The 49,593-nt window shown below is 56.1% G+C and carries 39 protein-coding genes, 1 tRNA gene, 1 other RNA gene and 1 riboswitch; of the genes, 17 read left to right on the forward strand and 24 right to left on the reverse strand.

What is annotated here, in order from left to right; all coding sequences use genetic code 11:
• The 5 genes from RT018_RS00060 to RT018_RS00080 all read right to left on the reverse strand — a co-directional run.
• Positions 1-1,541, reverse strand: a 1,541-nt coding sequence (locus tag RT018_RS00060; RefSeq protein WP_312938477.1) for a DUF4127 family protein, incomplete at its 3' end; no start/stop codon positions are given.
• Between the two features lie 61 nt (positions 1,542-1,602).
• Positions 1,603-1,971, reverse strand: coding sequence for a YbaB/EbfC family nucleoid-associated protein (locus tag RT018_RS00065; protein WP_312938478.1), 369 nt, complete (start codon positions 1,969-1,971; stop codon positions 1,603-1,605).
• Between the two features lie 102 nt (positions 1,972-2,073).
• Positions 2,074-3,918, reverse strand: coding sequence for a DNA polymerase III subunit gamma/tau (gene dnaX / locus RT018_RS00070; RefSeq protein ID WP_312938479.1), 1,845 nt, complete (start codon positions 3,916-3,918; stop codon positions 2,074-2,076).
• A gap of 48 nt (positions 3,919-3,966) precedes the next feature.
• Positions 3,967-4,066: signal recognition particle sRNA small type (gene ffs / locus RT018_RS00075), an RNA gene on the reverse strand.
• Positions 4,067-4,177: 111 nt separating this feature from the next.
• Positions 4,178-5,134, reverse strand: a complete 957-nt coding sequence (locus tag RT018_RS00080; RefSeq protein ID WP_312938480.1) for an alpha/beta hydrolase — start codon at positions 5,132-5,134, stop codon at positions 4,178-4,180.
• 234 nt (positions 5,135-5,368) lie between these two features.
• Here RT018_RS00080 and RT018_RS00085 point away from each other — a divergent pair, with 234 nt between their 5' ends.
• Positions 5,369-6,661, forward strand: coding sequence for a hypothetical protein (locus RT018_RS00085; RefSeq protein ID WP_312938481.1), 1,293 nt, complete (start codon positions 5,369-5,371; stop codon positions 6,659-6,661).
• A 2-nt stretch (positions 6,662-6,663) separates the two neighbouring features.
• Entirely contained in the window at positions 6,664-7,368 is a 705-nt protein-coding gene (locus tag RT018_RS00090; protein WP_312938482.1) for a DUF6320 domain-containing protein, read from the forward strand.
• A 224-nt stretch (positions 7,369-7,592) separates the two neighbouring features.
• On the opposite strand, the gene RT018_RS00095 is transcribed toward RT018_RS00090, so the two are convergent.
• The 8 genes from RT018_RS00095 to RT018_RS00130 all read right to left on the reverse strand — a co-directional run bounded on the left by RT018_RS00095 (position 7,593) and on the right by RT018_RS00130 (position 16,181).
• Entirely contained in the window at positions 7,593-8,135 is a 543-nt protein-coding gene (locus RT018_RS00095; protein WP_312938483.1) for a CarD family transcriptional regulator, read from the reverse strand.
• A gap of 350 nt (positions 8,136-8,485) precedes the next feature.
• The gene (locus RT018_RS00100; RefSeq protein ID WP_312938484.1) at positions 8,486-9,001 is read right to left on the reverse strand and encodes a GNAT family N-acetyltransferase; all 516 of its coding nucleotides are present in this window, start codon (positions 8,999-9,001) and stop codon (positions 8,486-8,488) included.
• A 151-nt stretch (positions 9,002-9,152) separates the two neighbouring features.
• Positions 9,153-10,400 (reverse strand): AI-2E family transporter, encoded by a 1,248-nt coding sequence (locus RT018_RS00105; protein WP_312938485.1) that lies wholly within the window; start codon positions 10,398-10,400, stop codon positions 9,153-9,155.
• Positions 10,401-10,485: 85 nt separating this feature from the next.
• Positions 10,486-10,968, reverse strand: a complete 483-nt coding sequence (locus RT018_RS00110) for a gamma carbonic anhydrase family protein (protein WP_312938486.1) — start codon at positions 10,966-10,968, stop codon at positions 10,486-10,488.
• Between the two features lie 13 nt (positions 10,969-10,981).
• Positions 10,982-12,214 (reverse strand): aminopeptidase, encoded by a 1,233-nt coding sequence (locus tag RT018_RS00115; protein ID WP_312938487.1) that lies wholly within the window; start codon positions 12,212-12,214, stop codon positions 10,982-10,984.
• Between the two features lie 80 nt (positions 12,215-12,294).
• A complete protein-coding gene (locus tag RT018_RS00120; protein ID WP_312938488.1) occupies positions 12,295-13,179 on the reverse strand; it encodes a YihY/virulence factor BrkB family protein in 885 nt (294 codons plus the stop codon).
• 281 nt (positions 13,180-13,460) lie between these two features.
• A complete protein-coding gene (gene asnS, locus RT018_RS00125) occupies positions 13,461-14,855 on the reverse strand; it encodes an asparagine--tRNA ligase (protein WP_312938489.1) in 1,395 nt (464 codons plus the stop codon).
• Positions 14,856-14,951: 96 nt separating this feature from the next.
• Positions 14,952-16,181, reverse strand: a complete 1,230-nt coding sequence (locus tag RT018_RS00130) for a class I SAM-dependent rRNA methyltransferase (RefSeq protein WP_312938490.1) — start codon at positions 16,179-16,181, stop codon at positions 14,952-14,954.
• Between the two features lie 218 nt (positions 16,182-16,399).
• Between RT018_RS00130 and rny the strand changes: the two genes are divergently transcribed.
• The gene (gene rny / locus RT018_RS00135; protein ID WP_312938491.1) at positions 16,400-17,947 is read left to right on the forward strand and encodes a ribonuclease Y; all 1,548 of its coding nucleotides are present in this window, start codon (positions 16,400-16,402) and stop codon (positions 17,945-17,947) included.
• Positions 17,948-18,046: 99 nt separating this feature from the next.
• Here rny and RT018_RS00140 read toward each other — a convergent pair whose 3' ends face one another.
• The 4 genes from RT018_RS00140 to RT018_RS00155 form a co-directional block, all read right to left on the reverse strand.
• On the reverse strand, positions 18,047-20,050 hold the full coding sequence (locus RT018_RS00140) for an FtsX-like permease family protein (protein ID WP_312938492.1): 2,004 nt from the start codon (positions 20,048-20,050) through the stop codon (positions 18,047-18,049).
• On the reverse strand, positions 20,043-20,810 hold the full coding sequence (locus RT018_RS00145) for an ABC transporter ATP-binding protein (protein WP_312938493.1): 768 nt from the start codon (positions 20,808-20,810) through the stop codon (positions 20,043-20,045). The genes RT018_RS00140 and RT018_RS00145 overlap by 8 nt, the downstream gene beginning before the upstream one ends.
• Before the next feature lie 177 nt (positions 20,811-20,987).
• A complete protein-coding gene (locus RT018_RS00150; protein WP_312938495.1) occupies positions 20,988-21,971 on the reverse strand; it encodes a sensor histidine kinase in 984 nt (327 codons plus the stop codon).
• A 2-nt stretch (positions 21,972-21,973) separates the two neighbouring features.
• Entirely contained in the window at positions 21,974-22,654 is a 681-nt protein-coding gene (locus RT018_RS00155) for a response regulator transcription factor (RefSeq protein ID WP_312938496.1), read from the reverse strand.
• Between the two features lie 244 nt (positions 22,655-22,898).
• Positions 22,899-23,064, forward strand: a riboswitch (Lysine riboswitch).
• Positions 23,065-23,174: 110 nt separating this feature from the next.
• Here RT018_RS00155 and dapA point away from each other — a divergent pair.
• From dapA to RT018_RS00175, 4 genes are all read left to right on the forward strand, one after another.
• Positions 23,175-24,062 (forward strand): 4-hydroxy-tetrahydrodipicolinate synthase, encoded by an 888-nt coding sequence (gene dapA, locus RT018_RS00160; RefSeq protein ID WP_312938497.1) that lies wholly within the window; start codon positions 23,175-23,177, stop codon positions 24,060-24,062.
• Complete coding sequence (gene dapB / locus RT018_RS00165; protein ID WP_312938498.1) at positions 24,059-24,772, forward strand: 4-hydroxy-tetrahydrodipicolinate reductase; 714 nt, start codon at positions 24,059-24,061, stop codon at positions 24,770-24,772. Before dapA ends, dapB begins: the two co-directional genes overlap by 4 nt.
• 74 nt (positions 24,773-24,846) lie before the next feature.
• Entirely contained in the window at positions 24,847-25,542 is a 696-nt protein-coding gene (gene dapD, locus RT018_RS00170) for a 2,3,4,5-tetrahydropyridine-2,6-dicarboxylate N-acetyltransferase (protein WP_312938499.1), read from the forward strand.
• A 145-nt stretch (positions 25,543-25,687) separates the two neighbouring features.
• Positions 25,688-27,220, forward strand: coding sequence for a sodium/proline symporter (locus RT018_RS00175; protein WP_312938500.1), 1,533 nt, complete (start codon positions 25,688-25,690; stop codon positions 27,218-27,220).
• A 131-nt stretch (positions 27,221-27,351) separates the two neighbouring features.
• On the opposite strand, the gene RT018_RS00180 is transcribed toward RT018_RS00175, so the two are convergent.
• The 5 genes from RT018_RS00180 to glnA form a co-directional block, all read right to left on the reverse strand.
• Positions 27,352-29,109, reverse strand: a complete 1,758-nt coding sequence (locus tag RT018_RS00180; RefSeq protein ID WP_312938501.1) for an ammonium transporter — start codon at positions 29,107-29,109, stop codon at positions 27,352-27,354.
• 178 nt (positions 29,110-29,287) lie between these two features.
• Positions 29,288-30,691: a glutamate synthase subunit beta gene (locus tag RT018_RS00185; RefSeq protein ID WP_312938502.1), complete on the reverse strand. Its 1,404-nt coding sequence runs from the start codon at positions 30,689-30,691 to the stop codon at positions 29,288-29,290.
• A 13-nt stretch (positions 30,692-30,704) separates the two neighbouring features.
• Positions 30,705-35,237, reverse strand: coding sequence for a glutamate synthase large subunit (gltB, locus tag RT018_RS00190; RefSeq protein WP_312938504.1), 4,533 nt, complete (start codon positions 35,235-35,237; stop codon positions 30,705-30,707).
• A gap of 115 nt (positions 35,238-35,352) precedes the next feature.
• On the reverse strand, positions 35,353-35,901 hold the full coding sequence (locus RT018_RS00195) for an ANTAR domain-containing protein (RefSeq protein WP_312938505.1): 549 nt from the start codon (positions 35,899-35,901) through the stop codon (positions 35,353-35,355).
• Positions 35,902-36,051: 150 nt separating this feature from the next.
• Entirely contained in the window at positions 36,052-37,383 is a 1,332-nt protein-coding gene (gene glnA / locus RT018_RS00200) for a type I glutamate--ammonia ligase (RefSeq protein ID WP_312938506.1), read from the reverse strand.
• Between the two features lie 596 nt (positions 37,384-37,979).
• On the opposite strand from glnA, the gene RT018_RS00205 reads away from it, so the two are divergent.
• Positions 37,980-38,585 (forward strand): NAD(P)H-dependent oxidoreductase, encoded by a 606-nt coding sequence (locus tag RT018_RS00205; protein ID WP_312938507.1) that lies wholly within the window; start codon positions 37,980-37,982, stop codon positions 38,583-38,585.
• 328 nt (positions 38,586-38,913) lie between these two features.
• On the opposite strand, the gene RT018_RS00210 is transcribed toward RT018_RS00205, so the two are convergent.
• On the reverse strand, positions 38,914-39,597 hold the full coding sequence (locus RT018_RS00210) for a FadR/GntR family transcriptional regulator (protein WP_312938508.1): 684 nt from the start codon (positions 39,595-39,597) through the stop codon (positions 38,914-38,916).
• Between the two features lie 233 nt (positions 39,598-39,830).
• Between RT018_RS00210 and RT018_RS00215 the strand changes: the two genes are divergently transcribed.
• The 6 genes from RT018_RS00215 (at position 39,831) to RT018_RS00240 (ending at position 44,679) form a co-directional block, all read left to right on the forward strand.
• Positions 39,831-40,520 (forward strand): hypothetical protein, encoded by a 690-nt coding sequence (locus RT018_RS00215; protein ID WP_312938509.1) that lies wholly within the window; start codon positions 39,831-39,833, stop codon positions 40,518-40,520.
• Between the two features lie 29 nt (positions 40,521-40,549).
• Positions 40,550-40,771: a 4Fe-4S dicluster domain-containing protein gene (locus RT018_RS00220; RefSeq protein ID WP_397359400.1), complete on the forward strand. Its 222-nt coding sequence runs from the start codon at positions 40,550-40,552 to the stop codon at positions 40,769-40,771.
• Positions 40,772-40,790: 19 nt separating this feature from the next.
• Positions 40,791-41,861: a 3-methyl-2-oxobutanoate dehydrogenase subunit VorB gene (locus tag RT018_RS00225; protein ID WP_312938510.1), complete on the forward strand. Its 1,071-nt coding sequence runs from the start codon at positions 40,791-40,793 to the stop codon at positions 41,859-41,861.
• Between the two features lies 1 nt (position 41,862).
• Positions 41,863-42,612 (forward strand): thiamine pyrophosphate-dependent enzyme, encoded by a 750-nt coding sequence (locus RT018_RS00230; RefSeq protein ID WP_312938511.1) that lies wholly within the window; start codon positions 41,863-41,865, stop codon positions 42,610-42,612.
• Between the two features lies 1 nt (position 42,613).
• A complete protein-coding gene (locus RT018_RS00235; RefSeq protein WP_312938512.1) occupies positions 42,614-43,150 on the forward strand; it encodes a 2-oxoacid:acceptor oxidoreductase family protein in 537 nt (178 codons plus the stop codon).
• Positions 43,151-43,593: 443 nt separating this feature from the next.
• Complete coding sequence (locus tag RT018_RS00240; RefSeq protein WP_312938513.1) at positions 43,594-44,679, forward strand: branched-chain amino acid aminotransferase; 1,086 nt, start codon at positions 43,594-43,596, stop codon at positions 44,677-44,679.
• 77 nt (positions 44,680-44,756) lie between these two features.
• Here RT018_RS00240 and ymfI read toward each other — a convergent pair whose 3' ends face one another.
• The gene (gene ymfI, locus RT018_RS00245) at positions 44,757-45,494 is read right to left on the reverse strand and encodes an elongation factor P 5-aminopentanone reductase (RefSeq protein WP_312938515.1); all 738 of its coding nucleotides are present in this window, start codon (positions 45,492-45,494) and stop codon (positions 44,757-44,759) included.
• 424 nt (positions 45,495-45,918) lie between these two features.
• On the opposite strand from ymfI, the gene RT018_RS00250 reads away from it, so the two are divergent.
• From RT018_RS00250 to RT018_RS00260, 3 genes are all read left to right on the forward strand, one after another.
• A tRNA-Arg gene (locus RT018_RS00250) sits at positions 45,919-45,995 on the forward strand.
• A gap of 685 nt (positions 45,996-46,680) precedes the next feature.
• Entirely contained in the window at positions 46,681-47,940 is a 1,260-nt protein-coding gene (locus RT018_RS00255; protein ID WP_397359403.1) for a tyrosine-type recombinase/integrase, read from the forward strand.
• A gap of 219 nt (positions 47,941-48,159) precedes the next feature.
• Positions 48,160-49,593 (forward strand): methyl-accepting chemotaxis protein (locus tag RT018_RS00260; RefSeq protein ID WP_312938516.1); only part of this gene is annotated, 1,434 nt, incomplete at its 3' end.

Raw genomic sequence — 49,593 nt, forward strand, 5'->3', positions numbered from 1 at the left:
GGCCGGTAGAAATTGTCTGGACTTCCTCCCAATTCCTCCCGAACATAGGCGTACAGATCGTTGCGGACGGTGTTGCGGAAGGCAAAGTCTTTCATCACCCCATCGGATAGGGACTTGACAAAGGCCGTGTTTGCCGCGTCATTTCTCTCTGGGGCGGGGGAGTGGGTCAGCCAGGCGTATCGCGCCACCCCGTGGGACAACGCGGTGCCGGTGACAATGGCCATGTCCAAAAATCCAGCGTAGGCCAAAAGAGAGCTTAGCTCCGTCTGCCGGGTCAGCGCATCGTGAATCACAGTGCCGTAAGCATCGTTGGATGCATCAATCAAAATGGTGGGGAGTTTGTTTTTCCGGTTTTCCTCCAGCGCGTTGTTCAGCGCCCATGCATAATCCCCGGTGCGTTCCGGCTCGGCCGGAGCCGTGAGCACCAAAATTTGCAGGTCCGCCCCTTTGTTGCCGGAGAGCTTTTGCAACTTAAAAAACTCCAAATGCTGATCCACCACCACGTTCAGCGGCTGATAGTCATAGGCGCAGGCAGGCTCTGTCTCCAGTCCTCCGATGTACCGAAGGGACGTCTTCGCCCCCTCCCATCCGCAATCTTGCAGATACAGAGCGGAAATCGCCTTAAAAGCCAGATCATCCACCCCGGAGAGAAGCCAGTCTCCCTCCCGTAGATGGGCGGAAAGGTAGGCAATCTCGTTTTTCTGGATGCTGTCTTCCAAAGACGAGTCATCCACGCCGATTAAAACCCTGAAATTTTTGTGGACCCCATCGTCCAGAATGTCCAGCAAATGCGCGCCCAGATCGAGCTTCCGTTCCCGCGCTGCGAGATATTGGGAAAGCGCTCCCTCTGGCAGCGGCTCAGCAGACTGGACTGACAAAGGTTGACCATCGGTTCCCAAACGGTAGTCCGCTGTGATGAGGTCCACGCGCAGATCATCTCCCGCCAGATGGGGGCGAGCCATCGCGCCGTAACTCCGCAAGGCGGCGTATTCGTTCAGGCCAAACCCGCCGTAGCCCACGGTAGGAGCCAGACGCATTACGCTGTCCAGCAGCCAGACCTGGTTGTTTTCGTCCTGCGAGAGAACGGAAAGAAGCTGTTCCAGCAGCGCCGCCTCCGTCAGAGACGTTCCATCCGACAGCGTGACGGGATTCTCTCCCGCAAGGGCCCGGGAGCCGACCAAACCGCCGGAGAGGAGCTGATCCAAGGAAAGGATATAGCGATCGCAGCCCGCCTCTTCCTGCCGCAGGACCCATTCGTACAGTGCGGCTCGGTCGCCGGACTGGCCCCCATTGGGGTTGAGGGGCTGACCGTCCAGCTTTGTGGCGTAAAGCGTGGAATCCGGCACCAGCAGCGCATAGTCCAGAGATTCTGCAAGATACACCGCCCGTTCCACATTGTCCGGTCGGTCATCCAGCGGAACATAGGCAAGCTTTGCAGGACCCTTGGGATCCACCGCCTGTCTTTGCCCGCAGCCTGCCACACCCAAAAGAAGGGCCATGGATATAATGACGGAAAGCAGCTTTAAAGTAGTTTTTTTCATCGTGCCTCCAATTTGCAAAAAAGCCCGCACGGCACAGCCTGCGGACTTTTTTCGCGATGTTTTACAGGGAGAAGCCTCCCAGATCCATGCCGCCGGTGATGTCGTTCAGGCTGGCTTCCATGGCGTCTCCCGCCTGACGCAGAGCCTCGTTCACGGCGGAGACAATCAGGTCCTGAAGCATCTCCACGTCCTCGGGGTCCACGGCCTCGGGCTTGATGTTGACGGACAAAATTTCCTTTTTGCCGTTCACTCTGGCCTCCACCACGCCGCCGCCCACGCTGGCGGTAAATTCCTGAACCTCCACCGCGCTCTGGGCGGTGTTCATGGCTTCCTGCATTTCCTGAATCTTCTGCTGCATCTCCTGCTGACGGGCGGCGCCGGTGGGGCGCATACTGCCGTTGGTAAATCCACGGCGGGCACTGTAACTCATAAAGCAAGGCTCCTTTTCAGTTTTGTTTGAAGTGTACTATTCAGGCGGGGCCGCGAGGGAGCGCGCCCCGGCATTAAAACGCGGCAAAAGCACGCGCCGCATTTATCGAATGGTGAAATTGTCCAGCCGACTGCCCCTGCGGATCAAATCTTCCATCTTATCTTGCGGAGACGCGGCGGGTCCACTGCCCACGGTGAGCCGGACCGCCACGGGGCCGCCTGCCCGGAGGGCCGACAATTCCTGAAGCGCGCCCAGAACCCGGTCGTTGTCCAGGCGACCCCGGGTGATTTCATCGGGGGCGTATACAGTGAGAGCGCCGTCTTTTAGCTCGCCTCCGCACCGATCCAGAAATACCCGATACATGGGCGGAAGGCGGCCCTTGCATTCCTCCGCCAGCGCAAGCCACCATTCCGCGCCCCCTGCGCTTTCCAAAGAAGCGGGAGACGCGGTCTCCGGCGGGGATAAAGAAACTTCCGGGGTCGGCGTAGCCGCCGGCTCCCGGGAACTTGCGGCAACGGATGCGTTCGTCTCCTCTCGGGGAGGCGAGGGTGCTTCAAGAGATGGAGTGAAGCGCTCCTCAGCGTCTTCCCATGGGGGAGCACTGCGGTCGTCAATGGGTGGCTCCTCCGGCGGGGGCGGTTCCTCGCCCCAAGGCGGGTGATCCTCAAAAGCAGGAGGAGCTTTTGCCACCGGAGTGGACCTTGGGATGGGCGCGGCCTTTTCAGAAGAATTGTGTTTTTCCACGGGGGCAGCGCGGCCTTGCCCGCTTGGCGCCGCAGAATTCCTGCCAAGAAGAGCGGGAAGCCGATCCAGCGAGTCTTCCAGCTTTTGAATCCGAGCCGTAAGGGCAGTGAGATCGCCGGAGAGGGACTCGTCGCACAGCCGCAAAAGGCACAGCTCTGCGTCGGTCCGGCGGTTAGAACTATAATAAAGGTCGGCGGAAGCCCGCTGCAAGGTGGTGGCCAGATATAGAAGCCTGCTTCCGGACGCATCCTTTTGGAGCTTGTCCAGCGCCGCGGAATCGTATCCGCCGGAGAGCAGGGCTGCGCCGCCCTCTGGGGCAGTGCGCCGCAGCAGCAAATCCCGGGTCAGGACGGAAAGCTCGCTCAAAACAGCGCCTACGTCTTTGCCCCCGTCGTAAAGTTGGTTCAAAAGCAGCAGGGCCGATTGCGCGTTCCGCTGCAAAATATGCTCCATCAGTTGGGCGGTTTGAAGATTTCCCGCAAGACCCAGCACGTCCAGCACAGCCGCGCCGTCAATCGCGCCACCCGCCGCCGCACACTGGTCCAAAAGGGAAAGCCCGTCCCGCAAGGCCCCGTCCGCAAGGCGGCTTAAAAGCTCCGCTCCGTCGGCGTGGAGATCAATGCCTTCCTGCCGGGCAACATAAGAGAGCCGTCCCGCCACCTCACGGGGCAAGATGCGCTTGAAGGAATACCGCTGGCAGCGGGAGAGAATCGTGGCGGGGACCTTATGCAGCTCTGTGGTGGCCAGAATGAACACCAGATGCTCCGGTGGTTCCTCCAGAATTTTCAGCAGGGCGTTAAACGCCGCCACGGAGAGCATGTGAACCTCGTCCACAATGTAGACCCGCTTTTTCACGTTGGCGGGGGAATAAATCGCCTCATCCCGCAAAGCGCGGACCTGGTCCACGCCGTTGTTGGAGGCGGCGTCCAGCTCCAAAACATCCAAAAAAGTGCCGTTTTCAATTCCCAGACAGCTTGGGCAGCGGTTGCAGGGGTCGCCGTCCTGAGGGTCCTCGCAGTTCACCGCCTTGGCAAGAATTTTTGCGCAGGTGGTTTTGCCGGTGCCCCGGGTGCCAGTGAAGAGATAGGCGTGAGACGTGCGTCCTTCCGCCACCTGACGCTTCAGCGTCTCGGTGATGTGGGCCTGGCCAATCACATCGGAAAAGGTTTTGGGCCGCCACTTGCGGTACAAAGCCTGATACACACCACCGCCTCCTTTCAAAAAGACAGAATAAGTCCTCCGTTTGCAGCCACGGAACCGGCGTCCTCGCGGCACATGGAACATCCCGCACGATGCTGCTCGGTTCCCCGCCTGACATGGTTAGCGGGCGTCCATTGCGCGAGACCGGCTCCGCGGCTGCAAGCGGAGGACTTAATTCAAAGTGTATCTATTCTACTATAAATTTTTCAAATTATCAACTGGAATCTGCCGGGATGGGCGTAAATTTTCGGATTAATGAATTTCAGAGCAATTCCAGAAGGAATAAGGCAATCTGCTCCATGGCGGCGGCCGCCTTTTTGATGGGGAACATCTGGAACACATGCCACATGTCCTCCCAAACCTCCAGACGGCATTCCGCGCCCGCCGCCTTCATGGCATGGCATAGCGCGTCCGCGTCGGAAAAAAGAATTTCGTACGACCCCACCTGCACAAGCGTGGGGGGAAAGTCCGCAAAATCTCCAAACAGAGGAGAAAGGCTGGGGCTGCGCAGGTTTTCCTTCCCAGCGTATACTTCCCGAACGGCATGGATATAATCCAGCGACAGTATCGGGTCAATTTCCGCCCGTTCTGCGTAGGAGGGACCGGAGGCGGTCATATCCGTCCACGGAGACATGAGAATCAAGGCGGTGGGCAGCATCCGCCCGGCGGCCTTCAGCCGGTGGCACAGCACCAGAGCGAGATTCCCCCCCGCGCTGTCCCCAGCCACCACCACGTCCCGCGCGCCGTAGCCTAAGCGCATGAGATAGTCCCACGCCCGCAACCCGTCCTCCACTGCCGCCGGGTACGGGTGCTCCGGGGCAAGGCGGTATTCAAAGGTCAGAACGTCAAAACCCGTGGCCTTGGTAAGCTTGGAGGAAAGCACCTTGGAATAGCCGAGGTTTCCGCTGGTATAGCCCCCGCCGTGGCAGTACAGCACGGCGCGTTTGCGCCGGTGGGGCCGCTGCAAGCGCATCCACGCGGCAGGCATTCCGGCAAGGTCAAATGGCTCCCAACTCATGTCGGCCATGTCGGCGGTGAGATTACCCAAAAGTTCCTGACTTCGGCGCTGGCGCTCCAGCTCTTCCATCGTCATGGCCTCCGGAGCTCCCGCGCTGTGGAGCGCCTTGAGCACCCGCATGGCGGGGGCGAGACGGCGGCTTTCGGCGGATTTGCGCTGCTGGGCAAGCGCGGCTTTCATGACCTTGCGAGACTTGTCCATGACGCCCTCCTTTTTAATGATGGCATCATGATAGCACAGTTTTCCCAAAATGACACGCTTTTTTCCGATTGTCCGGGTGAAATTCGGGCCGAGGGCCAATGCGTTCTTGCGGTGTGCGGCGGCCCATGATATAGTAATTTAGGAAAACTGCCGTGTTTACTTACCCCGCGGGAAGGCGAAAGCGGCGGTAACTATGAAGTGCGAATAGAGTGCAGGAAGAAGGAGAGAGCCGCCGTGGCGACAAAAAATCAATGGTACAAGCTGGACAACGCGGGCGTGCTGTACTCTGCCCTTCAGCGGGAGGAGTACTCCGCCGTCTATCGATTTTCCGCCGTGATGACTGAGCCGGTGAACTCCGCCGCGCTGCAAAAAGCCATCGACGCGGTGCTGCCCCGGTTTCCTGGCTTTGCGGTGCGGATTCGCCGGGGCGTATTCTGGTATTATTTCGAACCCAACACCGCCCCGGGACCTTTTTTGAAGGAGGACGTGGCGGACCCTTGCCAGCCCTTCCGATTTCACGAGGACGCAGGGTGGCTGATTCGGTTTTACCACTATCAAAACCGCATTTCCTTCGAGGCGTTTCATGCCCTGTCGGACGGCGCGGGCGCGATCACATTCTTTAAGACGTTTTTGGCGGAATACCTACGCCAAATCGGCGTTTCCGTGCCCGTGGAGGCGGGGATTCTGGATTTAAACGAACCGCCCCGACCTGAAGAACTGGAGGACGCTTACGCCCGCTACGTGGGCCCTGCCGCCCGAAGGCTGCCACTGATTCAAAAAGCCTATCAAAATCTGGGGCAGGCGGAGCCGTTCTATACGTTTCATGTCACCATGGGCTTTGTGCCGCTGGACAAGCTGCGGGAGAAGGCCCGGAGTTATGGCGTATCGGTGACGGAGTATCTGGCGGCGGTGCTTCTTCTGGTGCTGGCTGAAAAACAGCGGCGGGAGAACTATCACAAAATGCTGCCTGTGACGCTGGCGGTGCCCGTCAATCTGCGCCCCTGGTTTCCGTCGGAAACCCTGCGGAATTTTCTGGTCACGGTTCAGCCGGGGTTTGATCCGGCGTTGGGGGAACACAGCCTTGCGGAGGTGGCAGCACAGGTGCGCCACTATATGCGGCTCCACATTGCGCCGCAGGAGATGCGGGCGCAGATCACCCGAAACGTCCGGTATCAGTCCAACACGGTGTTGCAGCTTTTGCCCCGGGTGGTGAAAAATTCCATCGTGGCCTATCATTATCGGACCCGGGGCGTGCGCCCTTATTCCGCCACGTTTACAAATCCCGGCGCGATTTCTGTGCCGGAGGCAATGGCCCCCCACATTCATCACATGGAGGTGGTGCTGGGGCAGGCCACCGTTCCCCGGCCCCATGTGGCTTCCGTCAGCTATGGCAACATTATGGAAATCACCGTGGCGGGGACGCAGGCGGACGCGGAGACGGAGCGGGACTTTTTTCGCTTTTTGGTGCGGGAGGGGCTGCCCGTGCGCATTGAGAGCAATCGTTCAAACCCCGAAAGGAGGACGTAAGGATGCCATATTGTGTGCATTGCGGCGTGGAGTTGGACGCCGCTGTGAAGGACTGTCCCCTATGCGGGACGGAAGTGAGAGACCCTGCTGCCGACCCGGCAGCAGTGCACCCGCCCTTTTTCCCCGCCCGGCGGGCGGAGGTGGCCCCCGTTTCAAAGCAGACCGCGGCCCTGCTGCTCACGTCCATGCTGGCGTCGGTCAGCGTGTGCTGCGCGCTGTTGAATCTGGCGCTGAAGCCGGAGCATCGGTGGTATTTGTTTGTGGTGGGCGCGGCGGCGATGCTGTGGGTCTGGCTGGTTCTGCCCCTGCTTGTAAATCGCTGGGTTCCTCTCTGGGCGCAGCTCACCGCAGACGTGGGCGCGGTGGCAGTGTATGTGGCCCTGATCGCTCTGGCGTTGGATGGTTGGGAATGGTTCTGGGGCCTTGCGGTGCCGCTTTTGGTGGTGGCCGCGGCGGTGGTGTGTGCTTTGAGCTGGCTGCTGCGCCGGGGACACTCCATGCTAACCACCGCTATGCTGTGTCTTGGGGCCACGGGGCTGCTCTGTGTGGGCATTGAGGCCTGCACAGACCTGTATCTGCATGATCTGTGGTCTCCGGGCTGGTCGCTGGTGGTACTGGCGGCTTGCGTGGGCTTCTCCATTCCTTTGGCGGTGGTGCGGCGAGTACCGTCTCTGCGGGAGGAAGCGCGGCGGAGGTTTCACTTTTAAGACCGCGCGGGGTCCATGCGCGTGTTGTCCTATCGGCAAACCTGGACGGTCTTTTGCGCAAGGCCCCGGGAAATGTAAATTTCCCGGGGCCTTGCGGTTGCTCTTCCGCGGCGGAAAGAGGAAAGGATAAGGGAGCGGCGCCGATTGTCGGTGCCGCTCCCTGTTTATATGGGTTCCGGGGGTGTGCATTCTTCCCCGCGATTCAAGCAGCCGGGAAGTGGTTTTTATGCAAGCTCCTGCGCGGGGGCGGATTTCCGGGTGCGCAGCTTCGCGGCGATGCGGTCCAGCATTTCGTTCACCGGAACGTCCAGCGCGGCGGCAAGCTCGCCACCTAAAAGCTGCTCCGCCTGCTTCATGAAGTGTTCGTCCACGGCACCGAATTTTCGCTTTGTCTCCTCCACATGCGTTTTTTTGCAGTAAATAGAGATGACAAGCTCCAAAAGATCGCGGCAATCGTTGGTTTGCAGAAGCGTCTGGTAATGATCCCGCAAATTCTGAGTGCTGCCGCCGTAATAGGCCTGCGCACTGCTGGCGGGAATCGTGTCCACCAGATCGTCCGCCTCTTCCGCCGTCAGGATGGCCCGAATGGGCACCTTGCAATTGTCTACCGGAGCGTAAATCGTTCCGTCCTGATACAGGGGGCTGAGCACATAGTAGAGTTTATCCCGCTCTCCGGGTTTGCTTTTGCAAAAATCCGGCTCGGTGATATCCTCCACCCGACACACGCCCGTGCGTCCGTAAACCACAAGATCGTCCTTTTGATACATAGCTCCTCCGTTTTCCGCCGACGGGCATTCGCCGACCTGAATGCCGGAAAAACAACGCCCGTTATTTTTATCGCGGGTCCCGCTCTTTGGTGCGAGGCCCGCGGACTGAATGGCGCTTCATCGCCCTGCGATAAAAGCGCGCCGGTCCAACGGCCGATCACCCCGACTGCTGGACCGTGTGTCTATTTTTAAATTATAGCACATTTTCTGCAAAAATGGTAGGGGTTTTTAAAAATATTTTTAAAAACTTGTCCCTAAGGGGGGTTTTAGAAGCGAAAAAGGACTAAGGTTCCTTTTGCATTTTGGGAGACTGTGGGTCCGGCGGTCGGACTTTCGGAAGCACTGGCCCCTTATAGTTGTTTATCAAAGCACTTCAGTGTCTCCCAAATCACATTCTGGAAGTGAAACTGCGTCTGCCCCGCATAGGAATAACCAAGTCCCTCGTACAGACGGCAGGCCGGAAAATTTCCCTCGTAGGTGTCCAGACGAATGACGGGCCAGTTCTTTGTCCGGGCGTGCTCCTCGCAAAAGTGCACAAATTCCTTCCCTTTTCCCCGGCCTGCAAAGTCCGGATGAATGCAAAGGGTGTGGATGACCATGACTTCTTCCGGTTTGGCCTGAAAATTCCAGTGAATATTGGCGTATTCCGGCGGCTGAATCTGGTTGAGATTGACGCAGCCAAACAGTGCGCCGCCCTCCTCTCCCACATACAGCGTGCTCTGTTCAAACGCAGCCTTGGCATGAGCAAGAGTGGGGTAGAGGTCCTTCTGCCAGTTGGTATGGCGCACCGTTTCCTCCTGGTCTAACAACGCTCCGTAAAGAGCACCCACCCGGTCAAGATCCTGCTCTTGTGCAAGTCGAATCATCTCTATTTTCTCCTTTATGTTTCATGAAAAATCCGCGAGAGTTTGTCGAAATCTGCAGGACAGTTGCACAGGAAATGGCTTTACGCCGATAAAAGCCAAACTTCTTTGCCGTATGTTCCGCGGGGTGGAGCCCCAAAAGGGGCCTTGTCTGTCAAGCGACAGGACCCTTGCCTTTTGTGTGCTTGGGCGGATGCTTTTTCACCGGCGGGCTGGGAGGCGAACCCTGCGGAGGATGGGGACGCAGCTTAGAGGGTGAGATTTTTCGCTCTGCCAACCGGTCCTTCACATACTGGCGGAACAGCGCGTACAGCACCGAGCACAAGGGGATAAATACCAGCATCCCCAGAATGCCCATTAGCTTTCCACCCATAATGACGGCCACCAGCACCCAGATGGAGGGAAGTCCCACAGAGGAACCTACTACATGGGGATAGATGAGATTTCCCTCAATTTGCTGGATGACCAGAAACAGCACGATGAACAAAAGCGCCTGCACGGGGTTTACCAAGAGAATCAGCAGTGCGCCCACGGCGCAGCCAATAAAAGCGCCCACAATGGGAATCAGAGCGGTCAGCGCCACCGTCACGCCTACCAAAACTGCATAAGGCATTTTAAAAATGGGCATGGTCACGATAAACAGCGAACCTAGAATCACCGCTTCCAGACATTGGCCGGAAAGAAAGTTGGAAAATGTGCGGTTTGCAAGGTCTGCCACGGACAAAATCTGGTCCGCCGCCCGCTCGGGAAACAGAGCATAGAGTATTTGACGAATTTGGTGACCCAGTTTTTCCTTTTGAAGAAGAAGGTAGACCGCAAACACCAGTCCGATAAAAAACGTGCTCACGCCGCTGACCACGCTGCCCACAATGCTCATTCCGCCCAGCACACCGCCGACGCCTGTATTTACCAGCTGCTCGCCCAAAACACGCAGCAGCTCCAGCGCCTTGGCGGACAGGGTGGTCCACTGGATGTCCAATGTTTGAAGTATCGTCTCAAGCTCTGGCAGGCGGGTTTCCAGGGTCGAGAGCATCTCCGGTAGCCGAATAAAAAAGGTCTGGGCCTGCTGAGAGACGGAGGAGATCGCGTCCCCCAGACTGGGGACGATGACAAGACTTGCAAGCGCCAACACCCCGGATACCAATGCCAGCGTCAGCACAAAGGCCATGGGGCGGCGCAGCTTTGCAGTGCGCTTGTCGGTGCCCATTCGCCGTTCCACCGCCCGCATGGGTACATTGAGAACAAACGCCACGGCGCAGCCCAGCAGAAAGGGGGCGATGAGAGAAACCATCGCCCGCAGTGCCCCGCCCAGCAGGGTCAAGTTTTGCAGGCCCCAATACCCAGCCAGCACGGCAAAGGCCGCAGCGGCCACCGTCCACACCATTTTCTTATGAAATTCCATAGTCACTCCTTTTGCAAAAGCGGGCGGGGCATGGCTCCGCCCGCTTGACCGGGTTCCGACTTATCAAATACGATAGGGTGAAGCGTCAGCTGCGGCGATAGTTTTCTGCCGCTGTCAGATAGCTCCGCGCCTCTTCCTGGTTTGCCTCGATCTCCTCCGGAGTGAGGGGCCGAACCACCTTGGCGGGACTGCCCAAAATTAACGACCCGTCCGGTGCGTCCATCTTCCCGGAGACCAGCGCTCCCGCGCCCACAAGACAGTTGCTTCCGATCCGTGCTCCGTTTAAGAGTACGGAGCCCATGCCCACAAGGGTGTTGTCCCCCACGGTGCAGCCGTGGAGAATGGCCCCGTGGCCCACGGTGCAGCCGCTGCCCACCGTTGTCTCGTCGTGAAGCGCGCAATGGTCCTGAATGTTGGTGTTTTCCCCGATTTTGATGGGACCCCAGTCCCCCCGGAGCACGGCGTAATACCAGATGTTGGCGCCCTTACCCAGTGTCACGTCCCCGGTTACCACCGCGCCTTCGGCAATCAAAACATCCTGATCCGTCTCTCTTTTCTGATAAGGCATATAAATATCCTCTCTATATGGCGAAATTTCCGTTTACAAACACAGGGATTTCCTCCCCGGAGTGGGTGGTGCCCACGATGGACAAGTCTTGCGTCCCCACCATAAAGTCCACGTGGGTAATCGAGTCGTTCAGGCCCCGGCGGGTCAACTCTTCGCGGCTCATTTCGTGCCCACCCTTCAGACAGGGATACGCCTCGCCAAAAGCAATGTGGCAGGCGGCATTTTCATCAAACAGGGTGTTGTAATAGAGAATTTTTTGGTTGGAAATGGGGCTGTCGTAGGGGACCAGCGCCACTTCGCCGAAATAGGCGGCACCCTCGTCCACCGAAATGGCGGCCCGCAGGTTTTCCTCGCCCTGCCGGGCGTGAGCTTCCACAATTTTCCCGTCTTTCACCACGAAGTGGAATCCATCGATGATGTTTCCGTCGTTCACCAGCGGAATGGAGGCGTACACCACGCCGGTTACTCCCGTTTTCAGAGGAGAGGTGAACAACTCCTCCGTGGGAATGTTGGCGATAAAGGTCTGGCCTTTTAATGTCACATCGTCCCCCGCTTCCCAGACGTGGTCCTCGGGAAGTTCCACCGTCAAATCCGTGCCAAGGGAGTTTTTGTAGTGCAGGGACTTGAAGTTTAGCGCATTCAGTGTTTTCCTGCGCCGTGCCAGCGTGTCAAGATGTTCCCGCCATTTCGCAACGGCGCTTCCGTCACCATTGATGCGCACAGCAGCAAAAATGGCGTCCCACAGCCGCTCCATGGCCTCAGCCTCCGTTGCCTTGGGGAAAACCCGCTTGGCCCAGGAGGGGATGGGGATGGACGCGATGCACCAGGGGAAACCGCCGGACATTTGCAGTCGGTTAAACATCCGCAGCGCCTGCCCGCCTGCCCGCTGGGCCCGGACCACCCGGCCCGAATCCACGCCCTTGAGGTTTTCCGGATCGCTGGCAGAGATGGCGAGATAGGCCGCCCCCTCCATGGCATAGTCGTTAAAAAAGTGTCGCCGCCACAGGGGAACGGAGTCGAACACGTCCTCCCCGGCCCGCAGATACTTCATCCGGCCCAGCGCGTCGTCGTTCCAGTTTACCACGACCTCACGGCATCCTGCATCATAGGCCTTTTCCGCGCACATCCGGGCAAACCACGCGCACTCCACCGGAGTGGAGATGACCAATGTCTGTCCCTTTTGCACGTTCAGGCCAACCTCAATCAGCAGCGCGGCATATTCCATCAATTTTTCCTCGTGCTTCAATCTGCATCCATCCTTTCCTCAGGCCCGGCGGACCGGGACTTGCGGGGCTTGCCCGCTTCGTTTTACGTTTGTTGATTGTTTTATGCTTTCTCCTGCTCAAAGGGAAAGCTGTCTTTTCCCTCCCTGCGCAGGGAGATGAGGGTTCCGTTCAGCTCCGCGCCCATAATCAGCGCGGTAGCGCTTAGATACATCCATACCAAAAGGGCCATGGCCGTTCCGATTGAGCCGTACAGCAGGGAATAGTTGGCCATGCGCTCCATGTAGACGGCGTAAATTCCTGACAGCACCAGCCACCCAAACAGGGATGACACAACGCCGGGAAGCAGGTTTCGCCAGGGCTGGCGGGTATCCTGTGTGATGGCGTAAAGCGCCAAAAGGGCGAAGCATGCCACCACCGCCGCCAGAGGAAACCGAAGCGTAGCCCACAGCTTTGCCGCAAAGGGCGGCAGATGGAAATTTTCCACTGCGTAGGAAAGCACGGTGTTGTTGACGCTCATCAGCACCAGCGTCAGCGCCAGCGCCAGCAGCAGCAGAATCGTGTAAACCAGCGTGCGCAGAAAATGCGCCGCCGCATGGCGGGGCGGGCCCAAGTGGTACGCCGTGCGCACGGAGCGCATCAGGGTGTTCGCCGCCCGCATGGGAAAGTAAATGGAAAAGACCAGCCCAAACAGCAGCAGTCGCACATTGGCGTTGGCCTGCACGTGGACAAGGTACACGCCGATGAAATCCACAGCTACCTTGGGCAAAAAATCACCAAGGTCTTTTACAATGGCCCCTACGTCCAGATGCAGCAGGCCCAACAAAGAACTGGCAAAAATCAGCATTGGAAAAATGGCAAACAGCAGGTAAAACGCCAGCGCCGCGCCCTGAATGGACACGTTGTGCCGCAAATAGCGCCGCACAAGCAGATATAGGCCGCGCCAGAGTTTGTTTTTCGGCAGCGGCGGAAAATATGGTTTGCTCACAGCGCCCCCCCTTCACATGGTCCGATATTATGACAGTATTTACCGGCTCGGCAAAAATATGATGGCGACGGCTTAATGCAGACCGTTTCCATAATTTTATCATGATTTCCCGCTGCCGTCCACCGGCATTTTTATGTTGGATCTCGCAATCTTGCGCGAAAAACCGCGACTTTTGTGTTTTATTATGCACATTAATAATTGAATTGTCCTGGCCGATAAAATAAGGAGCGGCGGAGGGTAAACCCCTCCGCCGCGCGTATTACGCTCTGCGCGTTTTAATCTTAGAAGTCTGCGCTGCCCACGGTGCGGGGATGGGGCAAAACGTCCCGGATGTTGCTCACGCCGGTGAGGTACATCACCATCCGCTCAAAGCCCAGACCGAACCCCGCGTGCTTGCAGGAGCCGTACCGCCGCAAATCGCAGTACCACCAGTAATCCTGGGGGTCCATGCCTGTTTCCCGGATGCGTGCCTCCAGCTTGTCAAGCCGCTCTTCCCGCTGGCTGCCTCCGATAATTTCCCCGATGCCGGGAACCAGACAGTCCGTTGCGGCCACGGTCTTTCCGTCGTCGTTCATGCGCATATAAAATGCTTTGATCTCCTTGGGATAATCCGTGACAAACACGGGTTTTTTAAACACCTGTTCCGTCAGATACCGCTCGTGCTCCGTCTGAAGGTCGGTGCCCCACTCCACCCTGTAGGCGAACTGGTCGTTGTGCTCTTTCAGAATTTCCACGGCCTCGGTATAAGTCACGCGGCCAAATTCCGCGGTGGCCACATGCTCCAACCGTTCCTTAAGGCCCTTGTCCACAAAGCTATTGAAAAAGTCCATCTCGTCCGGGCAGCGCTCCATGGTGCGGCGGATGACAAATTTAATCATGGCCTCTGCCACGTCCATGTCGCCCTTGAGATCAGTGAAAGCCATCTCCGGCTCAATCATCCAGAACTCGGCAGCGTGGCGCTGGGTGTTGGAATTCTCGGCCCGGAAGGTGGGGCCGAAAGTATACACGTCGCCAAAGGCCATGGCGAAGTTTTCGGCGTTCAACTGGCCGGACACCGTGAGGTTTGCGGGCTTGCCGAAAAAGTCCTGAGAATAGTCAATCTGCCCGTCCTCGGTGCGGGGAGGATTCTCCGGGTCCAGCGTGGTCACCCGAAACATCTCGCCCGCGCCCTCACAGTCACTGGCGGTGATGATGGGGGTATGGACATAGACGAAGCCCCGGTTCTGGAAAAATTCATGGATGGCAAAGGCCGCGACGCTGCGCACCCGGAAGGCGGCGGAGAACAGGTTGGTCCTGGGCCGCAGATGCTGAATAGTGCGGAGAAATTCCGCGCTATGGCGCTTTTTCTGAAGAGGGTATTCCGGGGTGGAGGTGCCCTCCACTTCGATGCTTGTGGCCTTCAGTTCCAAAGGCTGCTTGGCCTCCGGTGTGAAGGTCACTGTGCCGGTGACGATCAGCGCTGCGCCCACGTTCTGGGACGCGATTTCCGCATAGTTGGCAAGGGATACCGTATCCAAAACCACCTGCAAATTCTTAAAGCAGGAGCCGTCGTTCAGCTCCACAAAGCCGAAGTTCTTCATGTCCCGCACGGTGCGGACCCAGCCGCCCACGGTGACCTCCTTGCCGGAATAAACCTCGCTGTCGGCGAAAATCGCCGCGACTTTTGTCATACTCATTTCATTCACCCGTTTTGTCGTTTTTGCCGAAACGGCATCATTAAATATAGAAATATATTATACGCTCTTTTTCGGAGGTTTACAAGTCGGTTTCCCTCATATCACCTGAAACAGGTAAAATTTGAGGTAGTCTGTCTCCTCCACGCCCCAGAGAATGGGGTGATCCGGCCCTTGCTGGCGCACTTCCACCTGCCGAAGCTGCACCCCCGCGTCCCGGGCGGCGCTTTGCAGCATGGCCTCGAATTTTTCGTGGGTCGCAAAGTGAGAACAGGAGCAGGTGGCAAGATATCCCCCTCGGGGGAGCAGCTTCATGGCCCGGTAGTTGATCTCCTTATAGCCGGTGATGGCGTTTGCCACCGTGGCCCGGGACTTGGTAAACGCGGGCGGGTCCAGAATAATGAAATCGTATTTCCGGGGCTGCTTTTCAAGGTCCGGCAGCAAATCAAACACATTGACCCGGATGCACTCCACCGTGTTTTCCAGCCCGTTGCGGCGCACATTGTTCCGCGCCAACTCCACCGCCGATTCCGACACGTCCACGGCGGTAACATGGGCCGCGCCGCCCATAGCGGCGTTTAAGGCGAAGGAGCCGGTGTGAGTAAAGCAGTCCAGCACCGTCCGCCCCTTGGAAAGCCGGGCCACCGCCTGACGGTTGTACTTCTGGTCCAGAAAAAAGCCGGTCTTCTGGCCGTTTTCCACGTCTACCAGATACTTCACGCCGTTTTCAACAATCTCCGTCACGGCGGACTCCGGCGGTGTCTCTCCCGGCAGGAGAAACCAGCCTTTGTATTGCGTAAGCCCCTCCTTTTCTCGGAGGGCCGCGTCGTTGCGTTCATAGATTCCGGAAATTTCCTGCCCGTCCTGCCGCAGGATTTCCGTCAGCAGGGGAAGCAGCAGCTCCTTGCGCACTTCCATTCCCACTGAGAGAATTTGCACGCAGAGGAGGGGGCCGAATCGGTCTACCGTCAGCCCGGGAAAGCCGTCGGCCTCGCCAAAAATCACACGGCAGCAAGTCAAGTCCTCCGCCCGCAGCACGGTTTTTCGATACTCCCATGCCCAGCGGAGTTTCCTCTCCCAAAATCCCCGGTCAAAGGTGTCGTTGGCGTTGCGGGAGACAAGGCGGATTCGTATTTTGGATTGCTGTGAGTAAAGCCCTGTCCCCAGATATCGGCCCTTTTGGTTTATCGCATCCACCAGAGCGCCGTTTTCCGGCGAACCGTGCAGGGTGGTGATTTCTTCACCGTAAATCCACGGATGGCCCCGGAGCAGGGCTGCCTCCGCCTTGTGTGTGATGGCGGCGCTTGGATAGATTCTCTCGGTTTTCATAGGCGTATATCCTCATTTCCGTTTTCCGCATTTCGTGTTTGAGTGTAGCACATTTTTTGAAAAAACGCTATATCCTGTGAAAGTTTATACATTTTTTCTTGACAGGGGGACGGCAAACGATTAAACTAAAAAAGGATTCTTATCGGCAGTTTTACGGCCGCTGATTTTTCCAAAATTTCATCGCACAAAAACACCGAAAATTCAGGAGGTAAACCATTGTGACGGAGATCATCATTTCAGTCCTGGCAGGACTGGTGATCGGCGGAGCGGTTTGCTTCCCTCTCGGTATTCGCTACCGGAAACAGGTATCCGAACGGGAAATCTCAAGCGCCGAAGAAGAGGGACGGCGCATTATCAACGAGGCGATAAAAAGCGCAGAAACCAAGAAGAAAGAAGCCCTGTTGGAAGCAAAGGAAGAGATCCTGAAAAATCGCAGCGAATATGAGAAGGAAGTAAAGGAACGCCGGTCGGAGCTGCAGCGGCAGGAAAACCGCTTACAGCAAAAGGAAGAGAACCTTGATCGCAAAACCGAGGCCATTGAGAAAAAGGAAGACGTTCTGGCCCAGAAGCATCAGCAGGTGGATCGGGAGACTGAGGAAATCAAAACCATTAAGCGCAGCCAGACGGAAGTGCTGGAGCGTATCTCCGGTTTCACCGCCGAAGAGGCCAAGCACTATCTCATCGAGCAGGTGGAGAGTGAAGTAACGCACGAAACGGCCTTGAAAATTAAAGAAGTGGAAGCCCGCATGAAAGAGGAGAGCGATCTCCGTGCCCGCGAGGTGGTGGCGCAGGCCATCCAGCGCTGTGCGGCGGACTCCGTGGCGGAAATGACCGTCAGCGTGGTGGCGCTTCCCAACGACGAGATGAAAGGCCGCATCATTGGCCGCGAGGGCCGCAATATCCGCACCATCGAAACACTGACCGGTGTGGACCTGATTATTGACGACACGCCGGAGGCCATTACCGTCTCCTGCTTCGAGCCGGTCCGCCGGGAGGTTGCCCGGCTGGCGCTGGAAAAACTTATTTCCGACGGGCGCATTCACCCCACTCACATTGAGGAGATGGTGGAAAAGGCCCGGCGGGAAGTGGATGCCGTGATTAAGGCCGAGGGCGAGCGCGCTGTATTTGAAACCGGCGTGCGCAATCTCCATCCCGAACTTGTGAAAATGCTGGGTCGGCTTCATTACCGCACCAGCTACGGGCAGAATGTTTTGCAGCACTCCATCGAGGTCAGCCACATCGCCGGCATGATGGCGATGGAACTGGGCGCGGACGCGCAGGCCGCCAAGCGGGCGGGTCTGCTGCACGATTTGGGCAAGTCCGTGGACCACGAGATGGAGGGCACCCATGTGCAGTTGGGCGTGGAATTTGCCCGAAAGTACAAGGAGAAGGAAGACATTATTCACGCCATTGAGGCCCACCACAACGATGTGGAGGCTCGTACGGTGGTGGCCTGCCTTGTGCAGGCGGCGGATGCGATTTCTGCGGCCCGCCCTGGCGCGCGGCGCGAGAATCTGGAGAACTACATCAAGCGTCTCCAGCAGTTGGAAGAAATTACAGGAAGCCATCCGGGCGTTGAAAAGTCCTTTGCCATTCAGGCGGGACGCGAGGTCCGCGTGATGGTGAAGCCCGACCAGATTTCTGAGGACGAGATGGTGATTCTGGCTCGGGATCTGGCCAAGAAAATCGAGGAAGAGATGGAATATCCCGGGCAGATTAAGGTCCATCTGATCCGCGAGACAAAAGCAGTGGAATACGCAAAGTAACAAACAAGCCCCCGGCCAGATGGCCGGGGGCTTGCTAATTGATTCCATTGAATAGGCCCATAAACGAGATTTAAAAGAACCTTGTGCTTAAAAATGAGATCAGGCGCTGACCAACTCATAGTAAGCCTTGGCTGTTGCGCGGTAGACCAATGCGTAAATCACCGCGAATACTGCCAACGTTCCCGCGGTGCACCCCAGAACCAGCGGTACGTTGTGCAGAGAAAACAGGGTCAGCAGCCGGGTCATGAGACTGAAATCAAACGCCACATGAATCGCCGCCACTGCTAGAGGCGCAAAAAACACCACCAATAGCTGAGAGTTGATGGACCGACGGACGGTTTTCAGCTCCATTCCCACCTTCTGCATCACAAGATACCGCTCCCGGTCCTCATAGCCTTCAGAGATCTGCTTGTAATAGATAATCAGAACGGCGGCCATCAGGAAGATGGTTCCCAAAAACACACCGAGGAAGAAAAATCCGCCATTGAGTGAGTAGTAATCCTGCCCGAAGCTCTCTCTGGTTTCAAAGTTCAGCCGAGTCCAGTCTCCTGTGCCTGTGTAATCCAGCGCCTGCTCCAGCTCGTCGGGCTGCACGGTGCCTTCATCCACATTCCAAAAACCCTTCCACTGCATAGGTTCTGCGTCCTGCTCGCCCAGAGAGGCCTGCTGACCGGCATACAACGCGCTCAACGTCTTGTCAGACACTACCAGATACAGCACATCCACCGCCGAGGGCTGGAATTCAGGCGGAGCAGGATGCTGTGCGTTGGGCTTTGCCGCGCTCAGCGTCAGATCGTCGGCATTGGAAAACCGGAAAGTCAGGTTCCGAGTTTGCCCCGCCCCGTCTGCATACAAAAGCATTTCGCGGTCGGAAAGGGCCGGAGCCTCTTTGCCGGTGACGGCGGCATAATCAGCCGGGGACATGGCGCAGACCAAGTTGTTGTAGGCTGAACTGTCGCTTTTCACCTCCAGCGCACCGTTGTCTTCATGCACGCCGAAAGAGAGATACCGATAACCGGACACGGGCGCGGCGGAGATGCCCTCTGCCCCAAGCTGTTCGGACACGGTTTTATAAAGCGCCTGCGGGTCAAACGGATTTTCCGCCGCCGGGTCATACTGAATCTCTACCCGCAGGTTTCCGGGAAACTGTTCCTTAAGCGCTGCCTCGCTTCCCAGATATAGCGACAGCGTGCCTGAAATCATCACCAGCACCATGGTGGAAAGCACGCAAATGCTGGCAAGGCCCACGGCGTTGCGCTTCATGCGATACAGCATTCCGGAAACGCCAATGAAATGATTGATTTGATAAAAGTACTTTTTATTGGCTCGCAGGGCCTTCAGCACCGCAATACTCACGGCGGTAAACAAGCAGTACGTCCCAATGATGACCAGCAGCACCGCCACAAAATACATGGCCAGCGCCGACATGGCGGACCGGGTGGTGATGGCGATGGTATACCCCGCACCCAGCGCGACAATGCCAATGATTGCCGTGATGACACGGGTCTTCGGTTCCCGTTCTCCGGCGCTGCTTTCCTGTAAAAGTTCCGTGGGATTCTGGACGTGGATGCGGCGAAGATTGAGCAGCAGGTTAAACAGCAATATAATTCCAAACAACCCCGCCGTTCCTACGATTCCCTTACCGGATACGTAAAAGCCGTATACAATGTCCATCTGCGTCAGACGGCACAGCAGTAAAACCGCCAACTTTTGCAGTAGAAGCCCCAGCAGCACGCCGCCTGCAATGCCTGCGGCGGCGGTATAAGCCGTTTCAAAACCGAGGACAATTGCAATGTGCCGCTTGCCCATGCCCAAGACGTTGTAAAGTCCCAGCTCTCGTTTGCGCCGCTTCATTAGAAAACTGTTGGTATACGTCAAAAAAATCACCCCAAAAACGGCGATCACGAAGGTGCCGATGCTCATGAACACGGAAAGGTACACGTATCGCGAGCTGTTGGGTAAATCAGGCGCGTTTGCAAGAGCCACCACGATGTAATAGGCCGCCGCCGTCCCAATGACCGTCAACAGATAGGGAATGTAAAATTTCCCATTCCGCGCCAGATTCACCAGCGCCATCCGCGGGTAAAAATGCCCCTTATTCATTTGCCTCACCGCCTTGCGCCAGCACCGTCAATGTGTCGGAGATGCGGCCAAACTGCTGCTCACGTGTGTTTTCTCCGCGATAGAGCTGGTGATAGACCTCTCCGTCCCGCAAAAACAAAACCCGCTGCGCGTGACTGGCGGCCTTGACGGAGTGCGTCACCATTAAAATGGTCTGCCCGCCCCCGTTAATTTCTCCAAACAAATCCAGCAGCCGGTCGGAGGCCCGGGAATCCAAAGCACCGGTGGGTTCGTCCGCCAGAATGATTTGCGGCTTTGTAATCAGAGCCCGGGCAACGGCGCAGCGCTGTTTTTGTCCGCCGGAAACCTCATAGGGATATTTGCTTAAAATGTTCCCGATTCCAAGTTGCTCCGCCAGCGGCTTCAAAGCCTTTTCCATCTCGCTAAACTCCTGCCGTGCCAACACCAGCGGGAGAAAAATGTTATCCTGCAAGGAAAAGGTGTCCAGCAAATTGAAATCCTGAAACACAAAGCCCAGATTTGTCCGGCGAAAGGCCGCCATGTCCCGCTCTCGGATATCGGAGACGGCCCGGCCTGTAAGCATAATCTCACCGGAGGTGGGCTTGTCCAAAGCGGCCAATATATTCAAAAGCGTGGTCTTTCCTGAGCCGGATTCTCCCATGATGGCCACATACTCCCCCGGCTCCACGGAAAAATTGACATTTTTTAATGCCTCCACCTGATTTCCGCCAAAACGGGTGGTGTAAATTTTTTGAAGATGAGATACTTCCAGAAGCGACATATGAATTCCTCCTTTTAATAATCTCATCCTAACAAAGTGTTTGTGCCCCTGCCATTGAATTTGCTTACAGTTTCGCCCGTAAACTTACATTTTTGTAAGCTTGCCGGTTTAAAATAAATTTGAAGCCATGGGAACGAATAGCGAAAGCGGCCCAGACACCTTGGCCAAAGGCAAGTGCTATTCCTCCACCTGCCGTCCGTCGTGCAGAAGCAAACGCACGATGGTCCCCGCGCCGGGACGGGACACAATAGTAATTCCGTGGCCCAGATTCATCAAAACCCGCCGGCTGAGGTAAAGGCCGATGCCGGTGGCTTTTCGGTCCTCCCGGCCATTATAGCCGGTGAAGCCCTTTTCAAACACCCGGGGAAGATCCTCCGGACGGATGCCGATGCCATTGTCCGCGATGGCCAGCGTTTCGCCGTCGGGATAGATGCGGACGACGCCGCCTTCGGGCGTATATTTGATTGCGTTGAATAAAATCTGGCCCAGCACAAAGCTCAGCCACTTTTCATCCGTCATAAGCGTCCGGTGCGTCTCGTGAAATTCCAATGTCAACTTTTTGAGAATAAACAGGCGGGCGTATCGGCGAAGACATGCCCGGATAATCCCGTCCAGCGCGCAGCGGCGCAGAACATAGTCTGTTGTGTCGCTGTCCAGCCGCAGATATCCCAAAACCATTTCCACATACTCTTCAATTTTTAAAAGCTCTGCGGACAGGGCCTCCCGGTCTACCTCTCCGCCGGACTGAACCAAAAGCCTCCCGGCGGCAATGGGCGTCTTAATCTGATGGGCCCAGAGAGTATAATAGTCCAGCAAATCCTGACGGCTGTTTTCGCTCTGCGTCAACAGTTTGGCCCGATGGGCACACACATCGTTTAAAAGCGCCTGATAATCCGCCTCCAGCGCGCTGCTGGGGCGGGGAAGAGGCAGCACCGTTTCATAAACGGCCTTCTTCAACTGCTCAAGCTCTTTATGGCGGTGGAGAAAGCCGGCATAGCCCACGGCGAAAAACAGAAGGCCCAGCACGATGCATAAAAGCACCGCATACCCCACTGCCTCAGCAGGGTATGCATACAGCGACAGAACTCCGGCAAAAATGGCGGCGGATGCCAGCAAAAACAGCAGCAGTTTATACTGTCGTCTTAAATATTGCAGCAGCATGCTCAGTCCTCCACCAGATAACCCGCGCCCTTTTTCGTGCGGATCAGCGTTCCTAGGCCCGCCGCCTCCAGCTTCTTGCGCAGGCGGGCCACATTCACCGTCAGGGTGTTTTCATCCACAAATGCGTCGGATTCCCACAGGCGGGTCATCAGAGCCTCGCGGCTGACAATCCGGCCCCGATGTTCCAAAAGCATCTGCAAAATTTTCAGCTCGTTGCGGGTCAGCTCCAGCTTTTCAATCCCGGCGGTCAGTGTCCCGTCGGACACGTTCAAAACCGCCCCGCCGCAGGACAAAAGTTGAGCAGGTTCTCCGAAATCATAGGCCCGGCGCAACAGCGCCTGCACCTTGGCGGCGAGGACGCTCAAATCAAACGGCTTTGCCAGAAAATCGTCTCCGCCCATGTTCATGGCCATGATTTGATTCATGTCGTCTCCGGCGGAGGAGATGAACAGAATGGGAACCTTGGATACCCGCCGAATCTCCGTACACCAGTGATATCCGTTGAAAAATGGAAGCGACACATCCAAAAGCACCATCTGCGGTGCGGCGGCGGCAAATTCCACCATCACATTCTGGAAGTCTTCCACCCGGATGACCCGGTGGCCCCAGCTTTCAAGATGTGCCTCTATGGCCCCAGAAATCACCGGGTCGTCCTCCACAATTAAAATGCGGCAGCCGTTCAAATTCCGTACCTCCCTATGCGCTCGCCCATTTCGCAGGTGCTTTTGAAATGGGAAACCGCTGTGTTTTACGCGCCAAAATGGTGCGTTTGATAAATTCGTGTTTTCAGGTGATAGTATAATCCATTTCCAATTTTAGCGCAACGCTTCACTTTTTGTCCTCCCGCCGCAGAATTTTGTGAATTTTTCTTCTCCCGGTCGAAAACTCGCTCTTGAATCCCGATCCGAAAGATGCTATGATAGCCTCAATTAGGATAGAGGCGCGGATGAGACGGCGCTGCGGGAGCCGACAGGCAATGATCGCAGCGGAAGCGATTTCGCCGAACTGAACCGGCAGGTATGCCGTTTTGGTGGGTCCGGAGAGAAGATCTCCGGAACTGTCCGCGGGAAACCGCGGGTGCGCTATCTGCTCACAGGGTACTTCCGCACGCTTGGTAGATTGGTGTGGGGGCGATTGTCGGTAGAGAGCGTTTTCTCTGCCGATTTTTTGTTGCTTAAACAATCAACGTATGGAGGAAACACTATGAAATTTGATCATGTACAGGGTTCTATTGTGGCCACGGTCACGCCGTTTCACGACGACGGGCGCGTCAATTTTGAGGTTCTGACCCAGCTTTTGGAGCGGCAGATTGCCGCTGGGACGGACGCCATTCTGGTTTTGGGGACTACTGGTGAATCCGCCACCATGACCCATGAGGAAGACGGCGAAGTGGTGGCCCACACTCTGAAAACGGTGGGTGGCCGGATTCCGGTCGTGGTGGGCAGCGGGTCCAACTGCACCGCCACACAGTTGGAGTACGCAAAGCGCTATCAGGCCATGGGGGCCGACGCGCTGCTGTTGATTACCCCTTACTATAATAAGACCAATGCCGAGGGCATGTACCACCACTTTGCCGACGTGGCAGACGCGGTGGATATCCCCTGCATTCTCTACAACGTTCCAAGCCGCACCGGCTGCGCCATTCCCGTGTCCGTGGTGGAGCGTCTTGCAAAGCACCCCAATATCGCCGCCATTAAGGAAGCATCCGGCGATTTGGGCTACGCTATGAAAATTGCACACTGTATCGGGCCGGACTTTGCCCTCTATTCCGGAAATGACGACATCACCATCCCGCTGCTTTCCATCGGCGGCAGCGGCGTGATCTCCGTGTATGCCAATGTGATGCCGAAGGAATGCCACGAAATCGTCACGGAATTTCTCCATGGCGACCGAGAAAAGGCACTTGCGCAGCACCTGCGGTATTTGCAGGTGATGAACGATTTGTTTTTGGAAGTCAACCCCATTCCCGTGAAGACTGCCATGAATCTGATGGGGCTGAATGTCGGCCCCATGCGCCTGCCCCTCTATGAGATGAACGGGGACGCAAAACAGAAACTGGAGGCCACGATGCAGGAGGCAGGTCTGCTGTGAGGCTCATACTGATTGGACACGGAAAAATGGGGAAACTGTTGGTGCAGCGGGCTACAGAACTGGGCCACGAGGTGGTTGCCGCGTTGGACCGGGAAAGCCTTGTGCAGCTTGACACGCTTGCGGCGGCGGATATGGCCGTGGATTTTTCCCGGCCAGAGACGTTATGCGCGATTGATGCCTACGTCCGCCGTACTGGCACGCCCCTGCTGTCCGGAACCACGGGCTATACGCCGGAGGAACTGGAGAAGCTACGTGGGCTTGGAAGCGTTGCCCCGGTGCTCCACGCCGCCAATTTTTCGCTTGGCATCGCGGTGTTCTGCCGGGCATTGGCCCAAATTTCCGACACACTGAAGCCTGCGTTTGACATTGAGATCGAGGAGATTCATCACAATCAAAAGGCCGATGCACCCAGCGGCACGGCAAAGCTGCTTCTCTCCGCCATCGATCCGGCCGGGGAATATACCCCCGTCTATGGGCGGGAAGAAAACACCGGCGCACGGACCACAAAGGAAATCGGCGTTCACGCCCTGCGGGGCGGCACCGTGGCGGGGACCCATACGGTTTCCTTCTTTGGACCGGACGAGGAACTGTCCATAACCCACCGGGCCACCAGCCGCCTGATTTTTGTAAACGGCGCGCTCCACGCGGCGGGTTTGCTTGCGGGAAGGCCTGCGGGCTTTTACGCCCTTGAGGACCTTCTGTTCGGATAATAGAATTTTAACTGGGTAGCGCGGATACCGCGTTGGGTAGGTACGGGAAGCCGATGGAAAGGAATTAAAAACAAATGAATGCTCAAGAGATTATTGACTATATTGCAAATTCTGAAAAAAAGACCCCTGTAAAGGTCTATGTGAATACCGTCAGTCCTGTGGACTTTGGATCCGCAAAGGTCTTCGGCTCCAACGGAAGCTTCACCGTGCTTGGCGACTGGGGGGAGCTTGGCCCTCTTTTGGAGGAAAACAAGGCAAATATCACAGATCTGGTCGTGGAAAGCGACCGGAGAAACTCCGCTGTACCGCTGCTTGACACAAGAAACGTTTCTGCCCGCATTGAGCCAGGCTCCATCATCCGCGAAAAGGTGGAGATTGGCGAGGGCGCGGTGATTATGATGGGCGCCATTCTCAACATTGGCGCCATCGTCGGCCCCAACACCATGATCGACATGGGTGCGGTGCTGGGCGGTCGGGCCACGGTGGGCGCACACTGCCACATCGGGGCCGGCGCGGTGCTGGCCGGGGTGGTGGAGCCTGCCTCCGCAACGCCCGTGATTGTGGAGGACAACGTGCTGGTGGGTGCCAATGCCGTGGTGATCGAGGGCGTGCACGTTGGGAAAAACGCGGTGGTGGCCGCTGGAGCTGTAGTGGTGGAAGACGTGCCTGAAAACGCCGTGGTGGCAGGCTGTCCCGCTCGGATTGTCAAAATGAAGGACGAGAAGACCGAGGGGAAGACCGCTCTGGTGGATGCGCTGCGAAGGCTGTAAGCCGAGAAGCCGGTTCAGACGCAGACAAATTGATGATATTGGCGAAATCCCGCATAAAAACGTTTTTATGCGGGATTTCGTATTCCCTTTCAAGGGAAAACGTGATATATTATAGAGCACTTGTGTGCAAAGGAGACTAGAAACTATGCTGAATACAGCAAATACCTGCATTATTATCTCAATTCTCGTCTATCTGGCTGTGATGGTCGCAATCGGCGCGGCCTGCTCGAAAAAGAACAAGACGACGGATGACTTTTATTTGGGAGGGCGCAAGCTTGGCCCACTGGTGACGGCGATGAGCGCCGAAGCCTCCGATATGAGCAGCTGGCTTTTGATGGGCCTACCGGGGGTGGCGTACCTCACCGGTGTGGCCGATGCGGGCTGGACCGCCGTGGGACTTGCCATGGGCACCTATCTCAATTGGCTGATCGTGGCCCGGCGTATCCGGTTGTATACCCACCGACTGAACGCCATCACCATCCCGGAGTTTTTCTCCAAACGCTTTGGGGATGAAAAGCATGTGCTGACGGGGATTTCTGCTCTGGTGATTCTAATTTTCTTTATTCCCTACACCGCCTCGGGCTTTGCCGCCTGCGGAAAGCTGTTCAACAGCCTGTTCGGCGTGGATTATCTGACCGCAATGGTGATTTCCGGCATCGTGATTGTGGCGTACACCACCATGGGCGGCTTTCTTGCCGCTTCCACCACCGACTTTATTCAGAGTATTGTCATGACCATTGCCCTGCTGATTGTGCTTTTGTTTGGCGTGAACGCAGCGGGAGGACTGGACGTGGTGATGGACAATGCCCGGGCGCTTCCGGGCTATCTGAGCATGGCTCTAAGCCACAACCGCGCGGAAAACGTCGCTGTTCCTTATAGTCTGATTACCATTATTTCCACTTCTGCATGGGGACTTGGGTACTTTGGAATGCCCCACATTCTACTGCGGTTTATGGCCATTGAGGATGAGCAGAAGCTGAGCCTCAGCCGCCGGGTTGCCACCGTTTGGGTGGTGATCTCCATGACAGTGGCCATTTTCATCGGCATTGTTGGCTATGGCGTCACTGTGGCGGGCGGAATCGGATTTTTGGAGGGCTCTGCCTCCGAAACCATTATCGTACGGCTGTCGGGCCTGTTGTCTACTTTTGGCATTCCTGCGGCGTTGCTTGCCGGTGTGGTGCTGGCGGGGATTTTGGCCAGCACGATGTCCACCTCAGATTCTCAGCTTCTGACGGCGGCCTCCGGCGTGTCCCAAAATCTGCTGGGCGAGTGCTTCCATGTGAAAATGAGTGAAGAGAAAAGAGTGACTGCGGCCCGGCTGACGGTGTTGGGCATTGCGCTGATTGCCATGCTGATGGCGCGGGATCCCAACAGCTCTGTGTTCGGCATTGTGTCCTTTGCGTGGGCGGGCTTCGGTGCGGCCTTTGGTCCGGTGGTTCTGTCCGCTTTATTTTGGAAGCGGAGCACTTGGCAGGGGGCACTGGCGGGTATGATTTCTGGCGGCATCGTGGTGTTTGTGTGGAAGTATCTGGTGCGTCCTCTGGGCGGCGCGTGGAACATTTACGAGCTGCTGCCCGCATTTTTGACCGCCTGTGTCTTTATTGTCATCGTCAGCCTTGCAACCCGGGCTCCTGGCCATGAGATTACCGACGACTTCGACGCCGTGAAGGCCATGTGACGAACTGCCAGCTCTGACGAGCGGCAGATTTTCCCTCGGAAAATAGACAACGAGAAAACGGAAACCGCCCGGAGCAACAGCTCCGGGCGGTTTCCGTTTAGAAGGGGGTGTGTATGTTCCGCGGGGAAGGCTCAACCAACGTCGTCTTGCAAGGCGTCGTAGCCCTCTTCACCGGTGCGGACTTTGATGACATTTTCCACATCGTAGACAAAAATCTTTCCATCGCCGATGTGACCGGTGTACAGCGCTTTCTTGGCGGTGGACACCACGAGAGAGACAGGCAGCTTGCACACCACAATATCCACCTTCAGCTTTGGCCGGATATTGACCTCCATTTTTACGCCGCGATAATATTCACTTGCGCCCCGCTGCTCGCCGCAGCCTAGCACATTGGTACAGGTCATGCCGGTGATGCCGATGTCGAACAGAGCGGTTTTCAGCGCGTCAAACTTGCCTTGATTGCAGAGGATTTCAATTTTTGTGATTTTGACTCCGGCTGGGGCAACCGGGATGGCATCTCCGGCGGCGGGCGTCACCAGTTCCACGGGGACGGCTTCCCGCACAGGGATGCTGCCGAGAGGAGCTTCTTCGTCGCAATCGCTGCGGGCAACTGCGAAATCGGCATAGGCGCTGAGCAGGCCATGTTCAGTGGAATCCAGACCCTCCAGCTCTTCCTGACGGGATACCCGCAGACCGATGGTATGCTTGATGATCTGGAACAAGCAGGTCATGGTGACGCTCACCCACGCGGCCACGGCCAAAACGCCGATAAGCTGCACCACAAGCTGGGCGCCGCCGCCGCCGTAAACAAGGCCCAGACCTGTGCCCCGGGTCAGTATCTCTGCGTCTGTATAGGGGTCAAAATAAGCAAATACGCCCACAAGTAGAGTGCCTGCCGCGCCGCATAGCCCGTGAACACCCACGGCCCCCACCGGATCATCTATCTTGAGCTTCTGGTCGATAAACTCCACACCAAAAACAACGATGAAGCCTGCCAGAATCCCGATGATGGCCGCACCGGTGACAGTGACGGTGGAGCATCCGGCGGTGATGGCCACAAGGCCCGCCAGAGAGCCGTTCAGCGTCATGGACACGTCCGGCTTGCCGTATTTCACCCAGGTGATGCACATGGCGATGAGCGTCGCGGTGACGGCGGCCATGTTGGTGGTGACGAAGATGCGGCCCACGTTCTGAGTCAGTCCGTCAATGGCGAGGGAAGAGGCAGGGTTAAACCCGAACCACCCAAACCACAGGATGAACACGCCCAGACAGCCCAGCGTAATGGAGTGGCCGGGAATGGCGCGGGACTTGCCGTCCTTTCCGTATTTTCCGATGCGGGGACCCAAAATCATCGCGCCGATAAATGCGCTGAGTCCACCCACCATATGCACGGCGGTGGAGCCTGCAAAATCGTGGAAGCCATATGCCCCAAGGTTGGGTAGAAGCCCGCCGGACGTACCCAACGTGCTGAGCCAGCCGCCGCCCCAGATCCAATGACCGGAAACAGGATAAACGAACAGAGAAATGATCACGGAGTAGATAAGATAGCTCTTAAATTTCGTCCGTTCCGCCAAGGCACCGGAGACAATGGTGGCGGCGGTGGCGCAGAAAACCGTCTGAAAGATAAGAAAGGTCCAGTCCGTGTCTGGCGACGAGGCCATCGCCGGCGTGCCCATTAAGCCGGGAATCAGCTCTGCACCGTACATGATGCCAAAGCCAATCAGCCAATAGACAATGGTGCCGCAGACGAAATCCATCAGGTTCTTCATGCAGATATTGCCTGCGTTTTTGGCACGGGTAAATCCGGTTTCCACCATGGCAAAGCCGGCCTGCATAAAAAAGACCAGCGTAGCCCCCAGTAGGACCCATAGGGTGTCGATTGCACTCATAGTTTTTCCTCCTCTGTTTGCACACAGCTACAAAAATTGGCAAAGGCGCCGGAGAGCGGTTTGCTCTCTTCGGCGCCTTTGCCAGTTATGTTGGTATGACTTTACTACGAAAACGAATGTGCGTCAACTGGCGAATTTCTCAAGAAAAACAGCATGGTGCATAAAAAATTCTGCAGTATTATACACTTCCAACAAGGTTCGTGTAGCCGCTTAAAAATCGGTCCACCTCTGCGGCCACCGTGCGTCCCTCTGCGATGGCCCAGACCACCAGTGACGCGCCCCGGCGCATATCTCCGGCGATAAAAACCTTTTCCGCGTTTGTGGAAAAACGGCGGGCATCTGTGAAAACTGCGTCGGTTTTTTCCACGCCGAAGGGGGTACAAACACCTTCCGCGCAGCCGGAAAAGCCGGTGGCTCCAATCAAAAGCTCACAGGGGAGCGTATCGCCCTGGGCGGTGACGACGGCGGTCAGCGCGCCGTCCTCTCTGGACACAAGGCTTTGGACCTGCGTGCCGAAGCGCCGGGGGTCCGCGCCGAATACCGCAGAGGCTTCCTTATGGGCATAGTCCGCAGGAAGGGTGCCGTTGGCGGCAAGATAGTCCTCCTTGGGGCGGCGCACCAACTGGACGACGGACTTGCAGCCCTGCCGCAGGGCGGTGGCCACACAATCGGAGGCGGTGTCTCCCGTGCCGATGACCACCACGTCCTTGCCGTGTGCCAACGAGCTTTCAGAGATTCCTTGATGAAACATCTGCCGCTCCACGGCGGCTTTTAGATACTCCGTGCCATAAAGAACGCCCGTCAGTCCCTCTGTGTCAAAGTCCAGCGGACGGGGCTGCTCTGCGCCGCAGCAGAGAATCACCGCGTCGTATTCGTTCATAAGCCGTTGGGCCGTTTCCGGCTTTGCCGCGTCCACGCCGGTGACAAAGGATACGCCTTCGTCCGTCATCAGGTTGACGCGCCGCTGAACCACGGATTTGTCAAGCTTCATGTTGGGAATGCCGTAGGTTAAAAGCCCACCGAGTTGGGCCTCTCGCTCAATGACGGTGACGGAGTGGCCCCGGTGATTTAGTTGGTCCGCTGCTGCCAGCCCGGCGGGGCCGGAGCCCACCACAGCAATTTTTTTCCCGGACCACTGGGGGGGGCGGCGGCGCTTCATGCCGCCGGAGGAAAACGCGTCTTCAATGACGCACAGCTCGTTGTCTCGGATAGTCACCGCGTCGCCGTACAGTCCGCAGATGCACGCGTCTTCACAGGGGGCGGGGCAGACCCGTCCGGTAAATTCGGGGAAGTTGTTGGTTTTGAGAAGGCGGCTCAGGGCGTGGCTCCGGTTGCCGGACCAGAGCATGTCGTTCCACTCCGGAATCAGGTTATGAAGGGGGCAGCCGAAGACCGCCCCTTCGTAGAGCATTCCCGCCTGACAGTAAGGTGTGCCGCAGTTCATGCACCGCCCACCCTGCTGGGCGCGCGCGGCATCGGTTTGGGGGACATGAAATTCGTCCCAGTCCAACACGCGCTCCGCAGGAAGACGTTGCGTATCGTCCCGACGGGAATAGTCTAAAAAGCCGGTAATTTCACCCATATTTTGTCTCCCTTCATGCCTGCGTCCGGGCATAGAACGCCTCGATCTCTGCCTGCTGGTGGCTGATGCCCTTTTCCTCTCGCTGGGCGATGGCCCGGAGCATCCGGTCATAGTCAATGGGCATGACTTTTTTAAAGCAGGGGATATAGGACTGAAATGCTGCCAGGATTTTTTTGCCCCTGGGAGAGCCGGTGGCGGCCACGTGCTCTTCGATAAGGGTGCGAAGTTCCTGAATGTCGTGAGCCTCGGTCAGCGTGTCCGTCAGAACCTGCTCTTTGTTCAGCCGTAGGTACAAATCGTGCTTTTCGTCCAGCACATAGGCAACGCCCCCCGACATGCCCGCGGCGAAATTTTTGCCGGTGGGACCAAGAATGACCACGCGTCCTCCGGTCATGTATTCGCAGCCGTGGTCGCCCACGCCCTCCACCACCGCCACAGCGCCAGAATTGCGCACGCAGAACCGCTCGCCTGCCATGCCGTTGATAAACGCCCGGCCCGCCGTGGCCCCGTAAAGGGCCACGTTGCCAACAATGACGTTTTCGCCGGGCTTAAAAACGCTGTTTTTAGGGGGATAGAGAATCAGTTTGCCGCCGGACAAACCCTTTCCGAAGCCGTCGTTGCAGTCGCCCTCCAGCGTCAGGGTCAATCCATTGGGGATGAACGCTCCAAAGGACTGCCCTCCGCCGCCATGGCAGGTGATGACATAACTGTCCTCCGGCAAGGAATTGCTGCACCGCGAGGTAAGCTCGGAGCCGAAAAGCACGCCGAAGGACCGGTCGGTGGAGGACACATTCAGTTCCAGTCGTCCGCTGTGTTTTCCCTTCAGGGATTTTCCCAGCTTTTCCATCAGAATGCGCATGTCCGCCGTCTTTTCAAGGCCGAAGTCATACACGTCCGCCGGGTCAAAGTGGGGAACGTGTTCGCCCATGGGATTGCCCAACAACCCGCCCAACTCCAGAGCTTCCGCCCGATGGGTGACAAGCTTTTCCTGGACTCGCAAAAGGTCGCTGCGGCCCACCAGTTCGTCCACGGTGCGTACGCCGAGCCGTGCCATCAGCTCCCGCAGTTCCCGGGCCACAAAGTGCATGAAGTTGATCACGTATTCCGGTTTTCCGGAAAAGCGCTTGCGAAGGATGGGGTTTTGGGTGGCGATGCCTGCGGGGCAGGTGTCCAGATTGCACACCCGCATCATGCAGCAGCCCATGGTCACCAGCGGAGCGGTTGCAAAGCTGAATTCCTCCGCACCCAGCATGCAGGCAATGGCCACGTCCCTGCCGGTCATCAGCTTGCCGTCGGCTTCAATAACCACGCGGCTGCGCAGTCCGTTTTGAATCAGGGACTGATGCGCCTCGGCAACGCCCAACTCCCACGGAAGGCCCGCGCCCTGAATGGAGCTTTTGGGGGCTGCGCCGGTGCCGCCATCGTGACCGGAGATCAGCACCACCTGCGCCCCCGCCTTGGCAACGCCGGAGGCGATGGTCCCCACGCCTGCTTCGGACACCAGCTTCACACTGATACGGGCGCGGCGATTTGCATTTTTCAAGTCGTAAATAAGCTGTTCCAAATCCTCGATGGAATAGATATCGTGGTGGGGCGGAGGAGAAATCAGCGTCACACCTGGGGTGGAGCAGCGGGTTTTGGCGATCCAGGGATAGACCTTGGCCCCAGAGAGGTGGCCCCCTTCGCCGGGCTTGGCCCCCTGCGCCATTTTAATTTGAATTTCCTCCGCGCTGCAAAGGTATTCGCTGGTCACGCCGAACCGGGCAGAGGAAACCTGCTTGATGGCCGAATTGCGGTCAGTGCCGAAGCGGGCGGGGTCTTCGCCGCCCTCACCGGAGTTGGATTTCCCGCCAATGCGGTTCATGGCAATGGCCATGCACTCGTGGGCCTCCTGTGAGATGGAGCCATAGCTCATGGCTCCGGTTTTAAAGCGCTTGACAATGGAGTCCTCGCATTCCACCTCGTCAACGGGGATGCCACCGCCCTCGTCAAACCGGAAGTCCAGCAAACCTCGCAAAGTGTGGGGTTTATCGGCTCGGTCTACCTCGGCGGCGTATTCCTTGAACGTATCGTAGCTTCCCTCCCGCGCGGCCTTTTGCAGCAGCAAAATGGTGCGGGGATTATACATATGGTCCTCTTTATCGGGGCCGGAGCGCAGCTTGAGCGCTCCGGCAGAATCCAACGTGGTGTCATAACCCAGCCCAAGGGGATCAAATGCGCGGTTGTGGTTCCACTCCACGCCTTCGCCAATCTCCGTAAGACCCACGCCTCCCACGCGGCTAACGGTGTTAGTGAAATACCGGTCGATGACGGAGTGGTGGATACCTACGCACTCAAAAATCTGAGCGGACTGATAGGATTGGATAGTGGAGATTCCCATTTTAGAGGCGATTTTCACGATGCCATGGAGAATGGCGCTGTTGTAATCGCTGACGGCGGCGCCGGGATCCTTGTCCAAAAGCCCCACCGTCACCAACTCCGCCACGCACTCCTGCGCCAGATAGGGGTTGACGGCCTGCGCACCATAGCCCAGCAGCGCCGCGAAATGATGCACGTCCCGGGGCTCCGCGCTTTCCAGAAGTATGGACAGGGCGGTGCGCTTCTTGGTCCGCACCAGATGCTGCTGCAACGCAGAAACTGCCAGAAGGGAGGGGATGGCCATGTGGTTTTCATCCACGCCCCGGTCAGAGAGAATCAGAATATTTGCCCCCTGACGATAAGCCCGGTCGCAGTTGATAAACAAACGGTCCAGCGCATGCTCCAAGGGCATTCCGGGGTAATACAGCAGAGACAGGGTTTCCACATGGAAGCCGGGGCGGTTCATATAACGGATTTTCATTAAATCCAAAGAAGTTAGGATGGGGTTTTGAATTTCCAGCACGGTGCAGTTTTCCGCCTGCTCCCGCAGCAGGTTTCCGCCCGCACCCACATAAACCGTGGTGTCTGTGACGATTTCTTCCCGAATGGCGTCCATGGGCGGATTCGTGACCTGCGCAAAAAGCTGCTTAAAATAGTTGAACAGAGGTTGGTGCTGTTCGCTGAGCACAGCTAAGGGCGTATCCACACCCATAGCGCAGGTGGGCTCGGCCCCGTCTCGTGCCATGGGAAGGAGAGAGTCCTTCACCTCTTCGTAAGTATAACCGAAGGCTTTGTACAGCCGGTCCCGCAGCTCTTGTGGGTGGTGCTCCACCTGCCGGTTGGGAATGGAGATGTCCTTGAGGTGGATCAAGTGCTGGTCCAGCCATTCGCCGTAGGGACGGCGGCGGGCATAGTTTCCCTTCAGCTCTGCGTCGTCCACAAGACGCCCAAAAGTCAAATCCGCCAGGAGCATGCGTCCGGGCTGCAAACGGGACTTTTTCACAATCTTTTCCGCCGGAATGTCCAGAACGCCCACCTCGGAAGAAAGAATCAGCGTCTCATCATCCGTAAGATACCAGCGACAAGGGCGAAGACCGTTCCGGTCCAACACCGCACCCACCGTGTCCCCGTCGGAAAAGACGATGGCGGCAGGGCCATCCCAAGGCTCCATCATGGTGGCGTAATAGTGATAGAAGTCCCGCTTCTCCCGGTCCATTCTGCGGTCGTTGGCCCATGGCTCGGGAAGGCACATCATGACCGCCTGAGGTAGGGAAATGCCGTTCATCATCAGAAATTCCAGCGTGTTGTCCAGCATGGAGGAGTCGGACCCACTCTGGTCCACCACGGGAAGAATTTTGTCCATATCCTCCTCCATAACAGCGGAGAACATGGTTTCCTCTCGGGCCAACATCCGGTCCACATTTCCACGAATCGTATTGATTTCCCCGTTGTGCATGATATAGCGGTTGGGATGAGCCCGCTCCCAGCTTGGATTTGTGTTGGTGGAAAACCGGGAGTGCACCAGCGCCATGGCGCTTTCACAATCCGGGTTGGAGAGGTCGGGATAAAACTCCCGAAGCTGCCCCACCAGAAACATTCCCTTATACACAATGGTGCGGCTGGAAAAGGAGGGGACGTAGGCGGCAACGCTGGACTGTTCGAAAACCCGGCGGGCAACATACAGCTTCCGGTCAAAGTCCAGTCCTTGAGCGCAGCGCTCTGGGCGCTTAACAAAGCACTGGCAGATGTGGGGCATGCAGCTTCGGGCCTTTTCACCCAAAACGTCGGGACGGATGGGAACGTCTCGCCAGCCTAAAAATTCCATGCCCTCCTTGGCGACGATGATCTCCAGCATTTTCTGGGCCTGCGCGCGCTTAAGCCGATCTGCGGGGAGAAAAAGCATGGCAACGCCGTAATCCCGCTCTTTGCCCAGAGTGAAACCCTCCTCCAGCGCGGCCTTTGCCAGCAGTTTGTGAGGGATTTGCAGCATCAGGCCCACGCCGTCGCCGGTCTTACCTGCTGCGTCTTTTCCAGCGCGGTGCTCCAGTTTTTCCACGATTTTCAACGCGTCGTCCACCGTGCGCCAGGTTTTTTCGCCTCGCAGGCTCACCACAGCGCCGATGCCGCAGGCATCGTGTTCAACAAGGGGGTCGTAAAGAGGCGTGTGTCGCTGGGCAGGGTCAATCATGGAAAACAGCTCCTATCTGTGATAAAGATAGCCGCAGGGTGGATTGCTCCTCCCCGCGGCAGTTTTTAAAATGCACCTAGGGCAAAACTGGGAAAGTATTTCAAAAATGCGGGAGTTAGCCGGGGCCGCGGGTATAGGCTTCGATCATTAACTGCGCGGTTTCCGCCAGCTTCATGCCCGCGTCCATGCTGCGCTTTTGCAAAAAACGGTGGGCCTCGGCTTCGGACATGCGGTTAATATCCATCAGCAGCTCTTTGGCCCGACGGATCAGCCGCTGCTCCGGTTCGTTCCGCATCGGCGCGGGATGGCGGAGTTTTGCTGCCCGAAAGGCCAGCAGCAGCTCCAGCGAGGTGAAGAAATCCGCCTTGCGGGCGGGGGAGGCCAGCTTAAACAGGTTTTCCCCCTCGCAAAAGTCGAGATTTGCGGCGGTGGACACCACCAGAAGGGCGCTGACGCCCCGGAGGGAGGCCGCCAGATCGTTTGCCGTCATATCCCGTAGGCGAAAGCCGCAGATGATGCATGCGCCGCCCAGCTTTTTTGCGGCGCGAATGGCCGCCGCCCCCGTGGCGCAGCAGGTGGCAGGAATATAGCCGCCCGATTCCAGCAGCTGCACAGTGCGCCGCTGCGCTTCCTCGTTGGAAAACGCGACGATGATTCCGGACATGGCTTCCATCCCTCCTCTCCCCGGCAACAGGCCGCGCTGTTTTTCCTGACAAGCGCAAATTTTCAGGTAGATCGCTCTGCTGCGGCGGTGCACATAAAAGCAGCCGCCTGCGCGTCCCATGACAGTTTACAGCTTACAGCTCCGAAAAAATCAGTAGGTTACAAGATATTTGTCCAGCTCCCAAGCTGTGACCTGCGAACGGTATTCCACCCATTCTCGCTGCTTTCCGGCAATATACTGGCTAGTGACGTGAGGACCCAGCGCGTCGGTGACGACCCGGTCGGCCTCCATGGCAAAAACGGCCTCCTCCAGCGTGGCGGGAAGATTGGCGATGCCGTGGCGGCGAAGAGCCGCCGCGTCCATGGCGTACAGGTTTTCCACCGATTCCTCCGGTGGCGTCAGCTTTTGCTCAATTCCGTCAAGTCCCGCCGCCAGACACACGGCCAGCGCCAGATACGGATTGCAGGAGGGATCGGGACTGCGCAGCTCCACCCGAGTATCCTGCGCTCGGGGAGATGGAATGCGGATCAGGGCCGAACGGTTGGAGGAAGACCACGCAAGGCAGTTGGGAGCCTCATAGCCGGAAATCAGCCGCTTATAGGAGTTCACCAGCGGGTTGGTCACGGCGCAAAAGCCGCTGGCGTGGGCAAGAAGTCCCGCAATAAAGTGATAGGCCAGCGGCGAGAGCTTTCTTGCGTCCGTTCCGTCGTAAAAAGCGTTTTTTCCGTCCCGGAACAGGGACATATTTACATGCATACCGCTGCCCGCCGCGCCGAAGACCGGCTTTGGCATAAAGGTGGCGTGAAGCCCGTTTTTTTGCGCCATGGTCTTTACCGCTAATTTGAAAGTCATAATTCCGTCGGCGGCCTTCATGGCGTCGGTATATTTCATGTCAATTTCGTGCTGACCGGCGGAAACCTCATGGTGACTGGCTTCCACCTCGAGGCCCATGGCCTCCAGCGCCAGACAGATTTCCCGTCGGGTTCCCTCTCCGTGGTCCAGAGGGCCCAGATCGAAGTAGCCTGCCTGATCCCCGGTGACGGTAGTGGGGTTGCCTTCGCCGTCGGTCTGAAACAGGAAAAATTCCATCTCCGGCCCTACGTTAAAAGTAAACCCCATATCCGCCGCCCGCTTCACCGCCCGTTTTAGTACGTTTCGCGGGTCTCCGGGAAACGGTGCGCCGTCCGGGTTGTGCACGTCGCAGATCAGCCGGGCCACCTTTCCGTATTGGGGCCGCCAAGGCAGCACCGCGAAGGTGTCCCGATCCGGCCAGAGACACTGGTCGGATTCCTCAATGCGGACAAAGCCCTCGATGGAGCTGCCGTCCAGCATAATCTGATTGTTCAGCGCCCGCTCAAGCTGGGAGACGGAAACGGCCACGTTCTTCATCTGACCGAAAATATCCGTAAACTGCATGCGGATGAACTGAACGTCCTCCTCCTGTACCATTCGGAGAATATCTTCCTTGCTGAATCCGCTCATAAAAACAGTCTCCTTTCAACTGAAAGCCTGCGTTTTTTACATGGTTTTTCGAAATAGCGTAGTAAAGCGCCGGATACAAAAAGAACGCGGCAAAACCCCTGAGGGTGCCCCGTTGCGCTCTCTTGGTGGGAATTATAGCGGCGAAACAAACCTTTGTCAACGCTTTTGCCTTGGATGACCGAAAGAAAGTGCGCATTTCATGGCTTTTTCTAAAACCAAAAGACTTCGGGAAAAAACTTTGTGCAATTTCATATGCTCCATAAGCTGTTTTTAGTAAGCGGACATTTATATTTGGAACACACACGTTTTTTCGCATAAACATTTCAGAGGAAGCCTTGAAACCGGCGCGGTGACGCGGAAACAATGAACAGAGCGGCAGCGCGGGGTCCTGGAACCGGAGGGGGGGTTAACCCCAAAGGCAGGCCGTCCCGCCAAGGAACCTCTGTAATGTGGGAGTGGAAAGAATTACTGGGAGGGGACCGCCGGTCTTGACGGCACATTCCGAGGGCGGTATACTAAAGAAAAATATGATAAAAGCGGCCTTTCGATGAGGAAGCGGAGATGCTTTCCCGGAGAGGAACGACAGGAGGCACTTTGTGAGAAAGGTATTGTATATCGACTGCTGTATCCGGGGAGAAGCGTCCCGCACGAGGAAGCTGGCGGAGGCATTTTTCGCCGCGCTGCCAGAAGCTTGGCAGGTGGCGACGGTAAACCTGATGGAAGAGGATTTGAGACCCTTGTCTGGTGCGTTTTTTGACCGACGGGAAGCCCTCCTGAAAGCCGGAAAGACGGACGATTCTCGGTTTGACCGGGCGCGGGAGCTGGCGGCGGCGGACCTGATCGTAATTGCCGCCCCGTTTTGGGACATGAGCTTTCCTGCGCTACTGAAGGTCTACATTGAAAACGTGTCGGTGGAAGGCATCACCTTCCGCAGCACGGCAGAGGGCCTGAAAGGCTTGTGCGCGGCAGAGCGATGTGTGTTTCTCACCACCCGGGGCGGTGCCTATCCCGCTGGAGATCCGCTGGAACAGGCCGTGCCTTACCTTCGAGCCATTCAGATGTTTTTCGGCATTGGCGACCTGACATGCGTGGCGGCAGACGGGCTGGATTTGGACGGCGCCGATCCGAAGGCTCTGCTGGCCGATGCCTGCGCTGAGGCGGCGGCCCTTGCGCGGACGCTTCGGCCCTCCGAAACTCGCTGAGGTAGTTTCCGGAAGTTGGCAAATGGCGCCTTAGGGAGAAAAGCCGCTTTTGAGAGAAAGCTGAACCTGCCCTTTATAACGGAAATGGCCCCGGCGCGGATACCGCCGGGAAAAGGAACGTTTAATCCTGCAAGAATATTCAAAAAGACGCAAGCGCCCGTCCCGGCACTGCCGAGACGGGTGTTCTTTGTCGTAGCGAGAACAGGAGCGGAGATAGCTGGCGGGAAATGGAGCTTCCGGCGCGGTAAAGCTCCTCAGGGTAGGAAAACTCTTCCGTTGGCGCGAAAAACCTGCCGCCGATTAAAAACTTTCTGTTGGGTGGAGCGGGTCATACCCGCAGCGTCTGAATCAGGTGCTTCATGTGGATGCTCATGGCATAGCGCGCGCCCACGTCGTCCCGGCGCAGCAGAAAATCAACAATCAGCCGGTTGTCCGCCACGGCGATTTCTTGCATGTGCTTTTGATTTTCCGAAATCTGCATGATTTCGCTCACCGCGTCGTTGATGATGGGGTAAAGGCGGCGCATGTATTCATTGTGAGAGGCGCGGATAATACTCAGATGAAAGTCCTGATCCGCGGCGGGCCAATCTCCGCCGGAGGCGGCAATCTGCTCCATCCGCTCCGCCTTGCGGCGAATTTGATCCAGTTCTTCGTCGCTTGCCCGCTGGCAGGCCAGCGCCACCGTAGCCGGCTCAAAAATCAAACGCATTTCAAACAGGTCCCTTGCTCTGGTTCGGGACCGCAAATCCGTCAGGGCCGTCATATCCACCGGGAAACGGGGCAGCTCCCGAGCCACAAACGTCCCCTTGCCCCGCTGAATTTCTAGCACGCCCTGCGCCACCAGAAAAGAAATGGCTTCCCGCAACGTGGTGCGGCTGACGCCTAAAAGTTCGCTCAGCTCGTTTTCGTTGGGCAGCTTGCCCCCGGTTTCATAGCGGTGCTCCTCCGAAATCATATCCATCAACCGCTCCGCCGCCCGCTGGGACAGCTTTGCCTTTTTCGGTTCCTCCATCAAAGTCCTCCTTCGCCCCTATGGGGGCGTATTTCGTTTTTTTAAAGTGCATTCACTTTGCCGTAAGGCACATTTTATTTGCATCAAATTCTGCAATGAAATCGACAGCGATTCGGCAAATGGCACAATAACTTCCCTTGACATCTCTCGTCAAATAGGTTATACTGACATCATACAACGCATACGATAATAATACAACTCTTTTTTGAAATTTTGAAAGCGAGGGGGCCGTTTTGATTCTGACATCCGATCAGGTCTGCTCCAGTCGCGTCGTGCTTGTCTGCGGGCATTACGGGACGGGAAAGACCGAGTTTGCCGTAAACTATGCGCTGGGGCTGGCTCATGAGGGACACGCCGCCATGCTGGCGGACGTGGACATCGTGAACCCCTATTTTCGCTCCAGAGAGCGGAAAAAGCTTTTGGAGGGGGCGGGAATCCGGGTGATCTCCTCCTCTCAGGAGTGCAGCGACGCGGACGTGCCCGCGCTTCCGGCGGAGCTGTTAACTATTTTAGAAAATCGGGAAATCCGGGGTGTCCTGGACGTAGGCGGTGACCCGGTGGGCGCGCGGGTGCTGGCCCGGTTTCAGCCCAAGATTCTTGCGGAGGATTACAACCTCCTCTTCGTGCTCAACGCTAACCGGCCCGAGGTGCGCACGGTGGAGGCCGCCATGGCTTATCTTCGCAGCATTGAGGCCGTGACAGGCCTTGTGTGCGGCGGTATTGTAAACAATACCCATCTGTGCGGCGAGACGACGCCCGAGGAAATCCTCAAGGGCGCGGAGCTGGCGGAAGCGGTTTCCCGGGAAACCGGCATTCCCGTTATGTGCCATGTGGCGGAGCGGCGCTTTGCCGGCGAGGAAAGCCTCGCGGGCCTTAAGCTGTTTCCCATTGACATTTATATGAAAAAACCGTGGGAGCTGTAAAAGGCTCTCAACAAGATGAAGGGAGGCAAATGAGTATCATGGCAGCAAGGGTAACATTTGACCGGGACCGGTGCAAGGGCTGCGAGCTGTGCGTTTCTGTGTGTCCCAAGCACATCGTGGCGATTGACATGGACGCCATCAACCGCAAGGGCTATCATCCCGCCGGGGTGGTGGATATGGCGGCATGCATTGCCTGCGCGAGCTGCGCAAAAATCTGTCCGGATTCCGTAATCACCGTGGAAAAAATTTGACGAAGGAGGGTGAATTTTCGTGGGAAAAGAGCTTTGGAAAGGAAATGAGGCGATTGCAGAGGCCGCGATCCGCGCGGGCTGCGACTGCTTCTTCGGGTATCCCATTACCCCGCAGAGCGAGATTCCGGAATATCTCTCTTTGCACATGCCACAGCACGGCAAGGTATTTGTTCAGGCAGAGTCCGAAGTTGCCGCCATCAACATGGTGTATGGGGCAGCAGGCGCCGGAATGCGGGCCATGACCTCCTCGTCCTCCCCCGGTATTTCCCTGAAGCAGGAGGGGATTACATATCTTGCGGGCGCGGAGCTGCCCGCCGTGATCGTCAACTGCATGCGCGGCGGTCCGGGCCTTGGCACCATCCAGCCGGGCCAGAGCGATTATTTTCAGGCCACTCGCGGCGGCGGCAACGGCGACTATCGCACCGTGGTACTGGCCCCCGCCAACATTCAGGAGGCCGTGGACATGGTGCAGGAGGCGTTTGACATCGCCGACCAGTATCGCAACCCCGTGCTGGTGCTGGCCGACGGTATGATTGGCCAGATGATGGAGCCCATCGAATGGCATGAGGTTCCAAAACGCCGGCTTGCACCCAAGGACTGGGCTACCACGGGCCGAAAGGGCCGGGAGCACCACAACGTGATTAACTCTTTGTACATCGACCCCAACGAATGCGACGACTTTAACGTGGAGCTTGCAAAGAAATATCAGGTCATCAAGGAAAACGAGGTTCGCTGGACCCACAAGGACGCGGAGGACGCCGAGCTTCTCATCACGGCCTACGGCACGCCCGCCCGCATTGTTCTCACGGCGCTGGAGCAGCTTCGGGCCGAGGGAGTTAAGGCGGGAATATTCCGCCCCATTTCGCTGTGGCCCTTCCCGGAGAAGGCACTGCACGACCTGGCCCTGCGTGACAATGTGAAGGCGATTTTGGACGTGGAAATGAGCATCGACGGTCAGATGATCGAGGATGTCCGCCTGAGCGTGGAGGGCCGCAAACCCATTTCTTATCTGGGCCACGCCGGCGGTGTGATTCCCACTGTGGAGGAAATCGTGGAAGCGGGCAAAAAGGCCCTGAAGGAGGCGAAGTAACATGGCGGTTGTCTATCAAAAATCCAAGGGACTGACGGACGTGGAGTTCCACTATTGCCCCGGCTGCACCCACGGCATCATTCACAAGCTGGTGGCCGAAACAATGGAGGAGATGGACCTGCTGGATACGGCCATCGGCGTGTGTCCCGTGGGCTGTTCTGTGTTTGCTTATAAGTATTTTAGCTGCGACATGCAGGAAGCCGCGCACGGACGCGCTCCCGCCGTTGCCACCGGCATCAAGCGCACCCATCCCCACCAGCCGGTGTTCACCTATCAGGGTGACGGAGACCTTGCCTCTATCGGCACGGCGGAAATTGTCCACGCCGCCATGCGGGGTGAGAAATTCACCACCATTTTCATCAATAATGCCATTTACGGCATGACCGGCGGTCAGATGGCTCCCACCACCCTCATCGGGCAAAGAGCCACCACCTGCCCTCAGGGCCGCACCCGCGAGCAGGCCGGTATGCCCATCCGCATGGCGGAGATGCTCTCCACGCTGGATGGCTGCGTCTATGCCGAACGGGTTTGTGCCACCGACATTCCCAACCTGAACAAAGCTAAAAAAGCCATCAAAAAAGCCTTCCAGCTTCAGATGGAAGGGAAAGGCTTTACCTTTGTGGAGGTTCTGGCCACATGCCCCACTAACTGGGGAATGACGCCACTGAAGTCCATGGAGTGGCTGAAGGAAAACATGATATCCTATTATCCTCTTGGCGTGCTCAAGGATACCGGTGCGGAGGTGAAGTGAGATGAAAAAGGAAATTATTATCTCCGGCTTCGGCGGGCAGGGCGGTCTTGCCATCGGAAAAAATCTGGCGGAGGCCGGTATGGCTGAGGGGCTGAACGTGACGTGGGCCCCGTCCTATGGACCCGAGATGCGCGGCGGAACGGCCAACTGTTCTGTGGTGCTGTCAGACAAACCCGTGGGTTCTCCCGTGTTCAACCACCCCACGGAGCTGATCGCCATGAACGAGCCCTCCCTTGAAAAATTTGAGGAAGGTGTTGTCCCCGGCGGCGCGGTGTTTGTTAACAGCTCCGTCGTCACTGATAAGGTGACCCGCGAAGATTTGACGGCGTACTACATCCCCTGCGGGGAGATCGCCGATCAGGTGGGCAACGCCAAAGTGGGCAACATGGCCATGCTGGGAGCTTATGTGGCCGCCACCAAGATTTTGAAGCCCGAGGCCATCGAGGCAATGATCGCGGAGATGTTTACCGGGCCCAAGGCCAAGCTGGTTCCTCTGAATATCGAGGCCTTCCGCCGGGGCATGGCCTGCGTGGGATGACGCTGGTTGCCGTGAATTGAACGTTCCCCGTCCGCCGGTTTCCCGGCGGACGGGCGGACGAATATCCCGTCTTGCGCCGGTTCTGTGCATTTTAACAATTGACTTTCTCCTGCCGGGAGCGTATAAATAATTTAATATTCAAAACGCGATGAACGGGAATTGCCGTCAGGAACGCCGCCTTCAGAGAGCTGCCGCACGGTGCGAGGCAGCGGACGCGGCCTGATTGGTCTGGCCCGGAAGCGGCCCGCCCAAAGAGATGGATCTCCAGTAGGCGGCGACGGGGGCCTCCCGGTTACAGGGGCGGTGCGCGGAAGCGTACATAAGAGGCCGCACTGCGGCAAAGAGAGTGGTACCACGGAAGTTTGGCTTTCGCCTCCCTGATTTCAGGGGTGCGAGAGCCTTTTGCTTTATCGGTTCAAAATAAAAGTAAGGGAGAATTTTAAATGCTGAACATCAAGATCACGAAGACGACTTCCCCCAAAGCAAAGCCTGCGGACGAGTCTAAGCTGGGCTTCGGAAAGACCTTTTCCGACCACATGTTTATTATGGACTACACCGAGGGCCAGGGTTGGCACGATCCGCGTATTGTGCCCTATGCCCCTCTCTCCCTGGAACCCTCCGCCGTGGTGTTCCACTATGCGCAGGAGTGCTTTGAGGGCCTGAAGGCCTATCGTACCGCCGAGGGAAAGATTCAGCTTTTCCGCCCGGACTGCAATGCCCGCCGTATGAATAACACGCAGGAGCGCCTGTGCATGCCCTCCATCCCCGAGGAGGACTTTGTGGAGGCCATCCGCGCGCTGGTGGAAGTTGAGAAGGACTGGGTCCCCCATTCTGAGGGCGCATCTTTGTACATCCGTCCGTTCACCATTGCCACCATGGCGCAGCTCGGCGTCCACGCATCCACCACCTATCAGTTCATCATCATCTGCGCCCCCTCCGGCGCGTATTACGCTGCGGGTCTGGCTCCTATTGACATCTATGTGGAGGACACTTATGTCCGCGCCTGCCCCGGCGGCACCGGCTTTACCAAGTGCGGAGGAAACTACGCCGTGTCTCTGCTTGCCGCCAAGGTGGCCGAAGAGCGGGGATACAGTCAGGTGCTGTGGCTGGACGGCGTGGAGCGCAAGTATGTTGAGGAAGTGGGCGCCATGAACATCTTCTTCAAGATTGACGGCAAGCTCTATACCGCCGAGGCGCAGGATAAGGACGGCACCGTGCTCCCCGGTGTCACCCGCCGCTCTATCATTGAGCTTTTGAAGGACTGGGGCTATGAGGTTGTGGAAGGCAAGCTGGCAGTGGATGATTTGATGAAGGCTTCCCGGGAGGGCAAGCTGGAAGAGGTGTTTGGCACCGGCACCGCCGCCGTTGTTTCCCCGGTTAAGAAATTGGATTATGAGGACCAGTCCGCCAAGATCGGAGATGGCGAAATCGGCCCCCTGACCCAGAAGCTGTACGATACGCTCACCGGTATCCAGTGGGGCAGAATTCCCGACACGAAGGGCTGGATTGTTCCGGTCTGCAACGCTTGATTTCGCCTGACGTTCAAATATCCAGCCCGGCTGCTTTTGCAGCCGGGCTGGTTGCGTTGGAGGGGGAAATCCCTCTTCTACCCGGTGAAGCCGCCGTCCACCGTGAGAATTTGTCCGGTGATAAAGGCGGCTTCATCGCTCGCCAAAAATGCCACTGCCGCCGCCACGTCCTCCGGCGTTCCCAAACGGCCAAGGGGTGTTTGCGCGGCAAGGTCTGCCAGCGTCTCCGGGCCGAGGGTGCTGAGCATGTCCGTTTTGATGCAGCCGGGAGCCACCGCGTTTACTCGGATGCTGGACGGGGCCAGTTCCAGAGCCAGCGAGCGTGTAAGCCCGATTACGGCGGCCTTAGTGGCAGCGTAAACCGTTTCACAAGAAGCGCCCCGCAGCCCCCAGATAGAAGAAATGTTGACAATGCTGCCCCGCTTTTCATGGAGCATATGGGGCAGAGCGCGGTGGATTGCGCTGCGCATTCCTCCAACGTTTACGGCAAAGGCGCGGTTCCAGGTTTCGTCATCCACATCCTGAAACAATCCGCTGGGCGGGGCGATTCCCGCGTTGTTAATCAGAGTATCCACCGGTCCCAGTGCGGTTTCTATGGTGTGGAACATAGCGTCCACCTCGCTAGAATTTGCCATGTCCGCGCCAAACGCAACCGCGTTGCACCCGGCGCGGCGCAGCTCTTCCGCCAATTCCTCGGCAGTGGCGCGGTTGCGATAATAATTGATGGCCACATCATAGCCCCGCCCTCCAAGCGTTCGGGCAATTGCTTGTCCAATTCCACGGCTTCCGCCTGTCACCAGTGCCACGTTTGTCATGCGGTTCATTTCCTTTCGCTCACCCGTTCGGCGGACGGGTCCGGTTTTGCAGAATGGATGCGCGTACGACCAATGTGCGGCATCCTGATTGTCTTCGGATATTATAAATGTTTTTTCACGGGACCGCAACGGTCTTTTTTATATGATAGCAAGCATTTAGGCGTTTGTCCCACCATTTTGGAGTGGGGAGACGGGATTCCGTCTGCAAAAAGTTACGCCGGGTATTTCAATTGACAGCCGAGGGGAAATCGGGTAAAATAACAAATGGTTTCTTTTTGCGGTTGGGCGGGACGTGTGCTGTCTCGGATGTAAGGTCGCACAAACACATCGCTCAAATGGATAGAGCGGGCGCCTTCGAAGCAAGTGGTGGAGCGTATGCCCATCCGTTCATTATTTCGTAGTTTTCCCTGAAAATTGAATTCATGTCTCCGTAGCTCAGCTGGATAGAGCATCCGCCTCCTAAGCGGAAGGCCGGCAGTTCGAATCTGCCCGGGGACGCCATTCAACAATGCTGCAATCCTGTATTTATATGGGCTTGCAGCTTTTTGCTTTTTGCCCAATGAAAATTCGGCCCTTTAAGGGTTGGGGCAAGAGGCGGTTTTTTGCAAAGTTTTTTATTTATGGGAGGTCATTCCATGCTGCTTTTTCCCAAGATGCAGCGGTTTAAAAAGGCTGTCGGAAAAAAAGATTGCCACGAACTGGATCGTTGATAATTAACCGTTTGTTGTTTAAATGCCATATAGTCATTATAATTATTTTAATTAAAGCAAATGCACATGCGGCTCTTCACGCTGGAAAGTGACGACTACCACTGTGATGGAAAGGCGGGGAGCATTAAAATGGTGAAAGCTGTTTATTTTGCTTCAAAGGCAACCAACGAAAAACGCCCCTTTCCATTTAATCATTTGGAAAGGAGCGCTTTTATAATTTACTGGATTAACTAGAGAGAAACATCTTTAACAAGCAACAAATTACTGAATATTACTCGTGGCTGGCATTTTGTTTGTTTTGACAAACTTGAAAACCTAAGAATAGACACGCTTAAGTGCAAAAAGTTGTCGCAGTATATGCAAACAGTGATACTAAATTTTGATATACTTCAACAACTTTCATTATATATCGTCTGGTTTTGCTTGTCAACCTGACTGAAATACCAATTAAGTGGACGCTGTTCAGGTGAAAACTAATGAAGTTGCAGGCTTTTTTTCGTTTGTTCGGAAGAAATGCGCCGTCAGCATATTCGTCACATCTGAAAGGAGTTTTAGAACGTATGTCACGAAAGGGAGAAAACATTTATAAAAGAAAAGATGGCCGTTGGGAGGGGAGAGTTCATGTCGGAGATGGAAAATACAAGTATTTTTATGCTAAAAGCTATCGCGAAGTGCGAATAAAAATGAAGGATATATCAAAAGACGAATCTTCAAAAACCAATGGGTCAATCGGTATTAAAAAGAATGCGGATGATCTTTTTGAGGCTTGGCTTACCGGGGATGTTTTGCGACGACTAAAGCCCTCGACCTATGAAAGCTATTATCACTGCATGCGCAGCTATGTCATACCGCATTTTCACATTCCTGAAAACAGGGAACTATCGGCTTGCTCCATCAATAGATTTGTAGATAATATGAACAGGAATATTTCAATTTCCGAGACCTATCGAAAAAAAATCCTTTCCATATTTAAGATGGCCCTGCGGGAAATTTCTAAAAACGCGCCCCAAGTTGCTGCCTTTGCAGATCTGGTTACTTTGCCAAAGGTGCAGACTCAAAAGGAAATCCCTATCTTTTCTATGAACGAGCAGCGGCTAATTGAACATGCCATCCAAGGCTCAGACGACAAAAAGGCGCTGGGAATCCTTCTTTGCTTCTATACGGGCATCCGTCTTGGGGAACTGTGTGGCTTAAAGTGGAGAGATATTGATTTTGAAATGGGTACCATGTGTATTATGCGAACCGTATCTCGAATCCGAAATTTTGACGGGGGAGAACAAAAAACAATGTTACACGTAGGAACCCCGAAAAGCAAATCTTCCTTGAGGAAGATACCTCTGCCTACCTTTCTTTTAAAGCTTTTGGATAACATGCATCTTCATTCCATAGAAGACAATTGCTATATTTTTACGGGAAATTTTAAGCCGTTTGACCCCCGTATATATCAAAAAATATACAAAAATGTTTTGCTGGAAGCTGGGGTCAGAGACCGCAAATTTCACACGATACGTCATACTTTTGCAACCAGGGCACTGGAGCTTGGTGTGGATATTAAAACTCTCAGTGAAATATTAGGGCATTCAAATGTCAACATTACGCTAAATGTTTATGCACACTCGCTTATGGAGCACAAACGAGCGGCAATTGATAAGTTTAATGAAATGCACGATGCACATATGACACTTGCAGTTTCCGCCGTCAATTTTGCCGTCATGCCAAAGGCGGCCTCCTTGTAAATGAAGGGAATTTCTGGAAGTATCACTGTTTGCATATACTGCGACTTTATAGCGCTACCGTCAACATTATTATAACGCCCCAGCAGAAAATGTATCCCACAAAATAAAAGAAAGCATTTAGGAGGCATTTTGAAAAACAAAATCGCGCGATGAATGATTATGTTCAGATATCTTTTTGGTAATTTTGGCATCACTATCAAATCTGCAGGAGGAACAATAATGAAAAAGTTTAAGGACCTCAGTGTTTCTAAAAAATTACTGACGGCATTTACAGGTCTGACAGCGATGCTGATGATCGTTGGTACGGTGTTTTTGTTTGGAATATTTCATATTATTAAAATGGATACCTATCTATACGAGGTACAAACCGCGCCGATAGACGACTTGATTCATTCAATTGAGAGCCTTTATCAGTTCCGTATTGACTCAAGAGGCATGGTGATTTTCGCTGGAAATCCACAGAGAATTGATGAATTTGAGAAGAGCTATATTGACGCAAAAGAGGTATTTCTCGATAGGGCGCAAATCTACCGTGCATCCATTACAAATGAACAGTCCTTTCAGCTTTTGGACGAAGGTGTGCGTCTATTTACCGATAAGTTTGACCCCGCTATTCAAAAATGTCTTCAGGCTGCAAAGGCAGGAAATCAGGAGGCGGCGCTAAATGCGCTTTCTAGAGAAACGGTTGATATACAAAAAATATACGATAATTTTGACGCACTGGTAGATAACCGCATGAGTGCGGCGGAAAATACAATTGAATCCAACGCCTCCACCGCACGTGTTCTTTCGGTGCTATTAATTGTTACCGTCATTGCAGGAGGCGTCTGCTTTATTTTCTTTGGATCAAGAATTGCGAAAATGATCAGCAAACCGATTATGAAGGTAGTAAATGCAGCGAATAATATAGCGTTGGGCCGGGTGGAAGTAGATTTACAGGATATCGACTCGAAAGACGAGATCGGACAGCTTGCCGAAGCCTTTTCCAGAATGCTGGACGGCATTCAAAAACAGGTATATGCGGCAAAGGTGATCAGTGATGGTGACTTTACCCAGGCCGTACCTCTGCGCTCTGAAGAAGATGCGCTTGGAATTGCTCTGCAAAAAATTGAAGACGAATTAAGCCAGACTTTACATATAATTGACCTAACTGCAGATCAGGTAAATACGGGCTCTGGGCAAGTGGCCAGCGCATCGCAAGAGCTTGCGTCCGGAACGACAGAGCAAGCTGCCACAATTGAACAGCTTAACGCGTCTGTGGCCAGCGTAGCCCGACAGGCGGAAGAAAACGCCGACAGCGTACGAGAAGCAGCGGAATATGTAAAGCTTGCAGGCAATGGGGTATCGTTAAGCAACGAGTATATGCAAAAACTCACTTTGGCCATGGAGGAAATCGGAGAATCATCACAGCAAATTTCAAAAATCACAAAGCTGGTTGAAGATATCGCTTTTCAAACCAATATACTGTCTTTGAATGCCGCGGTGGAGGCTGCCCGAGCCGGAAACGCCGGGAAGGGATTTGCTGTTGTAGCGGATGAAGTCCGTAATCTTGCGGTAAAATCAGCCGAGGCAGCCAAACAGACAAGTGCTCTGATAGAAAAGTCAGTGTCGAACGTATCGGAAGGAGAACAATTGGCGGTTGAAACCCAAAAA

This window comes from Oscillibacter sp., assembly GCF_032060045.1.
Classification (GTDB): domain Bacteria; phylum Bacillota; class Clostridia; order Oscillospirales; family Oscillospiraceae; genus Oscillibacter.

Coding starts and splice junctions, on each gene's coding strand:
- RT018_RS00065 (WP_312938478.1), bottom strand. CDS start 1,971: ATGAGTTACAGTGCCCGCCGTGGATTTACCAACGGCAGTATGCGCCCC.
- RT018_RS00080 (WP_312938480.1), bottom strand. CDS start 5,134: ATGGACAAGTCTCGCAAGGTCATGAAAGCCGCGCTTGCCCAGCAGCGC.
- RT018_RS00090 (WP_312938482.1), top strand. CDS start 6,664: ATGCCATATTGTGTGCATTGCGGCGTGGAGTTGGACGCCGCTGTGAAG.
- RT018_RS00095 (WP_312938483.1), bottom strand. CDS start 8,135: ATGTATCAAAAGGACGATCTTGTGGTTTACGGACGCACGGGCGTGTGT.
- RT018_RS00100 (WP_312938484.1), bottom strand. CDS start 9,001: ATGATTCGACTTGCACAAGAGCAGGATCTTGACCGGGTGGGTGCTCTT.
- RT018_RS00105 (WP_312938485.1), bottom strand. CDS start 10,400: ATGGAATTTCATAAGAAAATGGTGTGGACGGTGGCCGCTGCGGCCTTT.
- RT018_RS00110 (WP_312938486.1), bottom strand. CDS start 10,968: ATGCCTTATCAGAAAAGAGAGACGGATCAGGATGTTTTGATTGCCGAA.
- asnS (WP_312938489.1), bottom strand. CDS start 14,855: ATGAGTATGACAAAAGTCGCGGCGATTTTCGCCGACAGCGAGGTTTAT.
- RT018_RS00130 (WP_312938490.1), bottom strand. CDS start 16,181: ATGAAAACCGAGAGAATCTATCCAAGCGCCGCCATCACACACAAGGCG.
- RT018_RS00140 (WP_312938492.1), bottom strand. CDS start 20,050: ATGAATAAGGGGCATTTTTACCCGCGGATGGCGCTGGTGAATCTGGCG.
- RT018_RS00145 (WP_312938493.1), bottom strand. CDS start 20,810: ATGTCGCTTCTGGAAGTATCTCATCTTCAAAAAATTTACACCACCCGT.
- RT018_RS00150 (WP_312938495.1), bottom strand. CDS start 21,971: ATGCTGCTGCAATATTTAAGACGACAGTATAAACTGCTGCTGTTTTTG.
- dapA (WP_312938497.1), top strand. CDS start 23,175: ATGAAATTTGATCATGTACAGGGTTCTATTGTGGCCACGGTCACGCCG.
- dapD (WP_312938499.1), top strand. CDS start 24,847: ATGAATGCTCAAGAGATTATTGACTATATTGCAAATTCTGAAAAAAAG.
- RT018_RS00175 (WP_312938500.1), top strand. CDS start 25,688: ATGCTGAATACAGCAAATACCTGCATTATTATCTCAATTCTCGTCTAT.
- RT018_RS00180 (WP_312938501.1), bottom strand. CDS start 29,109: ATGAGTGCAATCGACACCCTATGGGTCCTACTGGGGGCTACGCTGGTC.
- RT018_RS00185 (WP_312938502.1), bottom strand. CDS start 30,691: ATGGGTGAAATTACCGGCTTTTTAGACTATTCCCGTCGGGACGATACG.
- gltB (WP_312938504.1), bottom strand. CDS start 35,237: ATGATTGACCCTGCCCAGCGACACACGCCTCTTTACGACCCCCTTGTT.
- RT018_RS00195 (WP_312938505.1), bottom strand. CDS start 35,901: ATGTCCGGAATCATCGTCGCGTTTTCCAACGAGGAAGCGCAGCGGCGC.
- glnA (WP_312938506.1), bottom strand. CDS start 37,383: ATGAGCGGATTCAGCAAGGAAGATATTCTCCGAATGGTACAGGAGGAG.
- RT018_RS00210 (WP_312938508.1), bottom strand. CDS start 39,597: ATGGAGGAACCGAAAAAGGCAAAGCTGTCCCAGCGGGCGGCGGAGCGG.
- RT018_RS00220 (WP_397359400.1), top strand. CDS start 40,550: ATGAGTATCATGGCAGCAAGGGTAACATTTGACCGGGACCGGTGCAAG.
- RT018_RS00230 (WP_312938511.1), top strand. CDS start 41,863: ATGGCGGTTGTCTATCAAAAATCCAAGGGACTGACGGACGTGGAGTTC.
- RT018_RS00235 (WP_312938512.1), top strand. CDS start 42,614: ATGAAAAAGGAAATTATTATCTCCGGCTTCGGCGGGCAGGGCGGTCTT.
- RT018_RS00240 (WP_312938513.1), top strand. CDS start 43,594: ATGCTGAACATCAAGATCACGAAGACGACTTCCCCCAAAGCAAAGCCT.
- ymfI (WP_312938515.1), bottom strand. CDS start 45,494: ATGACAAACGTGGCACTGGTGACAGGCGGAAGCCGTGGAATTGGACAA.
- RT018_RS00255 (WP_397359403.1), top strand. CDS start 46,681: ATGAAGTTGCAGGCTTTTTTTCGTTTGTTCGGAAGAAATGCGCCGTCA.